The 47,752-nt window shown below is 71.8% G+C and carries 46 protein-coding genes and 1 pseudogene; 26 read left to right on the top strand and 21 right to left on the bottom strand.

All coding sequences use genetic code 11. From position 1 onward, the window contains the following. A pseudogene (locus GRC12_RS08950) lies at window positions 1–815 on the bottom strand (GAF domain-containing protein); the annotation flags it as partial. 222 nt (window positions 816–1,037) lie between these two features. Here GRC12_RS08950 and GRC12_RS08945 point away from each other — a divergent pair. After that, window positions 1,038–1,670, top strand: a complete 633-nt coding sequence (locus tag GRC12_RS08945) for a GNAT family N-acetyltransferase (RefSeq protein ID WP_208778645.1) — start codon at window positions 1,038–1,040, stop codon at window positions 1,668–1,670. A 9-nt stretch (window positions 1,671–1,679) separates the two neighbouring features. On the opposite strand, the gene GRC12_RS08940 is transcribed toward GRC12_RS08945, so the two are convergent. Continuing rightward, window positions 1,680–3,449: a dolichyl-phosphate-mannose--protein mannosyltransferase gene (locus GRC12_RS08940; protein ID WP_208778644.1), complete on the bottom strand. Its 1,770-nt coding sequence runs from the start codon at window positions 3,447–3,449 to the stop codon at window positions 1,680–1,682. A 50-nt stretch (window positions 3,450–3,499) separates the two neighbouring features. On the opposite strand from GRC12_RS08940, the gene GRC12_RS08935 reads away from it, so the two are divergent. Further along, window positions 3,500–4,300 (top strand): maleylpyruvate isomerase family mycothiol-dependent enzyme, encoded by an 801-nt coding sequence (locus GRC12_RS08935; RefSeq protein WP_208778643.1) that lies wholly within the window; start codon window positions 3,500–3,502, stop codon window positions 4,298–4,300. Between the two features lie 273 nt (window positions 4,301–4,573). Here GRC12_RS08935 and GRC12_RS08930 read toward each other — a convergent pair whose 3' ends face one another. Both GRC12_RS08930 and GRC12_RS08925 read right to left on the bottom strand, forming a co-directional pair. Beyond that, on the bottom strand, window positions 4,574–5,656 hold the full coding sequence (locus GRC12_RS08930) for a carbohydrate kinase family protein (protein ID WP_244372420.1): 1,083 nt from the start codon (window positions 5,654–5,656) through the stop codon (window positions 4,574–4,576). After that, on the bottom strand, window positions 5,649–6,704 hold the full coding sequence (locus tag GRC12_RS08925; protein ID WP_208778642.1) for a LacI family DNA-binding transcriptional regulator: 1,056 nt from the start codon (window positions 6,702–6,704) through the stop codon (window positions 5,649–5,651). Before GRC12_RS08925 ends, GRC12_RS08930 begins: the two co-directional genes overlap by 8 nt. Window positions 6,705–6,853: 149 nt before the next feature. On the opposite strand from GRC12_RS08925, the gene GRC12_RS08920 reads away from it, so the two are divergent. The 11 genes from GRC12_RS08920 (at window position 6,854) to GRC12_RS08870 (ending at window position 18,873) form a co-directional block, all read left to right on the top strand. Further along, window positions 6,854–7,981, top strand: coding sequence for a substrate-binding domain-containing protein (locus tag GRC12_RS08920; protein WP_208778641.1), 1,128 nt, complete (start codon window positions 6,854–6,856; stop codon window positions 7,979–7,981). 113 nt (window positions 7,982–8,094) lie between these two features. Beyond that, the gene (locus tag GRC12_RS08915; RefSeq protein WP_133043777.1) at window positions 8,095–9,129 is read left to right on the top strand and encodes an ABC transporter permease; all 1,035 of its coding nucleotides are present in this window, start codon (window positions 8,095–8,097) and stop codon (window positions 9,127–9,129) included. Beyond that, window positions 9,126–9,908, top strand: coding sequence for an ATP-binding cassette domain-containing protein (locus tag GRC12_RS08910; RefSeq protein ID WP_208778640.1), 783 nt, complete (start codon window positions 9,126–9,128; stop codon window positions 9,906–9,908). The genes GRC12_RS08915 and GRC12_RS08910 overlap by 4 nt, the downstream gene beginning before the upstream one ends. Window positions 9,909–9,987: 79 nt before the next feature. Beyond that, window positions 9,988–10,281: a putative quinol monooxygenase gene (locus GRC12_RS08905; protein WP_208778639.1), complete on the top strand. Its 294-nt coding sequence runs from the start codon at window positions 9,988–9,990 to the stop codon at window positions 10,279–10,281. A gap of 176 nt (window positions 10,282–10,457) precedes the next feature. Then, entirely contained in the window at window positions 10,458–10,754 is a 297-nt protein-coding gene (locus tag GRC12_RS08900) for a hypothetical protein (protein WP_208778638.1), read from the top strand. Between the two features lie 206 nt (window positions 10,755–10,960). Beyond that, complete coding sequence (locus GRC12_RS08895; protein ID WP_208778637.1) at window positions 10,961–13,132, top strand: DUF1996 domain-containing protein; 2,172 nt, start codon at window positions 10,961–10,963, stop codon at window positions 13,130–13,132. A 97-nt stretch (window positions 13,133–13,229) separates the two neighbouring features. Beyond that, window positions 13,230–13,682, top strand: a complete 453-nt coding sequence (locus GRC12_RS08890; protein ID WP_208778636.1) for a flavodoxin family protein — start codon at window positions 13,230–13,232, stop codon at window positions 13,680–13,682. 271 nt (window positions 13,683–13,953) lie between these two features. Then, on the top strand, window positions 13,954–15,138 hold the full coding sequence (locus GRC12_RS08885; RefSeq protein ID WP_208778635.1) for a serine hydrolase domain-containing protein: 1,185 nt from the start codon (window positions 13,954–13,956) through the stop codon (window positions 15,136–15,138). Between the two features lie 83 nt (window positions 15,139–15,221). Further along, window positions 15,222–16,862, top strand: a complete 1,641-nt coding sequence (gene pgm, locus GRC12_RS08880) for a phosphoglucomutase (alpha-D-glucose-1,6-bisphosphate-dependent) (RefSeq protein WP_208778634.1) — start codon at window positions 15,222–15,224, stop codon at window positions 16,860–16,862. A gap of 127 nt (window positions 16,863–16,989) precedes the next feature. Then, window positions 16,990–17,820 carry a PP2C family protein-serine/threonine phosphatase gene (locus GRC12_RS08875; protein ID WP_208778633.1) on the top strand — a complete coding sequence of 277 codons (831 nt, stop codon included), beginning with the start codon at window positions 16,990–16,992 and terminating at the stop codon, window positions 17,818–17,820. 39 nt (window positions 17,821–17,859) lie between these two features. After that, window positions 17,860–18,873, top strand: a complete 1,014-nt coding sequence (locus GRC12_RS08870) for an MASE1 domain-containing protein (RefSeq protein ID WP_208778632.1) — start codon at window positions 17,860–17,862, stop codon at window positions 18,871–18,873. Here the strand turns inward: GRC12_RS08870 and GRC12_RS08865 are convergent. From GRC12_RS08865 to GRC12_RS08855, 3 genes are all read right to left on the bottom strand, one after another. Next, window positions 18,855–19,319, bottom strand: a complete 465-nt coding sequence (locus tag GRC12_RS08865; RefSeq protein WP_208778631.1) for a hypothetical protein — start codon at window positions 19,317–19,319, stop codon at window positions 18,855–18,857. The genes GRC12_RS08870 and GRC12_RS08865 overlap by 19 nt on opposite strands. Before the next feature lie 38 nt (window positions 19,320–19,357). After that, window positions 19,358–19,777 (bottom strand): ArsR/SmtB family transcription factor, encoded by a 420-nt coding sequence (locus GRC12_RS08860; protein WP_208778630.1) that lies wholly within the window; start codon window positions 19,775–19,777, stop codon window positions 19,358–19,360. Window positions 19,778–19,973: 196 nt separating this feature from the next. Then, window positions 19,974–20,348 (bottom strand): hypothetical protein, encoded by a 375-nt coding sequence (locus GRC12_RS08855; RefSeq protein ID WP_133043789.1) that lies wholly within the window; start codon window positions 20,346–20,348, stop codon window positions 19,974–19,976. A 287-nt stretch (window positions 20,349–20,635) separates the two neighbouring features. Between GRC12_RS08855 and GRC12_RS08850 the strand changes: the two genes are divergently transcribed. Together GRC12_RS08850 and GRC12_RS08845 are read left to right on the top strand one after the other, a co-directional pair. Then, window positions 20,636–21,049 carry an SRPBCC family protein gene (locus GRC12_RS08850; RefSeq protein ID WP_208778629.1) on the top strand — a complete coding sequence of 138 codons (414 nt, stop codon included), beginning with the start codon at window positions 20,636–20,638 and terminating at the stop codon, window positions 21,047–21,049. Window positions 21,050–21,092: 43 nt separating this feature from the next. After that, the gene (locus tag GRC12_RS08845) at window positions 21,093–21,359 is read left to right on the top strand and encodes a hypothetical protein (protein WP_208778628.1); all 267 of its coding nucleotides are present in this window, start codon (window positions 21,093–21,095) and stop codon (window positions 21,357–21,359) included. Window positions 21,360–21,365: 6 nt separating this feature from the next. Here the strand turns inward: GRC12_RS08845 and GRC12_RS08840 are convergent, their stop codons facing one another. The 5 genes from GRC12_RS08840 to GRC12_RS08820 form a co-directional block, all read right to left on the bottom strand. Beyond that, a complete protein-coding gene (locus GRC12_RS08840) occupies window positions 21,366–22,832 on the bottom strand; it encodes an HAD-IA family hydrolase (protein WP_208778627.1) in 1,467 nt (488 codons plus the stop codon). Between the two features lie 83 nt (window positions 22,833–22,915). Beyond that, on the bottom strand, window positions 22,916–23,992 hold the full coding sequence (locus GRC12_RS08835; protein ID WP_208778626.1) for an ABC transporter ATP-binding protein: 1,077 nt from the start codon (window positions 23,990–23,992) through the stop codon (window positions 22,916–22,918). 3 nt (window positions 23,993–23,995) lie between these two features. Beyond that, window positions 23,996–24,814 carry an ABC transporter permease gene (locus GRC12_RS08830; protein WP_208778625.1) on the bottom strand — a complete coding sequence of 273 codons (819 nt, stop codon included), beginning with the start codon at window positions 24,812–24,814 and terminating at the stop codon, window positions 23,996–23,998. Beyond that, window positions 24,799–25,701, bottom strand: a complete 903-nt coding sequence (locus tag GRC12_RS08825) for an ABC transporter permease (RefSeq protein ID WP_208778624.1) — start codon at window positions 25,699–25,701, stop codon at window positions 24,799–24,801. The genes GRC12_RS08830 and GRC12_RS08825 overlap by 16 nt, the downstream gene beginning before the upstream one ends. Further along, the gene (locus GRC12_RS08820) at window positions 25,698–26,849 is read right to left on the bottom strand and encodes an ABC transporter substrate-binding protein (protein ID WP_308286506.1); all 1,152 of its coding nucleotides are present in this window, start codon (window positions 26,847–26,849) and stop codon (window positions 25,698–25,700) included. Before GRC12_RS08820 ends, GRC12_RS08825 begins: the two co-directional genes overlap by 4 nt. A gap of 212 nt (window positions 26,850–27,061) precedes the next feature. Here GRC12_RS08820 and GRC12_RS08815 point away from each other — a divergent pair, with 212 nt between their 5' ends. Beyond that, complete coding sequence (locus GRC12_RS08815) at window positions 27,062–27,802, top strand: GntR family transcriptional regulator (RefSeq protein ID WP_208778623.1); 741 nt, start codon at window positions 27,062–27,064, stop codon at window positions 27,800–27,802. A gap of 21 nt (window positions 27,803–27,823) precedes the next feature. Here GRC12_RS08815 and GRC12_RS08810 read toward each other — a convergent pair whose 3' ends face one another. Continuing rightward, the gene (locus tag GRC12_RS08810; RefSeq protein ID WP_208778622.1) at window positions 27,824–29,596 is read right to left on the bottom strand and encodes an MOSC and FAD-binding oxidoreductase domain-containing protein; all 1,773 of its coding nucleotides are present in this window, start codon (window positions 29,594–29,596) and stop codon (window positions 27,824–27,826) included. An 85-nt stretch (window positions 29,597–29,681) separates the two neighbouring features. On the opposite strand from GRC12_RS08810, the gene GRC12_RS08805 reads away from it, so the two are divergent. After that, entirely contained in the window at window positions 29,682–30,200 is a 519-nt protein-coding gene (locus GRC12_RS08805) for an adenylate kinase (protein ID WP_208778621.1), read from the top strand. Window positions 30,201–30,204: 4 nt separating this feature from the next. On the opposite strand, the gene GRC12_RS08800 is transcribed toward GRC12_RS08805, so the two are convergent. After that, window positions 30,205–30,882, bottom strand: a complete 678-nt coding sequence (locus GRC12_RS08800; RefSeq protein WP_244372416.1) for an FAD binding domain-containing protein — start codon at window positions 30,880–30,882, stop codon at window positions 30,205–30,207. Between the two features lie 201 nt (window positions 30,883–31,083). Between GRC12_RS08800 and GRC12_RS08795 the strand changes: the two genes are divergently transcribed. Then, complete coding sequence (locus tag GRC12_RS08795; protein ID WP_308286504.1) at window positions 31,084–31,764, top strand: alpha/beta fold hydrolase; 681 nt, start codon at window positions 31,084–31,086, stop codon at window positions 31,762–31,764. 39 nt (window positions 31,765–31,803) lie between these two features. On the opposite strand, the gene GRC12_RS08790 is transcribed toward GRC12_RS08795, so the two are convergent. The 4 genes from GRC12_RS08790 to GRC12_RS08775 all read right to left on the bottom strand — a co-directional run bounded on the left by GRC12_RS08790 (window position 31,804) and on the right by GRC12_RS08775 (window position 36,164). Beyond that, complete coding sequence (locus GRC12_RS08790; protein ID WP_208778619.1) at window positions 31,804–33,129, bottom strand: alpha/beta fold hydrolase; 1,326 nt, start codon at window positions 33,127–33,129, stop codon at window positions 31,804–31,806. A 211-nt stretch (window positions 33,130–33,340) separates the two neighbouring features. Beyond that, the gene (locus GRC12_RS08785) at window positions 33,341–33,892 is read right to left on the bottom strand and encodes a hypothetical protein (RefSeq protein WP_244372413.1); all 552 of its coding nucleotides are present in this window, start codon (window positions 33,890–33,892) and stop codon (window positions 33,341–33,343) included. Between the two features lie 230 nt (window positions 33,893–34,122). Continuing rightward, the gene (locus GRC12_RS08780) at window positions 34,123–35,733 is read right to left on the bottom strand and encodes a sodium/solute symporter (RefSeq protein ID WP_208778617.1); all 1,611 of its coding nucleotides are present in this window, start codon (window positions 35,731–35,733) and stop codon (window positions 34,123–34,125) included. Then, complete coding sequence (locus GRC12_RS08775; protein WP_208778616.1) at window positions 35,730–36,164, bottom strand: DUF485 domain-containing protein; 435 nt, start codon at window positions 36,162–36,164, stop codon at window positions 35,730–35,732. The genes GRC12_RS08780 and GRC12_RS08775 overlap by 4 nt, the downstream gene beginning before the upstream one ends. A gap of 409 nt (window positions 36,165–36,573) precedes the next feature. On the opposite strand from GRC12_RS08775, the gene GRC12_RS08770 reads away from it, so the two are divergent. The 3 genes from GRC12_RS08770 (at window position 36,574) to GRC12_RS08760 (ending at window position 38,662) form a co-directional block, all read left to right on the top strand. After that, window positions 36,574–37,491, top strand: coding sequence for an SGNH/GDSL hydrolase family protein (locus GRC12_RS08770; RefSeq protein ID WP_208778615.1), 918 nt, complete (start codon window positions 36,574–36,576; stop codon window positions 37,489–37,491). Window positions 37,492–37,581: 90 nt separating this feature from the next. Further along, a complete protein-coding gene (locus tag GRC12_RS08765) occupies window positions 37,582–37,752 on the top strand; it encodes a hypothetical protein (RefSeq protein ID WP_208778614.1) in 171 nt (56 codons plus the stop codon). Between the two features lie 61 nt (window positions 37,753–37,813). Next, window positions 37,814–38,662: a lysozyme gene (locus GRC12_RS08760; RefSeq protein WP_208778613.1), complete on the top strand. Its 849-nt coding sequence runs from the start codon at window positions 37,814–37,816 to the stop codon at window positions 38,660–38,662. Window positions 38,663–38,666: 4 nt separating this feature from the next. Here GRC12_RS08760 and GRC12_RS08755 read toward each other — a convergent pair whose 3' ends face one another. Then, window positions 38,667–40,412, bottom strand: a complete 1,746-nt coding sequence (locus tag GRC12_RS08755; RefSeq protein WP_208778612.1) for an MFS transporter — start codon at window positions 40,410–40,412, stop codon at window positions 38,667–38,669. Beyond that, window positions 40,409–40,876 carry a MarR family winged helix-turn-helix transcriptional regulator gene (locus tag GRC12_RS08750; protein ID WP_208778611.1) on the bottom strand — a complete coding sequence of 156 codons (468 nt, stop codon included), beginning with the start codon at window positions 40,874–40,876 and terminating at the stop codon, window positions 40,409–40,411. Before GRC12_RS08750 ends, GRC12_RS08755 begins: the two co-directional genes overlap by 4 nt. A 52-nt stretch (window positions 40,877–40,928) precedes the next feature. On the opposite strand from GRC12_RS08750, the gene GRC12_RS08745 reads away from it, so the two are divergent. Together GRC12_RS08745 and GRC12_RS08740 are read left to right on the top strand one after the other, a co-directional pair. Continuing rightward, the gene (locus GRC12_RS08745; RefSeq protein ID WP_208778610.1) at window positions 40,929–41,849 is read left to right on the top strand and encodes a PfkB family carbohydrate kinase; all 921 of its coding nucleotides are present in this window, start codon (window positions 40,929–40,931) and stop codon (window positions 41,847–41,849) included. Window positions 41,850–41,903: 54 nt separating this feature from the next. Then, entirely contained in the window at window positions 41,904–42,332 is a 429-nt protein-coding gene (locus GRC12_RS08740; RefSeq protein WP_244372410.1) for a hypothetical protein, read from the top strand. Window positions 42,333–42,405: 73 nt separating this feature from the next. Here GRC12_RS08740 and GRC12_RS08735 read toward each other — a convergent pair whose 3' ends face one another. Beyond that, on the bottom strand, window positions 42,406–43,608 hold the full coding sequence (locus GRC12_RS08735; protein WP_208778608.1) for a carbohydrate-binding protein: 1,203 nt from the start codon (window positions 43,606–43,608) through the stop codon (window positions 42,406–42,408). A gap of 394 nt (window positions 43,609–44,002) precedes the next feature. On the opposite strand from GRC12_RS08735, the gene GRC12_RS08730 reads away from it, so the two are divergent. The 3 genes from GRC12_RS08730 to GRC12_RS08720 all read left to right on the top strand — a co-directional run. Beyond that, on the top strand, window positions 44,003–44,737 hold the full coding sequence (locus GRC12_RS08730; protein WP_244372407.1) for a DUF4097 family beta strand repeat-containing protein: 735 nt from the start codon (window positions 44,003–44,005) through the stop codon (window positions 44,735–44,737). Window positions 44,738–44,834: 97 nt separating this feature from the next. Continuing rightward, on the top strand, window positions 44,835–46,310 hold the full coding sequence (locus tag GRC12_RS08725; RefSeq protein ID WP_208778606.1) for an MFS transporter: 1,476 nt from the start codon (window positions 44,835–44,837) through the stop codon (window positions 46,308–46,310). A 163-nt stretch (window positions 46,311–46,473) separates the two neighbouring features. After that, window positions 46,474–47,752, top strand: a 1,279-nt coding sequence (locus tag GRC12_RS08720) for an APC family permease (protein ID WP_208778605.1), incomplete at its 3' end; no start/stop codon positions are given.

Genomic DNA, 47,752 nt, shown 5'->3' with positions numbered 1-47,752 from the left:
GCGTAGGGGCTCCACAGCTCCACCAGCCGGGGCGCGCCGTCCTCGGCCGCCACGTACAGGGGCAGGGCCGGAGGTCTGCCCGTGGCCGTCTCCCGCAGGGCGGCCAGCAGCCGCTGCGGATCGGACGGTGCCACGGCCCGGGCCAGCGTCTCGACACAGGCGGCGAACTCCTCCGCCGGCGCGCCCAGCATCGCGGGCAGACGTTCGTCGGCGGTCACGATGTCCGTCACCGGGTCCCAGGCGAAGCCCCCGGTCCGCCCCGCCGACGGACGCGCCCCCGGCGGCCGTACGCACACCGGTTCGCCGTCCCACGCCACCGGCGTGATCGCGCCACCGTCCTCGAGCCGCAGCAGGGCCGCGCCCAGTTCCTCCGCCAGGCGCACCATGCGGTCACGGTGGTGCTGCAGCTCGGCGGCGTCGGCGGAGGAGGGACGCAGCACGGTCAGCACCCCGAACGTGGTGGACCCGGCCACCACCGGCACGTACAGCGAGCCGAACTGGAACGGCAGCCCGGCCGCGAACTGCGGGTAGCGGCGCATCGTCTCGGTGGCGTTCGGCAGGACGACCTGGACACCGAGCCGGTAGGCGTCGGCCACCGGGAACGGCCGGTCCACGTGCATCCGCCACCAGGGCCTGAACAGCGGGCCGGGGAGTCCGGCGAGCGCGGCGAGCCGCAGCAGTCCGGGCGTGCCGGACCGCAGATAGACCCCTCCCGCATAGCCTCCCGCTGCCCCGATCGCCTCCGTCGAGGTGTCCAGCAGCAGCGCGGCCAGCTGTCCGGGCGTGTGCCGTGCGTCCTCCGCGCTCCCAGTCATCGGCCCTACCTCGTCCGTGCCCGCTCAGCGGGGTGACACAGCAAGAATGCGCCACAAGGGGCCCGTGGCGCACCTGCGCGGACGAGACCATCCCGAACAATGCCTGTTCCGCATGTGGGGGATGTGCGGGCGCGCCAAGGCATGGAAATGATCATGGCCGAAGTGTGCGCCTTGGGAGCCAAGGACTTGTGGGAGCGCTCCCAAGAGGGTCAGGATGCTGTGGTGACCGAGTCCGCCTTCGTACGTCCCTACCGCCCCGAGGACCGCGAGGCCCTCGACGACATCTGCGTCCGCACCGCACACAACGGCGGGGACAGCCGGCCCGTGTACGCCGATCCCACGATCTTCCCGGTCACCTTCGCCGCTCCCTACGTCCACCTGGAGCCGGAGCTGGCCTTCGTCCTCGACGACGGCCGGGGGCAGGCCGTCGGCTACGTCCTGGGCACCGCCGACACCCCGCGCTTCGTACGGCGGTTCCGCGCCTCATGGCTGCCCCTGGTCGCCGACCGCTACCCCGAGCCCGCAGGTCCGGCGACCACCCCGGACGCGACCATGATCGCGCTGCTGCACGATCCCGAGCGCATGCTCGTCCCCGAAGTCGCCGCCTACCCCGCCCATCTGCACATCGATCTGCTCCCCGACCGGCAGGGACAGGGCCACGGCCGCTCCCTGATGCGCACCTTCCTGCGGGCGTTGCACGAGCGCGGCACGAAGGCCGTGCACCTCTGCATGGTCACCGCCAACACCGGGGCCAGGGCCTTCTACGACCGCCTCGGCTTCCACGAGATCGACGTGCCCGACCCGGGACCGGTCACCTATCTCGGGCGGTCGACGCGCGACTGGGCCGACGCGTGACGGCCGGCCTCAGATCCAGGTGTCGAGCCACATCCGGGACTGCCAGCCGCTGTAGGGGATCGTCAGACCGGTGTAGAGCGGGAAGAAGTAGATGAAGTTCCAGACGATCAGCAGCACCAGCGCCCCGGCGCCCACCGCCCCCGCGACCCTGCGCCTCTCCGGCGCCGACCGCGGCCCGAGCAGGGCGCCGATGAGCATGGCCACGGCCAGACAGAGGTACGGCACGAACGCGACGGCGTAGAAGGAGAAGGCCGTACGGTCCTGGTAGTGGAACCACGGCAGATAGCCGGCTCCCACCGCGCACAGCACCGCGCCCGCCCGCCAGTCCCGGCGCATGGCCCACCGGAACAGCAGATAGACGAGCGCCGCGCACGCCGTCCACCACAGCAGCGGTGTGCCCAGGGCGAGGATCTCCTGGGAGCAGCCGGCGGTGGCACGGCAGCCCTCCTGCCCGAACTTCGGCGACTCGTACCAGAAGGCCACGGGCCGTCCCATGACCAGCCAACTCCAAGGGTTGGACTGGTACTTGTGCGGGGTGTGCAGGCCGACGTTGAACTGGTAGACGAGGTACTCGTAGTGCCACAGGCTGCGCAGCGGCGCCGGGATCCACGCCCAGGTGCCACCGCGGCCGTCCGCCCAGTGCCGGCCGTAGCCCTCGTCGGACAGGAACCATCCGGTCCAGGTGAGCAGATACGTCACCAGGGCGACCGGCACGAGGGAGAGCACGGACCAGCCCAGGTCCCTGCGGAGCACCGCGCGGTACGGGCGGTGCGCCCCGGCCACGCGGCGGGAGCCGACGTCCCACAGGACGGTCAGGGCCGTGAAGAAGACCAGGAAGTACAGGCCGTTCCACTTGGCGGCGGCCGCCAGTCCCAGGAAGACGCCCGCCGCCAGGCGCCAGGGACGCGGGCCGGTGCGCGTGCGGGAACCGGCGTCGTGGTCGGGGCGCGCGAAGCCGTCCGCGTCGAGGGGCAGGGCGGCCGCGAGGCGGGCCCGTGTCCGGTCCCGGTCGACGAGGAGACAGCCGAACGCCGCCAGGGCGAAGAACATGACGACCAGGTCCAGCAGCGCGGTACGGCTCATCACCAGGTGCAGGCCGTCCACGGCCAGCAGGGCCCCGGCCAGACAGCCCAGCGCCGTCGAGCGGAACAGCCTGCGGCCTATCCGGCACAGCATGAGCACCGAGACCGTACCGAGCAGCGCCGTCATGAACCGCCAACCGAACGGATCGAGACCGAACAGCCCCTCACCGACGGAGATCACCCACTTGCCCATCGGCGGATGCGCGACGAAGCTGCCGGGATCGGAGAGGGGGATGACCTGCGGATGGGCGAGGATCTCCGGATCGGCGATCTTGCGGTCGGGCCAGGTGCCCTCGTAGCCGAGCTTCAGCATCGACCAGGCGTCCTTGGCGTAGTACGTCTCGTCGAAGATCACCGCGCGGGGCTGCCCCAGTCGCCAGAACCGCAGGACACCGGCGAACACGGCGACCAGCAGGGGACCGGCCCACCCCGTCGACCGGGCGAGGCGGGAGGAGAGATCGGGTCCGATGCCGACGAACCGCCAGACGTGGACGCCCGGTTGGGGAAAGGGCGGAACCAGGCGCTCGCGAGGACCGGTCCGAGGACCTCCCCGGTACCCGAACCGGCGCAGGCGTTGCGACCAGGCGGTGGCCTCGGCGCTCCGGCCGGCGTCGTCGTCGGTGGCGGTCCGTGTGGGGGTGTCACTCGTCACCGGCTCATCGTAGGGAACGCCCGTGCGGGTCGCTCCATGACTCATGGCGGTCGCGGACCGCGGCGACCAAGGGCGGTGGCGGGAGCGGCTGGTGCATGATTGATCGTGTGACCTCGCCGACCTTCGAACGCTGCTGTCACGAGATCGTCCGCCAGACGGACCTGCTCAGAGCCCAGGTCGCCGGGGCGGACTCCACCACCCCGGTGCCCACCTGCCCCGGCTGGGACCTGGCCCGGCTGCTGCGGCACGTGGGCGGGGACCACCGGTGGGCGGAGGAGGTCGTACGGACCCGGGCGGTCGCGCCCGTGCCGGACGACCCGGTCAACGACCCGGCCGTGTATGCCCACTTGGACGACGACGCGCTGGGGGCGTGGCTCGGCGAGGGCGCCAGGGCACTCGCCGCGACGCTTCTTGGCGCCGGGCCCGACGCCGCCGTATGGACCCCGAGCGACGAGGAGTTGATCGAGCAGTCGGCGATGTTCTGGGCGCGGAGGATGACGTACGAGACGGCCGTCCACCGTGCGGACGCGGCGCTGGCGACCGGCGCCGAGTTCACCCTCGACGAGGATCTCGCGGTCGGCGCGGTGCTCGAGTGGCTGGAGTTCGCGACGGTTCCCGAGGCGTACGAGGAGCGGCCGGACGCGCCGGGGCTGCTCGGGCCCGATCGTGCGCTGCGGTTCGAAGCGCCCGGCGTCGGGGAGTGGTTCGTCGATCTGCGCGGCGACCGCCCTGTCTGGCGCGCCGGCAGCGGAGCGGCCTCCGCGTCGGCCCGCGGTCCGGTGACGGAGCTGCTGCTGTTCCTGTACCGCCGCCCCGCGCCCGCCGTCCGGACCCACGGCGACCTGGCGCTGCTCGACCTCTGGCGGACGCGCACGGGCTTCTGGCTGGAGGTGTGAGGAGCCGTCTCCCTGCGCCGAGCCGCCCAACGGCGGCGGGCGCCCCGCTCCCCGTCGAGGCGGTCGAAGAGGAGGGGGCGCGGTTGCCCGGCCGATGGCGGCGTGGCCCTGGGCGATCACGGAGACACCGGGCTCGAGGAGCTCGGCCAGCGGAAGGGCGTCGAAGCCGATCAGTGCGACGCGGCGCCGCGGACGGAGTTCCTGGACGGTCGGGGAGCGCCGACGGTCAGGAGGGCCCGCCACAGGAGCCGGCCCCTGGGCGGGGTGCCTGTGTCAGGTACGGGTCGGCTGGGGTGCCTGCACCGTTTCCGGTGTCCGGTCCCGGTCGACCGTGTGGGGGGTGTTGTGGGTGCGGACGAAGTCTCCGGGGGTGAGCGGCGCGTCGGCGGGTCGGTCGGGGCGCGGCAGCGCGGTGGGCGGGTCGGCGCCCATGCGTTCGCAGGTCAGGGCGGAGACGAGGACCGCGTCGTCCACGGCGGCGGCCAGGGAGGCGGCCGTGGCGGCGGCGAGGCTGTGCGGGGTGTGCAGCCCGCGGCGGAGCAGGGCGCCGAGGAGGCCCGAGGTGAAGGCGTCGCCCGCTCCGACGGTGTCCACCACGGCGGCCTTCCGGCCGGCGCGGCTGAAGCTTCCCGGGCCGGCGTGGAAGGCGTGGGCGCCGTCGGGGCCGTCGGTGATCACGACAAGGAGCGCGCCCAGGTCCAGCCAGCGGGCGGCGATCCGCTCGGTCGGCGCGTCCGGGTAGAGCCATTCCACGTCCTCGCGGCTGGCCTTGACGATGTGGGCCACACCGACGCTGCGCTCGACGGCGCGCCGGCCGCGTTCCGGGTCACCCAGCAGGGCCGGGCGGATGTTGGGGTCGTAGCTGATCAGCGTCCTGCCGTCGGCCCGCAGCCGCTCGGCGGCGGCGTGGATGTGCTCGCCGCCCGGTGGTGTCCAGGACGCGATGGAGCCGAAGTGCAGCAGGCCGGTGCCCGCGGGCACCCGGGCGGTCTCCGCCTCGGTCCACTGCCAGTCCGCCGTGCCGTCCAGATAGAAGTCGTAACTGGCCCGTCCCTGCGGATCCATGGAGACGACGGCCAGCGTGGTCGGTTCGGCGGCGTACGGGGAGGAGGCCAGGTCGATGCCCTCGGCCACGGCGTGGGCGCGCAGCATCCGGCCGAAGGCGTTGTCGGCCAGCCGCGCCATGAGGGCGGTGCGGTGACCGAGACGGGCGAGACCGACGGCCACGTTGAACGGACTGCCGCCGGGGTGGGCGCGGTAGTCACCGGGCGCCTCCAGCTGGACCATGTCGACGAGGGCCTCGCCGATCACGGTCACGGCCGGCCCCTGGCCCGCGGTGTGCGTCGCCTCAGTCATGATGTCCTCCGGCCCGGATCTCGCCGGAGCCCCGCTCGATCAGCCGGGTCGGCACGGTGATGGTGGTGGCGGCCGACTCGTCGCCGTCCAGCCTGCGGAAGAGCATCTCGGCGGCCGTCTTGCCCACTTGCTCGATGTTCTGTGCGATGACGGAGATCCCCGGGCTGAGGATGTCGGCCAGGGGGAAGTCGTCGAAGCCCACATGGGCGACCGAGTGCTGCCGGCCGAGGGCGCGCAGCGCGCGAACGGCCCCGATGGTGACCAGGTTCTGACTGGTGAACAGCGCCGTGGGCGGGTCCGGCAGCGCAAGGACGTGCCTGGTCGCGTCGATGGCGGCCTCCTCGCTGGCCCCGGTGTGGTGCACGAGTTCGTCGTCGTATGCGATGTGCGCGACTTCCAGGGCGTGCCGGTAGCCGTCGAAACGCTGGGCGGCGGTGGAGATGGTCGCCCGGTCGCCGAGGTAGGCGATGCGGCGGTGGCCGGCCTTGAGCAGGTGGTCGACGGCCGTGATGGCGCCCTGCCGGTTGTCGGAGACGACGGCGTCCGCGTCGAGCAGGCTGGGCTCGCGGTCGACGAAGACCATGCAGGTGCCCGAGCGCTGTTCGCTGATCAGGTAGCTGTGGTCGCGGCCGGCCGGCACGATCACCAGCCCGTCGACCCGGCGGTCGATCAGGGCTTGGGCCAACTCGCGTTCCCTGGCCGGGTCCTCGTCCAGGCTGCCGACCAGCACCAGACTTCCGCGCTCGCGGGCCACGTTCTCCACGGTGCGGGTCAGGGCCGCCGAGAAGGGGTTGGCCGCGTCCTCGACGAGCATCCCGATCGTGGCGGTACGGCCGTCCCCCCGGCGCAGGCTGCTGGCGGTGAGGTTGGGCCGGTAGCCCAGTTTGTCGGCGGCCTCGCGGACTCGGGCGACGATCGCCGGATCGACGGTGGGGACGCCGTTGAACACGCGCGAGACCGTCTTGATGGCCACGCCGGCCAACGCGGCCACCTCACGCATGGTGGGGCGGCTGCGAGGGGTCCGGGGCGGCGCCTCACCCTGAGTCATCGTTGTCTCCAACCAATTCCGCGTTACCTACTCGTTGCCCACGCATGTCTATCAGCGTCTTGACGGGCTCGTCCATACAGGCCCAGTATCTCGCCCAGTCAACGTTGTCTCAGCGTCGACCACGGGACGGCTCCGAAAGGGATCAAGCCATGAACTTCTCCACCAGCCAGGCATCGAGCCTTCGCAGTCGGCGCATCCGGGCGGCAGCCGTCGGCATCACCGTGTGCCTCGGCGTCACCCTCACCGCCTGCGGTTCCTCGGACTCGAGCAGCTCCGCGTCCGGTTCGGGCGGCGGCGGCAAGGTGGGCGTCTCGCTGATCCTCAAGACGCTCACCAACCCCTACTTCGTGAGCATGGAGAAGGACGCCAAGACCCAGGCCGCCAAGGACAACGTGAGCCTCACCGTGGCGGCCGGCACCACCGACGGCGACACCCAGACGCAGATCACGGCCATCGACAACGCCATCTCACGCGGCGACAAGGGCATCCTGATCACCACCAACGGCGACGCGGTGAACGCCGCGCTGGGGCGGGCCAAGCAGGCCGGCCTGTTCGTGATCGCCCTGGACACCGCGCCCAACCCGGCCGACGTCGCCGACATCACCTACGCCACTGACAACGAGCAGGCCGGCAAGCTCGACGGCCAGTACGCGGCGGCGGCCCTGAACGGCAAGCCCGCGGTCATCGCCATGCTCGACTTGTTCAACAACCAGGTCGTCTCCGTCGACATCGACCGGGACCACGGCTTCCTGGAGGGCATGGGCATCGACCCGGGCAGCAAGACGGAGAACGGCAAGGAGGCCAAGTCCGGCAAGTACACCGGCGGCAAGGGCGGCACGTACAAGATCGCCTGCCACCAGCCCACCCAGGGAGCCATCGACGGCGGACGCACCGCGATGGAGAACTGTCTGTCGTCCAACCCGGACATCAACGTCGTCTACGCGATCAACGAGCCCGCCGGCGAGGGCGCCTACAACGCCCTGAAGGCGGCCGGCAAGGAGAAGAACGTCGCGATCTACGCGATCGACGGCAGCTGCTCCGGCCTGAAGAACGTCACCAGCGGCACGTTCGCGGCAGACGCCGTGCAGTACCCCGGCAAGATGGCCGCTCTCGGCGTCAGCTCCATCGCCAAGCTGGCCCGCGGCGGCAGCAAGCCCAGCGTGACCAACGGAAAGTCCTTCTACGACACCGGCACCGCGCTGGTCGCGGCCAAGGCCCTCGGCGGTCTGACCGTCCAGTCCCCGTCGCAGGCCGCGTCCGCCTGCTGGGGCAGCTGATCCCCTCCGAGCCGGTGCGCCGCCGGCTCCCGACCCCCGGCGGCGCACCCGCACGTCACGGGCCCCGGCGCCCGAATGAAGGCCCGCACGAGGACAATCCGGAAGGACCCCCTGTGACCACCCACGTGGACAGTCAAGCCACACCGGCACCGGCGGAGGAGTTCCTCAACCGGCCCGCCACCCCGGCCCAGCGCATCCACTCCGTGCTGCACCGCCAGCCGGCCCTCAGCCCGGCGATCGTCCTGGTACTCGCCGCGATCGTGTTCTCCCTGGTCAACGACCGCTTCTACGCCCTGCAGAACCTGTCGCTGGTAGCCCAGCAGGTCGCTGTCATCGGCTCGCTCGCCGTCGGCCAGACCGTCATCATCCTCACCGCCGGCATCGACCTGTCCATCGGCGCGGTCATGGTGCTCGCCTCGCTGCTGATGTCGAAGCTCGTCGCCGACAACCACTGGCCGGGTGTGACGGCCCTGCTCGCCGGGGCGGTCGTCGCCATCGCCGCCCAGGCCGTCAACGGACTGCTCGTCACCAAGATCAAGCTGCCACCGTTCATCGTCACCCTCGGCACGCTGAGCGTCTTCACGGCGATCACGCTCATCTACGCCAAGGGGCAGACCGTCTCCCTGCAGCCGGGGAACATCCTGATGTGGAGCGGCGAGACGATCTCCATCGGCCAGCTGAACCTGACCTACGGCGTCCTGCTCATGATCGCCCTGTACGTGGTGATCGGCTATGCCTTGCGCTACACCGCCTGGGGCCGGCACCTGTACGCCGTGGGAGACGACATCGAGGCCGCCCGACTGGCGGGCATCTCCGTCAACCGGGTCCTGCTGAGCGCCTACGTGGTCGGCGGCTTCGCCATCGCCGTCGGTGCCTGGATCCTCGTCGGCCGGGTCGGCGGCGGCGACCCCAACAGCGGCCTCAACGCCAATCTGCAGTCCATCACCGCCGTCGTCATCGGCGGAACCAGCCTCTTCGGCGGACGCGGCGTGGTGGTCGGCTCACTGATCGGCGCGCTCATCGTCCAGGTCTTCGTCAACGGCCTCGCACTGGCCGGCATCGACCCCAACTACCAAGTGCTCGCGGTCGGCATCCTGGTGATCGCGGCCGTCTCCGTCGACCAGTGGATCCGGAGCGTGAAGTCGTGACAACCCCCACCGCCCCCGTCCTCGAGGCCAAGGGCCTGGTCAAGGTCTTCGGCAGGGTCGTCGGTCTCAACGACGTCGACCTCACCCTCTACCCCGGCGAGGTCCTCGCCGTCATCGGCGACAACGGCGCCGGCAAGTCCACCCTGATCAAATGCCTGTCCGGAGCCCTTGTTCCCGACCAGGGGAGCATCCTCGTCGACGGCAAGGAGGTCGTCTTCAAGCGGCCTCAGGACGCCCGCGACGCCGGCATCGAGACCGTCTACCAGACCCTCGCCGTCGCCCCGGCACTGGACATCGCCAGCAACCTGTTCCTCGCCCGCGAGATCCGCCGCAAGGGCGTGCTCGGCTCGGTGTTCCGCATGCTCGACACCGGCGAGATGAAGAAGCAGGCGTCCGAGCACATCAAACGACTCGGTATCAGCACCCTGCAGAACATCAACCAGGCGGTGGAGACCCTCTCCGGAGGCCAGCGCCAGTCGGTGGCCGTCGCCCGCGCGGGCGCCTTCGGCGGCCGGGTCGTCATCCTCGACGAACCCACCGCCGCCCTCGGCGTCCGGGAGACCGGCCAGGTCCTCAAGCTCGTCCGCGACCTGCGCGACCAGGGCCTCGGCGTCATCCTCATCAGCCACAACATGCCGAACGTCTTCGACGTCGCCGACCGTATCCACATCCAGCGTCTCGGCGGCTGCGCCGGCGTCATCACCCCGCAGTCCCACTCCATGGAGGACGCGGTCGCCATCATGACCGGGGCCAAGAAGCTCGTCCCTGAAGCCGGTTGACAGCTTCGGCCGGATGTCCGCCCCGTACCTGACGCGGCGTCGGACAGCCGCACCGCACACCACGCAAGGACACGCCATCGTGAAAAAGACCCTGTTCGCCGAGTTCACCGCCCGCGAGGGGGCTGAGGACAAGGTCGCCGGCCTGCTGCGGGACTACACCCGGAAGGTGCGCGAGGAGGACGGCAACCTCGCCTTCGAGGCCTACACCAAGGCATCCGACCCGCGCGCCTTCTGGATCTTCGAGGTGTACCGGGACGAGGACGCCTTCCAGGCACACCTCAAGGCTCCCTACGGCGCCTCGTTCAACACCGCCCTTGCCCCGCTGATCGAGGAGGACGCGTCAGTACTGACCTTCCTCGACCCCCTCGGCTGACCCCCACCGGATCCGGGAGCTGAGGCGCCGCTGTCGGCGGCGACGACCTTGCGGGGCGCACCGACTCACGGTCGCGCCCCGCCGCGTGTCCGGCCGGGGTGCTCGCCGGCTCCACGTCCGTGAACGCCGAGCCCGGGGGATCAACGCCGCTCTCGCCGTCGCAGCCGAGCACAAGGGTGCCGTGCGCGGTCGCGTTTGACGGCAGCGACGGCCAACTCGACCACTGGACCTGGATCTTCGACGTCGGCACCGGTGTCACCGCCAGGTCCTCACCCCCGCGCGTCGACGCCCATCCGCTGACGACCGGCCGCTGGGCGCACGTGGGCGTCAGCTACGGCGGGGGCACGGCCGTGCTCTGCGTCGACGCGGCGGAGGCCGGACGCAACTCCCGGGTCACCGTCGGCCGCGGTGCTTCGGCAATCACAGCCGGGCCGTCCACGTGGGCAGATCCCGGTACGCCGACCCGTGTCTGAAGGCCTCCGTCGACGACTTCCGCGTGTACGGCAGGCTTCTGACGGCCGACGAGGTCACGGCGCCGGAACGGCCCTGAGCAAGAGGGGCGTGAGATCTCCACTGAGAATCTTCTATGAATTCGAGGGGCGATTGAACGGACGGGCCCCCCGGTCCGTATGGGGCGAGGGATTTCCATGCCCGACCGCCATGACGTAGGAGAACTCTCGTGGGACGCAGCACTCGCAGACGCCCGACAGGCCCACGCCGCGCCACCTTCGCGGCCTTCGCGCTGATCCTGGGCGGCGGCGGGCTCGTCGCGGCCAACGTCTACGCCTCCGCCACCGAGGGCGGTTCGGACGGGGCACAGAACACCACCCGCAGCGCCATGTCCGGCACGATCTACTGTCCGGACGTCGGCAGCAAGCTGACGCAGGTCCCCGACCAGGCACGGCCGGACGTCGACCAGCAACTCGCCCAGCTGGACCAGCAGATCGCGGAGGCCTACCAGCGGCTGCAGGCGGCGACCCCCGAACAGCGGCAGGACAGCGGGTTCACCGACGGCACCGTGATGAACCCGCTGAAGGAGAAGCGGACCGAGACCATCGGGCGGATCACCGACGCCATCGACAACGCCGGTGACCGCCCCTCGGGTCTCGACGACCTCGCCGGCTGCTCCCTGCGCACCTGGAACCAGCAGAACGGCGGGCAGGACGCGAGCAGCAGCCCGCAGAACGGCCAGAACCAGGGACAGGACCAGGGTCAAGGGCAGGGCCAGGGCAACCAGCAGTCGGGTAACGGAGGTCAGGCCGGCAACGGGCCGGTCGCCGCTGACTACCAGGACATCAACACCGTCCAGCCCAACGCCCCGGCGCCGGATCTGAACTCCTTCGTCTCCAAGGGCACCTTCACCACGAGCTGCGGCGTCAATGCCAATGGGCTGCGCAACTCGGACAACGTGATCGTCGCCCCGGGTGTCACCAACGGCGCCCACCACTTCCACGACTACATCGGCAACCAGTCCAACAACGCCTTCGCCAGTGACGACGACCTCGCGAAGGCCGACACCAGCTGCGAGAACCAGGGCGACAAGTCCACGTACTACTGGCCGGTGCTGCGTCTGCAGAACGGCACGCAGGAGAAGGACGCGGGCTCGCCCGGTGGCGGCATCGAGGGCAACGCCGGCCAGATCGTCACGCCCAAGCAGGTCACGATGACGTTCATCGGCAGCCCGCGCAGTCAGGTGACGGAAATGCCCCGGCTGCTGCGCATCATCACCGGTGACGCGAAGGCCTTCGTCAACGGTCCGGCCAACGCCAACGCCTCCTGGAGCTGCACCGGGTTCGAGGACCGGCAGCTCAAGGACAAGTACCCGCTGTGCCCGCAGGGCAGCGACGTGGTGCGCACCTTCCGCTTCCAGAGCTGCTGGGACGGCCGCAACATCGACAGCGCCAACCACCGCACCCACGTGGCCTTCGCCGACGCCTCCGGCAACTGCGCGAACGGGTTCAAGGCGATACCCCAGCTGGTGCAGCGGATCGTGTACGACGTCAAGGCGCCGAGCCTCCAGGACGGCGGCCGTACGACACCGCTGTTCGCGGTGGACTCCTTCCCGGAGCAGCTGCACAAGCCGGTCACGGACCACGGCGACTTCATCAACGTCTTCGACGAGAACCTGATGAAGGAGATGGTGTCCTGCATCAACGGCGGCCGCCAGTGCGGCACCGGCACCGGTGAGGACCCGGGCGGCGACGGGGGAGCGACCCAGCAGCCGAGCGAGCAGCCGACGGACCAGCCCGGCGGGCAGCAGAGCCAGGACCCGACAGCCGAGCCGACGCAGACCGTCACCACCCCGCCCGCCGGGGGCGACCAGGGCAACGGCGGCGACAAGGGCGACCAGGGCGGCTCCGGCGGCAAGGGCGACCAGGGCGGCGGTTCCGGTTCCGGGAACAACGGCGACCAGGGCTCCGGCTCTGGTAACAACGGCAACCAGGGTTCGGGCTCCGGCGACAACGGCAACTCCGGCGCCGGATCGGGTGAGCAGCAGACGCAGCCCGCGACCACAGCACCGCAGACCCAGCCGGCCAGCGACGATCAGCCGACCATCTCCAGCACGTCGGAGCCCAAGGTCTACGCGAAGCCCTCGCCCTCCCGCAGCGCGGCGGCCGCCCCGGCCGACAGCGGTGGCAACGGCGGCGGCAGCGCCGGTGACGGCTCCGCCCAGTCCCAGGCCAACGGCGGCAACGCCCCGATCGCCGCGAACCAGACCGAGCCCCAGGCCGTCCAGGGTGGCAACCTCGCCGCGACCGGCACATCGCTGTGGCCCGCCGCGGCCGGCACCGTGCTGCTGATCGGCGGCCTGATCCTGCTGGCCCGCTCCAAGCGCAGCTTCCTGCGCTGACCTCGCGGGGCGCACGGACCGGCCATCGGCTCCGTGCGTCCCGCCCCGGCGCGGCGTCGCCTTGCGCGAGGCGGGCGGGCGACGGCAGGGTGCGGGTGTGCCCACCTTGCTGATCGTGCATCACACGCCGTCGCCCAACTGCCAGACGCTGCTGGAAGCCGTCGTCTCCGGTGCCACCGCGCCGGAGATCGAGGGTGTCGAGGTGGTCCGCCGCCCGGCACTGTCGGCCTCGGCGTCCGACGTGCTCGCGGCCGACGCGTATCTGCTGGGCACCCCGGCCAACATCGGGTACATGTCGGGGGCCCTCAAGCACTTCTTCGACCAGATCTACTACCCGTGTCTGGACGCCACCCAGGGCCGCCCCTTCAGCTACTACGTGCACGGCGGCAGCGACGTCACCGGCGCGGTGCGCGGTATCGACGCCATCACCACCGGACTCGGCTGGCGCCGTACCGCGCGGCCCGTCACGGTCACCGGCGAGCCCCGCACGGCGGACGTCGAGGCGTGCTGGGAACTGGGCGCGGCGCTCGCCGCCGGACTACTGGGCTGATCACCTCCTTCTCGTTTCCTGTGCGCCGCGTTCGAGACGGCCTGCCCGGGGACGCTCGCTCCTGGGCGGACGCCAGGAGACCGAGTTGTACGGCGAGTTGGCGGTGCGCACCCTCGTTGGCGCCGACGCGTCCTGACGGCCACGGCGGCCCGGCGGAGGGACCTCGCCCGGCCGCCGCGTTGCGCCGTATGCAGCAGCCCGGCGCGCTCGAGTCGCCGTCGGGAGAAAAGGGGGCAAAGGTGGGCCTGTCGACCGAACTCCGGAGCCCCCCATGCCTTCATCCCAGCCCCGCACCCGCCGACTCCGACTGCGTGCGGCCTGTGTCGCCGCGCTCTGCCTGGCCGCACTGACCCCGGCCACCGCGAGCACCGCCGCCACCCCCGGCCCACGCGACACCGACCTGCGCCGGCAGCTGGAGGCCCTGGTGCACACCCCGGGCGGCCCGCCCGGTGCCATCGCGGTCCTGCAGCAGGACGGTCACCGGCGTGTCGTCACGGCCGGCGTCGCCGACCTCGCCACCGGCCGCAAGCCGCAGATCAACGACCACATGCGCATCGCCAGCGTGGCGAAGGCGTTCAGCGGCGCGGTCGCCCTCAGCCTCGTCGACCGTCACGCGCTCCGCCTGGACGACACCATCGGCCGCAGACTGCCCCGGCTTCCCAGAGCCTGGTACCAGGTGACCCTGCGTCAACTCCTGAACCACACCAGTGGGTTGCCCGACTACTCCGACGACCCGGAGTTCCGGCAGATCATCACGGCCGACCCGCACCACATCTTCGATCCCCACCACCTGCTCGACTTCGTGGCCGACGAGCCCCTCCTGTTCCGCCCGGGCAGCCGGTACCACTACTCCAACTCCGACAACATCGCCGTCGCCCTGATGGCGGAGGCGGTCACCGGGACGCCGTACGAGCAACTGCTGCGCGAGCTGGTCTACCGGCCGCTGCACCTGCGCGACACCAGCCTGCCCCAGGGCTACCGCATGCCCCGGCCCTATCTGCACGGCTACGCCTTCGCCCCGCCCGCGCCCCCGGAGGACGTCAGCGAACTCTTCAGCGCCTCCGCCTCATGGGCCTCGGGAGGCATCGTCTCCACGCCCGCCGACCTGACCCGCTTCATCCGCGGCTACGTGGGCGGCGCCCTCTTCGGCCCGGACGTCGTACGCCAGCAACGTCGCTGGATCCCCGGGGCGGCGTCCGAGCCCGCGGGTCCCGGCCGCAACTCCGCCGGGCTGGCGCTGTTCCGCTACGAGACCCGGTGCGGTGTCGTGCTGGGGCACACCGGCAACACCGCCGGCTACACCCAGCTGGCCGCCGCCACCCCCGACGGCCGCCGGTCGCTGACCTTCTCCGTCACCTCCCAGATCACCGACTCCACCAACCCGCAGCTGCTGCAACGCCTGCGCGCCGTCCAGGAGGACTTCGTGTGCGCGCTGCTGGGCCGGCCCGGACACTGACCCGCTCTCGCTTGCCGCCCCCTTGACGAGGGAAGATGGGGGGCGGCAGGCGTTTTGGTCAACCGATGTGGAGGAGCGGGCACATGCAGCACGAGCGAGCGGGTCAGCAGGCGGGCCCCGAGGACCTCGTCGACGTCGCCCGGCTGGTCACCGCGTACTACGCGCTGCACCCGGACCCCGCGGACCCCGGGCAGCGGGTGGCGTTCGGTACCTCGGGGCACCGCGGGTCGTCCCTGGCGACCGCGTTCAACGACGACCACATCGCCGCCACCAGCCAGGCGATCTGCGAGTACCGGGCCCGGCAGGGCACCGACGGACCCCTCTTCCTCGGGGCGGACAGCCATGCCCTGTCCGAGCCGGCGCAGGTCACCGCGCTCGAGGTGTTCGCGGCCAACGGCGTGACGGTGCTCATCGACAGCGCCGACGGCTACACGCCCACCCCGGCGGTCTCGCACGCCATCCTCACCCACAACCGCGGCCGCGCCTCCGGCCTCGCCGACGGCGTCGTGGTCACCCCCTCCCACAACCCGCCCGCCGACGGAGGCTTCAAGTACAACCCGCCGAGCGGAGGGCCGGCCGGCTCCGAGGCCACGTCCTGGATCCAGGACCGGGCCAACGAGATCATCGCCGGAGGTCTGAAGGACGTACAGCGCGTCACCTACGCGCGGGCGCTCGCCGCCGAGACCACCCGCCGCCACGACTACCTCGGCGCGTACGTCGCCGACCTGCCCCATGTGCTGGACCTCGACGCCATCCGCTCGGCCGGCGTCCGTATCGGCGCCGACCCGCTGGGCGGGGCCTCGGTGGCCTACTGGGGCCGGATCGCCGAGCAGCACCGGCTCGACCTGACCGTGGTCAACCCGCTCACCGATCCCACCTGGCGGTTCATGACGCTGGACTGGGACGGCAAGATCCGGATGGACTGCTCCTCGCCGTACGCGATGGCCTCGCTGATCGAACAGCGGGACCGGTTCACCATCGCCACGGGCAATGACGCCGACTCCGACCGGCACGGCATCGTCACCCCGGACGCCGGATTGATGAACCCCAACCACTACCTGGCCGCGGCCATCGCCTACCTCTACGGCCACCGCGACCAGTGGCCCGCCGACACCGGTATCGGCAAGACCCTGGTGTCGTCGACCATGATCGACCGAGTTGCCGCGGACCTCGGGCGCCGGCTGGTCGAGGTGCCGGTCGGGTTCAAGTGGTTCGTGGACGGGCTCGTCGACGGCTCGATCGGCTTCGGCGGAGAAGAGTCGGCGGGCGCCTCCTTCCTGCGCCGGGACGGCTCGGTGTGGACCACCGACAAGGACGGCATCATCCTGGCGCTGCTCGCCTCGGAGATCACCGCCGTCACCGGCAGGACGCCCTCCGAGCACTACGCGGCCCTGACCGAGCGCTTCGGCGCCCCCGCCTACGCCCGCATCGACGCCCCCGCGACCCGCGAGGAGAAGGCGCTGCTGGCCAAGCTCTCACCGGCCCAGGTCACCGCCGACACCCTGGCCGGCGAGCCGGTCACCGGGGTGCTCACCGAGGCACCGGGCAACGGCGCCGCGATCGGCGGTATCAAGGTCAGCACCGAGAACGCCTGGTTCGCGGCCCGCCCCTCGGGCACCGAGGACGTGTACAAGATCTACGCCGAGTCCTTCCACGGTCCCGACCACCTGCGCCAGGTGCAGGAGGAGGCGAAGGACGTCGTCATGACCGCCCTGGGCGGCTGATCACCGTGGTGGTGGAGGCAGGGCGGAATTCCGCTTCGCCCTGCCTCTGTCGTTATCATCCACTTAAACCCGAATCGGGGGTTTTGCCCTGATGGGGCCACGGCCCACGGCCCCGCCGGAGTGATCAATGTCCCTCATGCGCCCTACGGAGGACGGCGACGAACTGCTCGCCCGCCTCGGGTCGCTGACCGCCCGGGCGCGCGAGCTGGCCGAGCTGCAGCGCTCCCGGGTCGAGCTGGCCGTCGCCCTGCAGCGCGGCATGCTGCCCAGGGACCTGCCCTCCGCGCACCACCTCCGCCTCGCCGTCCGCTACGCCCCCGCCTACCACGGCCTCAACGTCGGCGGCGACTGGTACGACGCCTTCACCATGCCCGACGGCCGCATCGGACTGTCCATCGGCGACGTCCAGGGCCACAACATCGAGGCGGCCGCGTTCATGGGCCAGGTCCGGGTCACCCTGCGGGCCCTCGCCTCCGTGCCGAGCGAGCCCGGGGAACTGCTGGCCCGCACCAACGACCTGCTCCTGTCCCTGGGCACCGACCTCTTCGCCACCTGCAGCTTCATACGGCTCGACCCGGCCACCGGCGTCCTGGAGAGCGCCCGCGCCGGACACGTCCCGCACATCTGGGCCACCGCCGACGGAAGGTCCGGCGTCGCCGAGGACGAGGGCGGCCCGCCGCTCGGCATCCTGGACGGCGTCCGCTATCCCGTCACCCGGCACCGGATCACCCCCGGCGGAGTGCTCGTCCTGGTCACCGACGGCGTCGTGGAGGGCCCCTCGCTGAGCGTCGACGAGGGACTCGACCAGGTCGCCCGGCTCGCCGGCATCGCCGCCGTGGCGGGCATGGCGGCCGACTCGCTGGCCGCCGCCGTGATGAAGGTGGCCGAACGGGTCGGGCACGAGGACGACGCCGCCGTCCTGGTCGTCACCCACGACGGCCCGGCCGCTGCGAGGTAGGACCGGCTCGCCTCGCCGAGCCGGCGGTGACGGTGTCTGATGGCATCTGTGGTGGGTAACCAGGGCCTGCGCCGCCCTCTCGACCTCGCCTTCCTGACGGCGGGGGTCGCCGCCGCCTACGTCGGAGCGGGGCGGCTGGGCCTGCTGCGCCAGCTCGTCGTCGAGAGCGCCGTGGTCACCCCCATCTGGCCGCCCACCGGAGTGGCGCTGGCCTGTCTGCTGCTGTTCGGCCTGCGCGCCTGGCCCGGCATCGTCCTGGGTGCCCTCCTCGTCGTCATGTCCATCACCTCCGTCCAGCCCGCCGTGATCGGCACCCTGGTGGGCAACACCGCCGCCCCCGTCTGCGCCTACTACCTGCTGTGCAGGGTGGGTTTCCGCACCGACCTCGCCCGGCTCCGGGACGGCGTGGCGCTGGTGTTCCTGGGCGCGCTGGCGTCCATGCTGATCAGCGCCACCGCGGGCGCCGGCTGCCTCGTGTTCACCGGCAAGCTCGCCGCGCACAGTTTCTGGCTCGTGTGGTCGGCGTGGTGGGTCGGTGACGCGATGGGGGTGCTGATCGTGACCCCGGTCCTGCTTCTGCTGCCCCGCGCGCACTGGCCGCCGCACCGGCCCCGCTGGAAGGAGGCCGTCGGCCTGACCCTGGTCGCCTGCGCCCTCCTGCCGTTCGCCACCCGCAGCTCCGACAGCCTGCTCTTCCTGGTCTATCCGCTGCTGATCTGGGCGGCCCTGCGCTTCCAGCTCGCCGGCAGCATGCTGTGCGCGCTGGCCGCCTCCGTCCTGGCCACGGTCTCGGCGACCGAGGAGGCCGGCCCGTTCGCGCGGCTGTCCCGCATCGAGATCATGATCAAGCTCCAGGCCTTCAACGGGGCGATGGCACTGACGGCGCTGCTGCTGTCAGCGGTGATCACGGAGCAGCTCAACACCAGACGCTCGGTGCAACACGCCTGTCAGGAGCTGGTCGAGGTGCTCGAACACCTGGCCGCGGGGGAATCACCCCAGCTGCGGGCCGCGCGGGACGCTCGGGACCGGCGGGATCAGTCCCACAGCGGGTAGGTCACCGTCCGTGAGAACCCCTCCGGGCGGCCGTTGGTGTACTGCAGGGTCATCCGGCCGTAGTGCGACAGCTGCGGCCGCTTCTTCCAGGGCCGCGGATGATCCAGCCGTACGACCACGGGGTAGGCGTGGAAGCGGCCCGCCGCACAGTACGGCTTGCAGTCGTTGACCCAGTTCACGCCCACGGCCCGCGCCGACCAGGTCCCCCAGTGGAACCAACGCAGTGACGTCAGACGGCTGTTGCCGTCGCCGCAGGCGAGCACGAAGTCGGCCGGCCGGACCTTGGGATGGAAGAGACAGTCCACGAGCACCGGCGCCCTGACGTGCCGGGTGGCCTGGACGGCCGGCACGGACGTCGTCCGGGCGGCCGAGGGCGTCCCGGCCGCGGCGGCCAGGGACGCGACGGCACACAGGGTGACCGCGATGGTGGTTGCGTGTCGGCGCATGTCGGCTCCCGGCGCCAGCAGTAGTACTGCATCCGACGCTACGACCGGCCGCCGGGTTCCACCACTCCGGCGGAGTAACGAGCCAGTTGCCCGCCGATGTGCGCCGCCGGAGGCGGCGGCGGGGGAGCGGAGTCGGCCTGGCGCAGCTCCGCGAGGAGTTCGTTCTGCCCGGCCAGCAGTTCGGTGAGGATGCGGCGGGCGGCGCGCAGCAGGTCGGCGACGTCACCGCCGGCCAGCGCGTAGCGGACGGTGGAGCCCTCCCGGATGGACACCACGATGCCGGAACGACGCAGCACGGCCAGTTGCTGGGAGAGGCTGGACGGCTCGATCTCGATGTCGGCGAGCAGGTCCCGCACCGGCACGGGCCCGTGCTGGAGCAGTTCCAGGACCCGGATCCGCACGGGGTGCCCGAGCATGCGGAAGAAGTCCGCCTTGGCCTGGTAGAGGGGGACCTGCATGAGTGCTCGCTCCCTGCCGGGTCGGGTGGGGGTGCCGGGGTGCGGCGGCACCCCGGGGCGCCGCCGCACACTCTCTGTCGTGCCGATCCTCGTCCCCCCGGGCAGCGTGCAGACACGAATTGGGACCATGCTGATGTGGTGACTTGAAGAAGTCTTCACATCATGGGCGCACGACGGCCCGGGACGTCGGCGCGGTCTAGATCTCCAGCTGTTCCTCGACCCGCTTGAGCTGGTGCCGGGCCATCGCCAGGTTGGAACGCTCCTTGTCGAGCACGAGGTACAGGAACAGCCCGTTCCCCGTGCGCCCGGTGATCAGCCGGATCAGGTGGTACTGCTTCTCCAGCGTGATCAGGATGTCCTCGATCCGGCTCTTGAGGCCCAGCTGCTCCATCGTGCGCACCTTGGCCCGGATCACGTCCGTGTTGCCGGCCGCGGCGATGGTCAGGTCCAGGTCCTTGCCCCCGCCCAGGGTGCCCAGGGCCATGCCGCTGGTGTAGTCGACGACCGCGGCTCCCACCGACCCCTCGACCGCGGTCATCATCTCCTTCAGCGAAACTTCCACACTCGCCATAGCGCCTCCCCTTGTCTGTCGGCTGTGGCGGACCGGCGTTCGCCGTCCCGTCCGATGCACGGACCGTAGGCGCGGCGCGCTGCCCGCGGGCCGGTGTCTCCGGGACTGACGGATGATGGCCGAACAGGTGCGCCCACGGTCCGTTTCGGCGGCGGTAACTGCCCCGACGGGCCGAGAAGTTGGCGCTCCGCCCCACGGCCCGGGCGGTCACCCCCCTGGTCGTCGGTTCAACCACCGCAAAAAGGGCACGCGTCGCCTGTGCGCCACCCAACCGGAGGTGATGACCGATGACCGAGTACGAGCGTTCCCGCGCCATGCCGGCCCTGCCCGAGCACGTCTTCGACCAGGCGGCCAATGTCGGCCAGCTGGAGGGCTGGCTGCCGAACACGCTCCATGTGCGGCCCGAGCGACCGCCGGCCGTCACCGTCCACGAGGAACACGCCGACCAGGACACCCCCGCCGTCCTCCAGCCGCACCCCGACGACATGCGGCTCGAATGGGGCACGAGCGACGACAGCGGCTACGCCGGCTGGCTGAAGGTGGACGGCACCGACGGCGGGACGAGCCGGGTGACCGTGCACCTGTCCTTCGCCGACGACACCCACGACCCCGGCGAGGCGGCGGTCCGGCAAGCCCTCGACACCAGCCTCGAGCGCCTCGAGGAACAGGTGCGGATGCGCGTCGACAACGGCGCCGGCTGACGCCCGGCCCCCCGTTGTCAGTGCCGGATGCGACGCTGAGGCCATGGACGAGACAGAGTTCATGCGGGGCCGGGTCTACGGCGCCGACCACGAGGACGCCGCACCCCGCCCCGGCCGCACCTACGCCGAGCTCATCGGCGGCCCGCTGGACGGCCTGCTGCTGGACATCACCGGCCGCAGCGAGCGCGATCTGCGCGAGGGGATACCCCTGCGCACGGAGATAGGCCGGTACGGCACCGGCGGCCGGGCCCTGTACGTACCGCGCCCCGAGGACGCCCGCCGCTTCGACTGGCACGGCGACAGCCCGTGACCCGCCTCACTCCACCCGGTGCACCGTGAACGTCGTCAGTACCGCCGCGTGGTCCGACGGCCAGTCGTTGCCGGCGACGTCGGGCCAGGCGCGCGGCACGCCCGTGACGACCGTGCGGGAGTCGGTGACCGTGAGGCCGCGCCCGTTGTGCAGGACGTAGTCGATCCGGTCCTGCGGCTCCTCGCGCGCGGGATCGTTCTCGTGCCGGGGGTGGATCGGTGACCAGGTGTGTCCGGGGGCGCGCACCGGGTCGGGGTGCGCCTCGCGGTAGGAGTCGCGCAGTCCCGCATCCTCGGCGGCCCGGGTGACCGGCCAGGCGACCCGCGGCCAGTCCACGTGGGAGGGGCAGTTGAAGTCGCCGGTCAGGACGACGGGCGTGGTCGGCCCGGCGGCCTCTGCGATCAGCCGCAGCGCATCCCTCATCTGGGCGAGCCGTACGTCCTCGTGGGCGATCAGCTCGGCCGCCGGGAGCCCGTCGAAGGCCGCTTCGTAGGGGCCGTACGGCGTGTAGTGGAGGTGGGCCGTCCACACGTCGACCTCGTGCGTGCCGTCGACACGGATACGGGCGCCGGTGGCCCCGTAGAAGCCGACCTCGGGATCGCCGAGACCTGCCGTGATCGGGTGGCGGCTGATGATGCCGAGGTTCTCGCCCGCCTGATGGTGGTGCCAGCCCAGCGCCTCGGCGAGTTCCCGGGCCGCCGTACCGGCCGTCTCCTGCAGGCCCACGACATCGGCCTCGGTGTCCAGGACGACCTTGAGCTGCTTGGCCCGGTGGTCGTCGACCTTCGCACCGCCGTGCCAGAGGTTCCAGCTCATCACCCGCAGCCGCGTTCCCAGCAGACCGCGCAACCGGCGCACGCTCGTCTCCTCCAGACTGGCCACGACCGTCCGCCCCGGCACGGTCTCGATGGGCGCGAGCGAGGGTACCGCCAGCACGGCGCATCCGGCGGCCTCGGCGGAGCGGACACCGGTCGGCGTGTCCTCGACCGCCACACAACCGGCCGGGTCGACGCCGAGGGCGCGGCAGGCGGCCAGGTACGGCTCCGGGTCGGGCTTGGTGCGCTCGGTGTCGTCGGCGGTGACGGACACCCGGAAGCGGTCGGCGCCGAGCACCGCCAGCACACTGTCGGTGACCGCGCGCGGCGAGGCGGTGACCAGCGCGGTCGGTACGCCCTCGCGGGCGAGGGCGTCGAGGAGGTCCAGCGCGCCCGGGCGGGGCACGATGCCGGTGCGCACCCGCTCGGTGAACTCGCGGTGCAGCCGGTCGGCGAGCCCCGGCGCGCCGGTGAGCGCGGCCAGCCAGGCGGCGGTGTGCTCGACCGGTCTGCCCAGCACCTCCGGCTGATCGGCCTCGGTCAGCGGGCGGCCGAGGCCCGTGGCGACGTCCTGCACCGCCTCCCACCACAGCCGCTCGGTGTCGACGAGCGTGCCGTCCATGTCGAACAGGACGGCCTGGAGCGGGGGTTGGGTCACGGTCTCATCTTTCGGTGGGGGGACGGGTACCGGCGTCCGAAGTCCTGGGACGCCGGGACGCCGGGATCGATGGCGGGTCGGGCTCAGGCCGCTCGTTCGGCGACCAGCACCGGGCGTTGCGGCAGCGAGACCCGTACGGCGGCTCCCGCGCCGAGGGCGGTCGCCTCGTGCGTGGGCAGGTCGGCCTTCACCTCGGTGCCGTCGGCCAGGCGCACGGTGAGCCGGGTGGTCGCGCCGAGGAACGCGGTGGCGATCACCCGGGCGTCGCCGCCCTCGCCGGCCGTCACGTGCACGGCCTCGGGCCGTACCAGGACGTCGACCTCCGCCGTGGCGGGCAGTGTTCCCTCCGCTGGCAGCCGCAGTCCGAGCACCTCCACGTTCTCCCCGGACAGCCGCCCGGGGATCCGGCTCATCGTGCCGACGAACTCGGCGACGAACGCGGTGGCCGGCCGCCCGTACAACTCGCCCGGCTCGGCGCACTGTTCGAGCCGCCCGGACCGCATCACGGCGACCCGGTCGGCGATCGACAGCGCCTCCTCCTGGTCGTGGGTGACGAACAGGGTGGTGATGCCGAGTTCCTGCTGCAGCCGGCGGATCTCCTCGCGCAGCGTGAGCCGCACCTTGGCGTCCAGCGCCGACAGCGGCTCGTCGAGCAGCAGGACACGCGGACGCAGGGCGAGGGCCCGGGCGAGTGCGATGCGCTGCTGCTGGCCGCCGGAGAGCTGGTGCGGGAACCGGTCGCCCTTGTCGGCGAGGCCCACCAGCTCCAGCAACTCGGCGGCCCTGGAGCGCCGTTCGGCCGTGCGCACCTTGCGCATCCGCAGGCCGAAGGCGACGTTGTCGAGCGCGTTCAGGTGCGGGAAGAGGCTGTAGGACTGGAAGACCATCCCGGCGTCCCGGCGGTGGGCCGGGACCCGGGTGACGTCCTCGCCGTCGACCAGCACCGCGCCGGAGTCGGGGTGTTCGAACCCGGCGAGCATGCGCAGCGCGGTCGTCTTGCCGCAGCCGGAGGGGCCGAGCAGCGCCAGGAACTCCCCGGGCCGCACGGTCAGATCGAGCCCGTCCAGGGCGACGGTCGCCCCGAACTCCCGGCGCAGCCCCTGGAATTCGACGGTGGCGGCCTTGCCGACCGTGGTCTGCTCAAGCGTGGTGGCGGTCATGGTTCACCCTCGGGACGAAGCGGTACGGGTGCGCCCGCCGACACCGGCGAGCGCGAGGAGCAGGGCCCAGGTCACCAGGAGACTGAGCACGGACACGGCGACGGACAGCTGGGCCTGCGATCCGCCGACGCTGTAGATCCACACGGCGAACGGCTGGAACCCCAGCAGCTGGGCGACCGTGAACTCGCCCAGCACCAGGGCGAGCGTGAGGAAGGCCGCGTTCAGCAGCGCCCCGCGCAGATTGGGCAGCACCGCCCGCACCAGCGCCTGCGGCCAGCCCGCCCCGCAGCTGCGGGCGGCCTCGACCAGCGTGCGCACGTCGACGGCCCGCAGCCCGGAATCCAGCGCCCGGTACACGAACGGCAGCGCCATCACCACGTACGCCAGGACCAGCACGAACGGGAAGGTCGGGTTCTGGATGGCCACGAACGTCTCGAACAGCGGAGTACGGGACAGGTGGTCGGGGCCCCATTTGAGCACCGTGGCGATCCCGGCGACGAACGCGATCGGCGGCACGACCAACGGCAGCGAGCACACCACCTCCACCACCGGCCGCAGCCGGGGCGCGCCCAGGCGCAGCGCGACCATCGCGGGCACCATCAGCAGCAGCACGATCGCGATGGTGGCCAGCGCGAGTTCCAGCGACAGCAGCAGGCTGGAGCCGAAGCCGGCGGTGGAGACGATCTGCGAGTAGGCGTCGAAGGTGACGCCCTGCCCCGGCACGTCGACCGTGAAGACCACGGACGCGGCGAGCGGGACCAGGAAGTACAGCGCGGCAAGGCCGAGGACGACCCACCGCCACACGTTCAGGCGTCGAGCCATCGCGCACTCCGTCGTTGCAGGGGCAGATAGACGGCCATGACCAGACCGGCGACCAGGACCATGTCGAGGCTGAGGGCGAGCGCCACGTTCTCCTGGCCGACCAGCACGTTGCCGGAGATGGCGTCGGCGATCTGCAGCGTCACCAACGGCACCGAACTGCCCACCATGGCCGCGGCGGTGGCGTACGCGGCGAAGGCGCTGCCGAACAGAAGCACCAGCCCGCCCAGCAGCGACGGCAGCAGCACCGGGAGGGCGACGTGGCGCCAGTACTGCACGGCCGTGGCGCCGTTGTTCTGCGCCGCCTCCCGCCACTGCGAGCGCAGGCCCTCCAGCGCGGGCGTGATGGTCAGCACCATCAGCGGGATCAGGAAGTACAGGTAGACGATGACCAGGCCCCAGAAGCTGTACAGGTCCCAGCCCTTCTGGGTCAGCCCCAGGTGCCGGGTCAGCACACCGGCGTTGCCCAGGGTCGCCACGAAGGCGAACGCCAGCGGGACACCGCCGAAGTTCGCCAGCACCCCGGACGCGGTCAGCACCGCCTCGCGCAGCGCGCGGAAGCGGGAGGTGACCACCACCTGCGCGAGCGGCAGCCCGAGCAGGGTGCCGAGGCCGGCCGAGACGGCGGACAGCTTGACGCTGCCGAGCAGCGCGGTCAGGTAGGCGCCGCGCAGCGAGGTCGTCAGGTTCCCGGTGCCATAGGAAGTGGCGCCCGTGGCCTGGTCCTTGATGCTGAAGGCGCCGTTCAGCATGGCCACCGCCGGCAGCCCGAAGGCGATCGCGGTGAACACGAGGAGCGGGACGACGGCCAGCCAGCCGGGGACCCGGCGCCGCCGCTTCACCGAGGTGACCGGCGGCGCCACGTCCACGCCCGTGAGGGTGGCCGTCATCCGGAGACGGCCTTCGCCCAGCCCTGCGCGATGACCGTCTTGGCCTTGCTCTGCTGGGCCTCGGACGGGAAGGACGGCGTACCGGTGACCTTCGGCAGCTTGGCGGCGGCCTCCTTGTCGAGGGTGCCGGCCTTCTCCAACGCCGCCATCAGGGCGGGCCGGGCGTAGCCCTTGAGCCACAGGTTCTGGCCCTCGGCGCTGTAGAGGTACTCCTGCCACAGCCGGGCGGCCGCCGGGTGCGGGGCGTCCTTGTTGATGGCCTGGGAGTAGTACTGCGCGTACTGGCCGTCGGAGGGGATGGCCACCTTCCAGTCGACGCCATTGGACTTGAACTCGTCGGCGTAACCGGCGTTGAGGTAGTCCCAGTCGATGCTGATCGGCGTCTCGCCCTTCTCGACGGTCGCCGGAGTGGACTCCACGGGGGTGTAGTTGCCGTTCTTCTTCAGCTTGGCGAAGAAGTCCAGGCCGGGCTGGATGTCGTCGAAGGAGCCGCCGCTCGCGAGCGCGGCCGCGTACACACCGCCGAAGGCCGACCCCGACTTGGTGGGGTTGCCGTTGAGGGCGACCTGGCCCTTGTACTGGGGCTTGAGCAGGTCCGCGAACGTGGTGGGGCAGACCTTGACGCGCCCCGCGTCGCAGCCGATGGAGATGTAGCCGCCGTAGTCGTTGTACCAGCGGGCCTGCGGGTCCTTCTGCCCGGCCGGGATGTCGGCGTACGAGGTCACCTTGTAGGGCGCGAGCAGGCCCTGCTGGGCGGCGCTCAGGGCGAAGGAGGAGCCCAGGTCGAGGACGTCGGGCGCCCGGTTCTGGCCCTTGCGGGAGGTGACGGCGTTGATCTCGTCCTGGCTGGAGCCGTCGGGGTTCTCGACCTGGATCTTGATGCCGTACTTCTTGGTGAAGCCGTCGATCAGGGCGCCGTAGTTGGCCCAGTCGCGGGGCAGCGCGATGGCGTGCAGCGTGCCCTCCTTCTTGGCCGCCTTGACCAGGGCGTCCATGCCGCCGAAGTCGGCCGCGGAGGTGGCGGTGGCGGCGTTCTTGCCGTCGGCGGTCGTCGACGCGTTGTCGGGAGCGGCGCCGCAGGCACTCAGGGCGAGCGCGGCTACGACGGCGAGGGAGCCGGCCAGGGCGGCTGTTCTCGGCTGGGACACGGTGACTCCAGAAAGGGGGTGCAGGGGACGCACAAGACTCGAAACTTGTCTGAACAAGTTGGCCTCAGTAAGGCGTCCGATGGTGTCGTGTCCGTAAACAATGGCGAAACCCTGGACCCTGATTTCCTGCACAGTTCTGGGTGGGCGCGATCAGCGTCTCGACTCGATTACGCTGATCACGCTGTGCACAACGGCCGAATCGGAGGGAAGCGATGCCGGCGCGACACGAGGAGATCGCCGACGAACTGCGGAGGGCGATCGACCGCGAGGAGTACACGGTCGGCAGCAGGCTGCCCGCCGAGACGGAACTCGCCGCGCACTACGGCGTCTCGCGCGGCACCGTGCGCCAGGCCGTCGCCGCGCTGACCGCGGAGGGTCTGATCGGCTCCCGCCAGGGCGCCCGCCGGGTCGTGCTGGCCAGCCGCCGCAGCCAGAGCTTCGCCGAACTGCGCAGCTTCGCCCAGTGGGCCCACGCCATGGGCCGCGAGGCCACCGGCCACGTCGTCGCCCAGGAGTACCTCCCCGCCACCGCGCAGGACTCCGCCCGCCTCCAACTGCGCGAGGGCACACCGGTGTTGCACGTCCTGCGGGTGCGCGGTCTGGACGGCGAGCCGGTGCTGCTGGAGCGCACGGTGTACGCCGACTGGATAGCGCCCGCCGTCGAGACCATCGATCCCGACGCCCCCTCGGTCACCCAACGCCTGTACGAGAGCACCGGTCTGGTCTTCGCCTACGGCGAGCACGTCATCGACGCGGTCGCGGCCGGTGCCCAGGACGCCGAACTGCTCGGCATCCGCCGTACCAGCCCCCTCCTGCGCGTACGTCGGGTGACCACCACCCGCGAGGGGCGCCCGGTGGAGTGGTCGGACGACCGCTACCGCTCGGACGCCGTGAGCTTCAGCGTGCACAACTCGATCGACAACAACGCGCTGGCCCGCAAGACCGCGGACTGAGCCGGCGTCCACGCCGGGACGTCACAGGTCCAGGACCAGATCCCCCGACGGCCGCGAGCAGCAGATGAGGGCGTTTCCCTCGGCGGGTTCGTCGAGGGGGTCCGGCATGTACGCGACCCGGCCCTGGAGAAGGACGGTCTCGCAGGTGTGGCAGACGCCGGTGCGGCAGGACCAGCGGGTGGGGACGTCACAGGCCTCGGCCAGGTCCAGCAGCGTGCCGTAGCCGGAGTCCCAGGGCACGGTGATGCCGCTGCGGGCGAAGGAGACCGTCGGCCCGGTTCCGTCGCCCGGCGGACGGGCCGGGACGTGCGGGGTCCGGGCGGAGGTGGGAAGGAGACCCGGCCGGATGGCGGCCAGGGCTCCGAAGGGCTCGGTGTGGACGCGGGCCGGGGCGATGCCCGCCTCGGTCAGGGCGTCCGAGACGTCCCGCATGAATCCGGCCGGTCCGCAGACGTACGCGTCGGCGTCCGCGGGCAGGTCGAGGCCGCGGATCAGGGCGGCGGAGAGACGGCCCGCCACCGTGTAGTCCACGCCGAGCCGGTCGCCCTCGCCCGGTCGGCTGTAGGCGATGCAGGCGCGCGCGGACGGCAGGCGGTCGAGCAGGTCGCGCACCTCGCGGGCGAAGGCGTGGTCGTGTCCGTTCCGGGCTCCGTGCAGCCACCACACCGGGCGGGACGGACCGGCCTCGGCCAGTGCGTGCAGCATGGACAGCACCGGCGTGGCTCCCACGCCGGCGGACGCCAGGACGACGGGGGTCGGGCCGTCGGCGAGGACGAAGGTGCCGCGCGGCGCCGCGACATCGAGTACGTCTCCCACCCGCGCGTGGCCGTGCAGATGTGTGCTGGCGAGCCCGTGCAGCTCCTGCTTCACGCTGATCCGGTACGTGGGCGCACCGGGACGCCCGGACAGGGAGTAGCTGCGGATCACCGGCGGCCCTCCAGGATCCGGCCGCAGGCGCACGGTGAGGAACTGTCCCGGTCGCGCCGGCGGAAGGGGGTGGCCGTCGTCCGAGGCGAGGGTGAGGGAGAAGACGCTGCGGCTCTCGCTGTCGATCCGGGTGATCTGCAGGGGCCGGAATCCCGGCCAGGCCGGTGGCGGGCTCGTCGCGGCCGCCGTCAGCCCCCGGTTGCCTCCGGCGGCGCCCTCGCCGTCGGCGTCGTCGAGCAGAGCCCGCAGGGAACCCTGCCAGCCCGGACTCAGCGCGGGGATGCGCAGCCCGCGCAGCAGTTGCTCTCGGGGATGACCGGGGAGGTAGAGCAGGGCGTCCATCTCCGCGACCGTCATGGCTTCGGGGCCGGTGGAGATCTTGACGATGTCGTCGCCGGCCTGCACCTCGCCCTCGGTGATCACCCGCAGGTAGAAGCCGGGACGGCCGTGGGCGACCAGCAGTGCCGCCATCCGCGGTTCGTCCATCCGCAGCCCCACCCGGTAGCAGGTCACCCGGGGCTGGGTGACCTCGAGGACCGCGCCGCCGATCCGGTAGCGGTCGCCGATGCACACCTCACGGTCGGAGAGGCCCTCGACGGTGAAGTTCTCCCCGAACTGCCCATGGACGAAGTCGTCCCGGCCCAGATGTTCCTGCCAGTACCGGTAGGACTCCAACTGGTAGACCAGCACGGCCCGTTGCTCACCGCCGTGGCCGCCGAGATCGCCCTGTCCGTCGCCGTCCACGTTGAGCCGGCGCACCATCCGGGGGCCGGTGACGGCCTGCTTCCACACCCCGGTCCGGACGGTCGTCCCGTGCCAGGGGACGTCCCGGGGCATGCCGACGTTCACGGCGACCAGAGTGGCCAAGGGTCCGCTCCCTCCTGCCCGCGCAGTGCCCCCATCGTTCCACCGCACGCCGGTGTCCGCAGGACATGTCCCGTACGGTGTGCCGGTGGAACGGATCCTGGTGGTGGGTGTCACGGGCGCGGGCAAGTCCACGCTGGCTCATTCCCTGAGCCGGCGTCTGGATCTGCCGTACCACGAAATGGACGCGTTGTACTTCACCGGCCCCGGGTGGGCCGTCAACGGCGAGCTGGTGGAGACGGTGTCCCGGATGGCGGCGGAACCCCGGTGGATCGTGGACTCGCTGGGATATCCCGAGGTCCGCGACCTGCTGTGGGACCGGGCGGACACGGTGGTGTGGCTGGACTATCCGCGCCGGGTCGTCATGCCGCGCGTCCTGCGCCGCTCGCTGCGGCGTTCCCTCACCCGCGAGGTCCTCTTCGGCGGCAACCGGGAGACCTGGTCGGGCTGGCTGAGCAGGGAGCACCCGGCCTGGTGGGCGTGGACGCAGCACACCTCACGCCATCAGGAGATCGCGCGCCGCTCCGCGGACGGGCGCTTCGCGCCCCTCGACACGGTGAGACTGCGCCACCCCCGCGACACGGCCGCCTGGCTGGCGGCCCTGTAGGCGGTCAGCGCACGGCAGGACGCGCGAGCAGATCCGTGGCGTGCCGTCGTACGACCTCCCAGCGGTCGTCGTTGAGCGTGCCGACGGCCGTCTCACGCAGCGTGGTGAGGGCCTGCTCGGGCCCGGCGTCGCAGACGGCCGCACCGGCGAGGACCTCGTAGCCGTCGCGGGCGGCGAGACGCAGGAGGAGGCGGCCGTCCGGGCCGCGGTGCACCGCGCCGGCCACCACGAACGGCGGCGGGCCGCCCGCCTCGCCGGCCAGTTTGCGGTAGGCGCTGGTGACGGGGTCGGACCAGTGCAGGCTCAGCAACAGGTGCTGCTTGGCGAGGACTTCGGCGAGGTCCGTCTCCCGTGCCCCCTCCGGCTCCAGGACCGTCGCCCGGGCGTCGAGCACCAGGGCGGCGGGCAGCAGACAGCGCAGGGTGCTGCCGACGAGGTTGCCGCCGACGGTCGCGGTGCGGCGTACCGCGCCGGTGCCGACGGAGGCCGCCGCCTCGCGGAGGACCTCGGGAACACGCTCGTCGATCCGGTTGAGCACGACGGCGCCGCCCAGGGTGCCGGGCGCGATCACGGTGGCCTCCGGGACGTTGCGCAGGGACATCGCCTGCTCGGGGAACCCGTCCCGTTGCCAGCTGGCCCACACCAGCGTGGCCCCGCCGACGGGCACCGCTCCCTGAGCCATGCACTCCTGCGCTTCGGACACGGACTTCGGGAAGACGCAACAGCACGGGAGCCGACCTGCTTTCACGACGGGTTGAGCACCGACACAGCGCATCGTCCCCGTCCCGGTGGAGGCGCGTACAGGGCTCACTGGTTCATCGCGTGCGCCCCCCGTGGCGGTGGGCGAAACGGGGGTGTCATCGGCATGAGGCAGGATGGGCGCGTGGAGCGCAACACGTCCGCACTGATCGTGCGCCATGCCCCGCTGCGGAGCGCGACCGCGGCGGTCCTCACCCTGCACGGCGGCCAGGAGGAGAGCCGTCGTACGGCGCGCCCCTGGCAGGTCGCCGCGCTCCGCATGCACCCGGTGCTGCGGGCCGCCGCGGCGACGGCGGCGCAGGACGTCCTGCTGGGGCAGGTCCGCTACCGCTACCGGGGCTGGAACGACGGCGACCCCGCCGAGGACGCCCTGCGCGCCCTCGACGACCTCCAGGAGCTGACGGCCGGTGCGCCCGTCGTCCTCGTGGGCCACTCGATGGGCGCCCGGGCCGCCCTGCGCGCCGCGGCCCACCCGACGGTGCGGGGCGTGGTGGCGCTCGCCCCGTGGTGTCCGCCCGAGGACCCCGTCGACCAGCTCGACCACGTCCGCACCGTGCTCCTGCACGGCGACCGCGACCGGGTGACGGCCTACGCCGACTCGGTCGACTACGTCCACCGGGCCCGCGCCGCCGGAATGGCGGCGGGCCTGGTGGCGGTACGGGGCGGGGACCACGGGATGATCCGGCGCAGCGGCGACTGGCACCGGGCCACCGCCGAGGTGGTGACCCAGATGCTGCGGCCGGATCCGGTGGCCGGCGGGCTGGCCGCCGAGGCCTGCGCGGCGGAGGGCGCCGTACAGCTCTAGCGGTGTCAGCGCTGGAGCGGTGTCAGCGCTGTTGCGCTGTCAGGAAAGGCCGGACAGAACACCGCAGTTGGAGGTGGCGGCCTTGCCGTCGAGCCGGTCGGTCAGCCACGCGATCGCGTCGCCCTGGTCGGTCAGCAGCGGCGTGAAGTGGTTGATCAGCGCGCTGCCCAGGTTCGGCAGCGCGATGGGCTTGTACGTCACGTCGGCGCCCTTGGCGCACCAGTCCACGGCGAGTTGCCGGGCCTGCGCGTGCGGTACCAGGTTGTCGCTGGTGCCGGTGGACACGCGGACCGGCGAGGACGGTTCGATCCTGCCGATGCGCTGCTGGTCGAGGAAGGCCGTGAGCGCCGGCTCCGACTGGATGATGTCGCTGATGGAGCGGCCGTCGGTGGTCCAACCGGTGCTGTGCTTGCCGTTGTAGGCGAACAGGGCGTCGCCCACGCACATGGTGGAGAGGTCCGCGAGGGCCGCCTTGCCCTTCGTGTTGAGGTGGGCCTCGGCGATCGGCTTGAGGGCGGGGTCGGACTGCAGGAAGCCGTTGACGGACCAGCCCAGCGCGCCGGCGAGTTCACTGCCGTCGATGGCCTTGGTGACCTCCACCAGGTCGGCGGGCGGGGCGCCCGCGGAGGTTCCGGCGAGGGTGACGTCCGGGGCGTAGGCCGGCTGGAGTTCGGCGGCGGCCGCGGTCGCCCCGCCGCCCTGGCTGTAGCCGAAGAGGGCCACCTTCGAGGTGCGGGTGAGGGACGTTCCGGGCAGTGAGCGTGCGGCGCGGACGGCGTCGAGGACGGCGTGGGCCTCGTCGACGCGGTTGACGTAGGTGTGCAGCCGGTCCGTGGTGCCGAGGCCGGCGTAGTCGGTGACGACGACGGCGACGCCCTCGGCGAGCAGGCGGTAGATCGCCAGGTCCTCGTAACCGATGGACACCGTCTGTCCGTTGGCCGTGAGCGGGTGCTCCAGGCCGAGGGAGGCGGCGCACTGGTCGCCCTGTCCCATGGTGCCGGGTGCGACGGCGACCAGCGGCCGGTCGCCGGTGCCCTTCCAGGCGGCGGACGGCTCGATGTAGGCGCCGGTGACGGCCATCGCCTCGCCGCGCGAGTCGGTCGACTTGTACATCAGGCGGGTGGCGGTGCCGGGCAGGGGGCCGTTGACGCCGGGCAGGCTCAGCGCGAGGGGCAGCGGTTCGCTGCGCACCAGGGCGCCGTCGGCCGAGGGGAGGGTGGCGGGCGGGTTGTAGAACTCCGGGATGGTGACACCGCGGGAGACCACGGCCTCGGTGGGCGACGCGGCGGCTGCGGGTACGACGGTGGCGCCGAGACATGTGGCGGTCGTGACGGCCACGGCGAGCAGACGTGCGGAAACGGGCATGACGGACCTCCGAAGTGGGGGGAGGCCGAGCCTCGATCTGCGGCTCGGGCGTCCTGCGGCCCGGTGGGGCAGGGGCCGACGGCACGAGGCGCGGTCGTCCCACCGCAGCTCGCGCACTCTTAGACGAAGTGTCAGGACCGTACCCGCGGGGGTGTTACCGGCGGTACCCCCGAGTAGGTTACGTTTCAGTAATATAGGCGTCCACGGGATGTCACAAGCCTGTGGGCAGCAATTCGTTCAGCCGCGTGCCCTGGCCCCAACGCCTGAGGAGGGAGCCGTCCAGCAGACAGGTCCTGCCTTGCCGCCGCGCCCACCGGACGTCGCGCGCGCCGAACGAGCCGCGGTGCACGACCAGGTGGAGCGGCGACTGGCCGTTCTCCCGGTGGGTGTGCGGATGGGGCAGGTCCTCGTCGGGCAGGGGCTCGGCGACCGGCCGGAAGGCGACGTCCAGCCGGCGTCCGCTGCTGTCCAGGGCGCACAGCCGCGGCCGGTCGGCGGCCGGCAGCAGCCGTACCCGCCACCCGTCCCGGCGCAGCATCCGCGCCACCGCCAACGCGAGTCCCTGGGTGTCGAGTTCGAGGAGTTCCTCGGGCGTGTAGTACCCGAGGCGCCGACGCATGACCGGGCCCTGGCGCCGCACGACGACCGTTACCGCGATGGCCAGGACGACCACACCGGCCAGCGGAACCCCGATCCCCGCGGCCCGGTATCCCAGGGCCAGCACGGCGACCACCGCGCACACCACCACGACCAGTCCCGCCAACGCCGGCAGGACGTCACGAAAGCGCGGGCCGTCGGGTGCCTCGGCCAGCGGGGCGCGTACAGGCTGACGTCTCTGTGGGTGACGCGATGAGAAGGGCCCGGAAGTCCACCCTCGGCCTGCCACAGTGTCAGCCCCCCAACGCCGCCTGCCTCGACCTCCGCAGGAATACCCAGCGCGCGGTGGCTCGCCGGGCCGGGGGAGGGAATCCGGCCACGTGCCATGCCCTGCCGTCATCCGCTCTTGGGGCGTGCGGGACCGGCGAGCAGCAGGTGCTCCACGGCCTCGTACCGCTCCCGCTCCCGCCTGGTCGCCCTTCTGCCGGACAGCAGGGTGCCGAACAGGCCGCACAGGAAGCCCGCGGGTACGGAGACCAGGGCCGTCGTGGTGAAGGGGAACCAGTTGAAGTCGACGTCGGGAAAGGCTGATTGAGGTGTACCGGAGACCAGGTTGGTGCCGGTGATCAGGACGAGCACGCTCATGCTGCCGCCGATCAGGGTGCACAGCAGTCCGGCGCGGGTGTAGCGCCGCCAGAAGAGGCTGTAGACGAGTGCGGGCGCGATGGCCGAGGCACCCAGACAGAACGAGAGGGTGGCCAGCGGCTGGAGGCTGCGGTGCTGGGCGAGCACGGCCAGCGCGATCACCGGCAGGCCCACGGCCAGGGCGGCCAGCCGGGCCAGGGCCGTCTCGCGCTGCGGTGGGGTGGGCCGGCGCGTGGCGACGACGTCGTGGGCCAGGGAGTTGGCGCAGGCCAGGGTCATGCTGGCCACGGACGCCAGCAGCGTCAGGAAGATCGCCGTGGTGACCGCGGTGAACAACAGGCTCTCCGCGTGCGAAAGGCGCATGCCGAACGCGGCCCGCGCGCCCAGCAGATAGGCGGTGTTGCCGCGCGGATCGGCGGCGGCGACGCCCGTGCTCCCGATGAGGGCCGTGGCACCGACGGCCACGACGGTGATGACGGCGATGAACAGGGTGACCGTCGACACCGCCCAGGACATCGCGCGCCGCACCTGCCGCGCGCTGCCGGCGGTGTACATGCGCATGGTGACATGCGGCAGACAGGCTCCGCCCAGCACGATGGCGCACTGGGTGCTGACCATGTCCAGGCCGCGGTGCGGCCCGCTCGCGAACTGCAGGCCGTAGCGCAGGTAGCCGTCACCCGCCCCGCTGCGGTGTGCCGCCGCCTGGAACAGGGTGCGCGGACTCCAGCCGAAGGTGTGCAGCACGAGCGCGGCGACGACCAGCCCTGACCCGAGCAGCACCACCGTCTTGAGGATCTGGATCAGCGCGGTGCCCCGCATCCCGCCGATCGCCGCGTAGGTGATCATCAGCGCTCCGGCCCCGACGACGCAGCCGGTGCGCATCGCGCTGTCGTGGAAGCCGAGGATGAACGCCAGCAGCTGTCCCACGCCCGCCAGTTGGACGACCATCATCGGCACGAGCGCGGCCAGCGTCACCGCGCACGCCGTGATGCGCACCGCGCGCCCGGGCAGGCGCCGGCCCAGCGCGTCGCCCATGGTGAACCGGCCCGTGTGATGCAGGGGTTCGGCCAGCAGGACCATCAGGAGCAACAGCGACAGCAGGGTGCTCAGGGCCAGGACGACCCCGTCGTAGCCGCACAGCGCGATGACCCCGCCGATGGTGAGCACGGTCGCGGCGGAGATGTAGTCGCCGGCGATGGCCAGGCCGTTGCGCAGCGGCGACAGGGAGCGGTAGCCGGTGTAGAACTCGTCGAGGTCGTCGCGGTCGGGGCCGGTGAGCACGCACAGCAGCAGCGTGAGGGTGACGACCGTGGAGAACGCCACCAGCGACCAGGACTGCGCGGTGCCGTCGAAGTCGGTCACGGCCGCGGCTCCCCGTCGACGGTGCCGTGGGCGTGCCGGCGCACCTGCCGGGCCAGTGGGTCGACGTACCGGCGTGCGGTGAACTCGTATACGAGCACCGCCAGCCAGGTGACCGGGAGTTGGACCAGGGCGAGCAGCAGTCCGGTGGGCAGGCCGCCGGGCGCGGGGCGGGTCATGACGGACGGGCGGGCGACGGTCAGGGTGAGGAAGGCGGCGAAGTAGCCGAGGGCGGCGAACGTGGCCACGCGGCGCAGTCGGCGCGCCGCCCGGCGCAGCAGCCGCAGGTCCCGGTGCGGGCCGGTCCACGAGCGGGTGGGCACCGGCAGCCGCCGGACCTCGCGCGGAGCGGGGGAGTGGGCGGCGGGGGAGACGAAGGCGTGCCGGCCGGGCCGGTGTTGCGCCGGGTATAACTCGGAGCTGTCGGAGGACATCCCAAGATCTCCTGGTGGGTCAGGGCCCAAGAGGTGCGGACCGCGGGGACGTGGGGGAGCGGTTCGGGATACCGCACGCTATGCGGGCGGCGGACCGCGCGCAGCGACTTCCGCCGAACTCCCTGGTGAGGGCCCGTCCGGCCGCTGACCTCGGATGTTGCGTCTGTGACAGGTGTGGCGGGTGCCCATCGGAGTGCTCGGCCGGACGAGGGCGCGTCGAACTGGTTTGCGTGACGGGCGAGCGGCCGGCGACAGGGCGGACTCGCCCGTTCCGCACCGCAAACACCTGAATTCGTCGCTGTACGCCCCTGGCCGACAGGCTCTACTCACCGGTATACAAGCCCAGTTGAACGTGCGACGACCGTGCGCGGCCGCGTTCCGCCCTGACGGCTCGGACCAGGAGGTCTCCATGAAGCGTGACACGCAGCCGGCCGTATCACCGTCAAGACGCCGACGGGCCACGGCAGTTGCGGCCGCCGTCGGCAGCTGCGCCCTCGTCCTGGCCGCCGGGACCCCGGCCACCGCGCACGGCTCTCCCGGCGGACACAAGAAGACGGAGTACGTGGCGCTCGGCGACTCCTACACCTCGGGTCCCGTGATCCCCACCCAGGTCGACGCCAACTGCGCCCGCTCCGACCACAACTACCCCTCGCTGGTCGCCGCCGAGCGACAGGGCACGGTCCTCGACGACGTCAGCTGTGCCGGCGCGACGACCGAGGAGATGTGGAAGCCGCAGGGCACCAACGGCCCCCAACTCGACGCGGTGGAGCGCGGAACCGACCTGGTGACCGTCCAGATCGGCGGCAACGACATCGGCTTCGGCTCCATCATCGCCACCTGTGCCCAGCTCTCCGCCCAGGACCTCGCGGGCAACCCCTGCCAGCGCCACTACACCGCCTCCGGCGTCGACCAACTCGCCCTCGCGGTGCTGCAGACCGCGCCGAAGGTCGCCCGGGTGCTCAGGGCCGTGCACGACAGGGCGCCGCACGCGCGTGTCGTGGTCGTCGGCTACCCCGACCTGCTGCCCGACGACGGCAGCGGCTGCTACCCCACGGTGCCCTTCGCCGCCAAGGACTTCCCCTATCTGCGTGACACCGAGAAGCGGCTCAACCTGATGCTCCGTCTCACGGCATTCTTCAACCACGCGGAGTACGTCGACACCTACGCGCCCACCCGGGGCCACGACATGTGCAAGGCGCCCGCCGACCGCTGGATCGAGCCCCTGCGGCCGGCCTCCCCGGCCGCTCCCGCCCATCCCAACGCCAAGGGCGAGGCGGCGATGGCGGGAGCGGTGCTCGAACGGCTGGACCGGGGCCACGGCCGCTGAAGCAGCGGGCCGTCGGCGTGAGCCGGTGAGTCGGGGGCATTCGGACCCCACACGGTACGAGACCCCCGACCCACCGACTGGACGGACATCATGCTGGCGATCCTCTCCGCGGTCCTGTTCTTCATCGCGTTCCTCATCAACGCGGCCGACATCTCCACCAACGACACCTTCACCTCGACCAACGTCATGCTGCTCGGGCTGACGGCGCTGGCCCTGCACGTGGCGGGCATCGGCAGCGGGTGGAACTGGCGCAGACGCTGACGGCGGGTCGTTGCTTCGTTGGGCGCAGCATGACGTGCGAGCGGGCGCGACTGCGGGTCAGATGGCTGATGTGCAACCAAACACCCGCAGGCGCGCCCGCTCGCGCATACGCCCGACCGCCGTCACGGCCGGTCTCCTCCTGGCCCTGTCCACCCTGCCGATCGCGTCCGCGTCGGCCGAGTCCATACCCATACCCGTGCGCGGCAGCGCCTACATGGGCATGGGCGTCCTCGCCCACGACGGCGCCGACACCCGGGCGGACGCCGCCCCGCTGACCCGCTCCGCCCAGACCGAGGGCGTCGACGTCTCCAGCTACCAGGGCAACGCCTCCTGGTCCACCCTGTGGAGCAGCGGCGTCGGCTGGGCCTACGTCAAGGCCACCGAGGGCACCTCCTACCGCAACCCGTACTTCGCCCAGCAGTACGGCGGCTCCTACGACACCGGGATGGTGCGCGGCGCCTACCACTTCGCCACCCCCGACACCAGCAGCGGCACCGCCCAGGCCGACTACTTCGTCGACCACGGCGGCGGCTGGTCCGGCGACGGAAAGACGCTTCCCGGCGCCCTCGACATCGAGTGGAACCCCTACGGCGACTCCTGCTACGGCAAGTCCAAGAGCGGCATGGTGTCCTGGATCCGGGACTTCGTGAACCGCTACAAGGCCCGCACCGGGCGCGCCGCCGTCATCTACACGGCCACCAGCTGGTGGAGCACCTGCACGGGCGACTCGGCCGCCTTCGGATCCACCAACCCCCTGTGGGTGGCCCGCTACGCCTCCTCGGTGGGCGCGCTCCCGGCCGGCTGGTCCTCGTACACGATGTGGCAGTACACCTCCTCCGGCCCCACGGTCGGCGACCACGACAGGTTCAACGGTCCCAAGGACGAGCTGCGCGACTTCGCGGCCGACTGACCGTTCACGACGGCGTGTTGTGGCGGGGCCGTGCCGCCTCCTGGCCGTCGGCGGACGCGGTGGGACGCTCGTACTCCGCGTGATGGGCCCCGCGCAGCGCGGAGGCCAGCGCCGAGATCAGGGCCATGCCCGCCGCGACGCCGAACACGATGGTCAAACCGTGGTGGAACGGCCCCGATACAAGGCGCGGGAAGAACGTGTGGCCCGTCAGGGCGGCACGTTGGCTCATGGTGACCTGGTCGAGGACGCCGCCCGATCCGAGCAGATGCTCGATGGGGTTGTTGCCGAGGAACGTCGCGAACAGCGTGCTCACCGGCGGCAGCGAGGCGGCGTGCTCGGCCGCGCCGGCCGGCACGCCGTGCGCTTGAAGACCGCTGGTGAGCGTGGCGGGCAGCGAGGAGGCGAGCCCCGACACCATCAGGGAGAAGAACACCCCGATGGACAGGGCGGTCCCGGAGTTCTGGAACGTGGACCGCATGCCCGAGGCCACCCCGCGGTGCTCGGGCGGCACACTGCCCATGATCGAGGACGTGTTGGGCGAGGAGAACATGCCCTGGCCCAGCCCGTTGAGCAGCAACAGCGCCGCGAACGGGCCGTATGCGAAGTCGACGGGCAGCGCGAGCAGGCCGAGGAACGAGCAGGCGACCAGACACAGACCGGCGGTGGAGAACAGCCGCGCGCCGAACCGGTCGGACAGATAGCCGGACACGGGTCCCGCGAGCAGGAAACCCACGGTGAGCGGGAGCATGAAGATGCCCGCCCACAGCGGGGTGTCCTCGAAGTCGTAGCCGTGCAGCGGCAGCCAGATGCCCTGCAGCCAGATGATCAGCATGAACTGCAGCCCGCCGCGCGCGATCGCCGTCAGCAGCGCGGCCAGATTGCCCGCCGTGAAGGCGCGCACCGTGAACAGGGCCAGGTGGAACATCGGTTCGGCGACCCGCGTCTCGATGAGGCAGAACGCCAGCAGCAGGGTCACGCCGCCGATCAGGCCGGCGAGGACCCAGGGATTCGCCCAGCCCGTGGCGCTGTCGCCGTAGGGCTGGATGCCGTAGGTGATGCCGGCCAGCAGGATCCCGGCGCCGGCCGCGAAGGTGAGATTGCCCAGCCAGTCGATGCGGCCGCGCCGGCCCGACGCGGTCTCACGCAGGCTCAGATACGACCAGATGGTCCCGGTGACGCTGACCGGGACGCTCACCCAGAACACCGCCCGCCAGTCGACGGCGGCGAGCAGACCGCCCGCGAGCAGGCCGAGGAACTGGCCGGCGAGCGCGGTGATCTGGTTGATGCCCAGCGCCATGCCGCGCTGCCGGGCCGGGAAGGCGTCGGTGAGGATGGCGGCCGAGTTGGCGGTCAGCATGGAGCCGCCGAAGGCCTGCACGATCCGCCACAGGATCAGCCACAGCGCCCCCGCCCCGGCCCGGAACGGGTCCAGTGACAGCGCCACGGAGGCGCACGCGAAGATGAGGAAGCCGAGGTTGTAGATCCGGACCCGGCCGAACATGTCACCCAGCCGGCCGAGCACGACGACCAGCACGGCCGAGACCAGCAGATAGCCCAGGATCATCCACAGCAGATAGCCGATGTTGCCCGGCGCCAGCGGGTCGAGGCCGATCCCGCGGAAGATCGCGGGCAGCGAGATGATCACGATGGAGGCGTCCATCGTGGCGATCAGCACGCCGAGCGTGGTGTTCGACAGCGCGACCCATTTGTAGCCGGGCCCGGCCGGGGCGTCCTTGCGCCGCGCGATCACAGCCGCTCCGCCAGTCGGTCGAGAAGGGGCAGGGCCGCGGCGAGAGTGGCGCGCTCCTCGGCGCTGAAGCCCTCCAGGACGGCGCCCAGCCGGTCCACCGACTCCGACCGCCGCTCGGCCAGCATGGCCCGCCCCTCCTCGGTGACGGCCACGATGCTGCGCCTGCCGTCCGTGGCGTCGGGGGTACGGCGGACCAGGCCGCGTCGTTCCAGCAGCGCGAGCGTGCCGGCCATCGCCTGCGGCCGGACGCGCTCCATCTCGGCGAGCGAGGTCGGCGAGTCGGGGCCGTCGGCGGCGAGCCGGGCCAGGACCGACACGCCGGACAGCGACACATCACCCACGGCGTGGGCCTGCCGCAGCCGCCGGGTCACGCGTCCCACCGCGAGCCGCAGGTCGGAGGCGAGCCGGACGCTGTCCCGCGCCTCGCGCCCACCCTCTGGGGATGCCTCTGTCCACGTCTTCATAAGTAGTAAGGCTAGGTTTATCAGCCTGGACTGCTCAATCAATTGTTAGTAAATGCCCACGGGGCATGCTGGACGCGTGGAAGCGACGACACGCACACACCCCGCCGGGCTCTTCGTCGGCCTGTGCACCCTCGACGTCATCCAGTTGGTGGATCACGTCCCGGGCTCGGACGAGAAGCTCAGCTCGCGCGAGCAGACCATCGCCGCGGGCGGCCCGGCGGCGAACGCGGCCGTGGCCTTCACCCACCTGGGCGGCAGGGCGCGTCTGCTCACGGCGATCGGCTCCCACCCCCTGGGCCGTGCCGTCACGGCGGATCTGCGACAGCTGGGCGTGACGGTGACCGACCTGGCGGCGGAGTCGACCGAACCGCCCGCCGTCTCCTCCGTCCTGGTCACCGCCTCCACCGGTGAGCGGGCGGTCGCCTCGACCAACGCCACCCGCCACCGCCTGACCCCGCCCGCCGACCTCGACGCCCTGGTGGCGGCCTGCGACATCGTCGAACTCGACGGACACCACGGGAAACTCGCCCTGGCCGCCGCACGCGCGGCCCGCTCCGCCGGCCGTACGACCCTTCTCGACGGGGGCAGCTGGAAGGACGGGACACAGGATCTGCTGCCGTTGATCGACGTCGCCGTCTGCTCGGCCGACTTCCACCCGCCCGGCACCCGCACGCCCGCCGACACGCTGCGGTACCTGCGGGAACACGGCGTCACCTGGTCGGCCGTCAGCGCGGGAGCGGGGCCCGTCGAGTGGGCGGGACCCGACGGCTCCGGAACGGTGGAGGTGCCCGCGGTGCCGGTCGCGGACACACTGGGCGCGGGTGACATCCTGCACGGTGCCCTCGCCCATCACCTGGCCGGACCGGGCGACCTGACGTCACGGACCTTCGCCGACGCCCTGCGTCAGGCGGCCGCAGTGGCCTCCAGGGCGTGCGCCTCCTTCGGCACCCGCGCCTGGATGCGCGGAGCGTGACACTGTGTCGGCCGGAACGTGTTTGCCGTCGCATCGAGCGGCAACGCGGATTCCATGAGCCCATCGAACAACGACACGAGTCGAGATTCCGGATCCGCGCGCAGCACGGCCGCCAAGGCCCGCCGGACCACCGCGAAGGCGACCGCTCCGGCCTCCAAGGCCGCGGACAAGGCCGCCGAGAAGACCGCTGACGTGGCGTCGACCGCCGCGGACACGACCGAGCGTGCGGCGGGGACGACCGCCGCGGTCGCCCAGTCCGCGACCGAGCGTGTCGAAGCCGGCCGCCAGGCCGTCATCGCCGCCTCCGGTCAGGCCGCCGCCGTCGCCAAGACGGCGTGGGTGGCGATCGCCCACCGCAAGGCCCTCGCGGCGGGCGTGGGAGCGGGCCTGACGGCGCTCGGCGCCACGACGTACGCGGCGGGCCGCCGCGCCGGCCGTCGCTCCCTCGGCCCGATCACTCGTCTGACCGGCGGCCGTATCTGACGCGCGACGAGCGACCGGGCACGGAGCGGTCGGTCGACGACCTGATCCGTGCCCGGCTCTTTCCGGCGGTCCGTCAGCAGGGCCCCTCGTCCTGCCAGACTCCCCAGTCGGAGGCGGTGGGCACCTCGTTCTGCGTCCACCACTTGGCCTTCCAGTTGTGCCGGTTGTACGACACCTCGTCCCCGGCGGTGTACACCGCGCTCGAACTCCAGGCGGTCTTGCACCCGGTGGGCGGCGGAGGGGGCGTGGGCGTCGTGGACGGCGGTGTGGCACCCGCGAACTTCACCGAGTACTTCGCGAAGTCCCAGGAGTTCTGCGCCACGCTGGAGCAGGTGCCGGACGTACGGCCGCCGTTGTCGACCGGGCTGCACTGGCGGTCCCGGTTGAGGGACCAGAAGGTGAAGCGGTCCATGTTGTGGGCCGTGGCGTAGTCCAGCACGGTCTGGAAGTCGGCCTGGGTGAAGATCTCCCCGGAGTCGCTGCGCCCGTTCATGCCGGAGAAGCCCTCATGGGCGTACGCCGTCGCCTGGTCCCAGCCGAAGGTGGACTGCAGGATCGCGTTGAAGTCGGTGAGCGCGCTCGTCTGCGAGGCCGCTCCGTTGAAGCCGCCGTCGAAGGGCATGATGGAGAAGTTGTTCGGGGTGAACCCCTGCGACTTCGCCTCCAGCAGCATCTGCTTGCCGAACCAGCCGGTGCCGTCGGCGGTGCCGGCGGTGGTCACGGAGACGTACAGGCCCGGGTTGTTCTGCTGGAGTATCTTCGCCGCCCCGATCTCGTTCCTGATGGCCGCGGTGTTCTCGTACTCCGGCTCCTCCAGGTCGAAGTCGATCGCGTGCAGCCCGTACTTGGTGATGACCTGCTGGTAGGCGGCTGCCGTCGCGGCGGCGTCCGAGCAGGTCTGCCCGAGCTTCGTGCCGCCGTAGCCGCCGACGGAGATCGAGACGTCGCCGCCCTTGGCGCGGATGGTGTCGATGACGGACTGCACGGCGGTGTCCGAGGAGACTGGTGCCGTACCGCCCCAAGTGGGGGAGCAGCCGCCGCCGTTGGGGGCGAGGACGAAGGCGAGCTGGAAGGCCTTGAGGCCGGTGGCGTCCATGATGGCGGCGGGGTCGGGCGGGTCGTTGTCGAGCGGCATGAGGTACGGAGCCGCCGCGTACCAGCGGTTGTCGAGCGCGGTGGTCGCGCCCGAGGCGTGGCCCGCGACCAGGGCCGTGGTTCCGGCGGCGGTCAGCATGACGCCGGTGGCCGCGCCGAGACATGCGCGAAGGCGTTTCACGGTGTGCCTCCTGTGAAGTGGGGGTGCCCCAGCTTCGGGTCGTCCCGCCGGCCGCGTCCATACCTCGGTCTAGACCAAAGCGCCTTTTGGTCTAGACCATACCTTGGCTTTACCGTCGGGAGTGCGGTGCGGGCGTCAACGGGTGTGGTGAGCGGGGCGGTTGAGGTGCGATAGGATGAACGCAGAGCGAGCGGCCGGGGAACTCCCGCCACTTGGTCGTGCGTTGGTGGTCCAAGGAAAGACGCCCCGCTTCCTGCGGGGAAATGCAGGTGCAAGGCCTGCCCGGCGCTCTTGTGGGCCCCGCTCCGGTAATTCCGGTGCGGGGCCCTTTCGTTGCTTCCGACACCCCGTCATGCGGACACCGGCACGGGGCACTCGTACGCCCATGAAGGCGATGCCCTCAACACCCGCGCTGCTGCTCGCGGCGGTCCTGCCCCTCCTCGCGGTGACCACGGCGTGCGGCGACGACGCACACGAGGCGTCCCGGACCTCGGCCGCCGCGACCTCCGCGCGCCCGGCATCCGGCGACCACCTCGTCATCACCACCGACAACGGCCTGCGCCTGCGTCCGGCCGACGGACACCGTGTCACCGTCGACGACCACGTCCACACCGCCTGGTCCCACCACGACCACATCTGGACCCTCGACCTGTCGTGCTCGGGCCCGTGCCCCCGCATGCCCTACGTCAAGGTCCCCGACGGCATGAGCGTCACGGTCGGCGCCCGCAACGCCGGCATCGACGCGGCCGGGATCGCGGCCGCGCTGGACCTGACCACCGTCAACGGCGACGTGACCGTCACCCGCGCCGGAGACGACACCGCCACGCTGCGCCTGACCACCCGCAACGGCTCGGTGCGCGCCGACGGACTCGCCGCGGACCGGCTGCGCGCGAGCACCGTCAACGGAGACGTGACGCTCGCCTGCACCACCGCCCCCTCGGGTGTCTCCGCGACGACCACCAACGGCTCCGTCGACGTCACCGTCCCGCACGACCCTCCCGCCTACGCCGTGACGGCCGGGACACAGAACGGCCGCACCTCGGTCGACGTGCCCACGCACAACGCCCGCACCGGCCCTACCATGACGCTGACCACGGTCAACGGCGACATCGACGCCCACCAGGAGTGAACCCGCGCCCGCCCCCACTCCCCGCACCACGTCACGGGACACTCCCGCCTCTCCGGGTACCCGCCGCACCGGTAACCCGGTCCGCGAAGGAGGAGCAGTGCCGACCCAGGCGAACGACACACCCGACCCACGACGCTGGAAAGCGCTGTGGGTCACTCTGGTCGCCGGGTTCATGAGCCTGCTCGACGTCACGATCGTCGCCGTGGCGCTCCCCTCCATGCAACGCGACCTGCACGCCTCCGCCCCCGCCATCCAGTGGGTGGTCTCCGGCTACGCCCTCGCCTTCGCCCTGGTCCTGGTCACCGCGGGCCGCGTCGGCGACGCGATCGGCAGACGCCGCATCTACCTCCTGGCGCTGACCGCGTTCGTCGTGTGCAGCGCCGCCGCCGGCGCCGCCCCCTCGATCGCCCTGCTCGTCGCCGCCCGCCTCGCCCAGGGCGTCGCCGCGGGCTGCCTCGCCCCCCAGAACTCCGCGTTCATCCAGCAGATGTTCCGCGGAGCCGAACGCGGCCGCGCCTTCGGCCTGTTCGGGGCCACCGTCGGCATCTCCAGCGCCATCGGCCCCGTCGTCGGCGGCCTCATCCTCACCCTGGCCGACGGTCCCCAGGGCTGGCGCTGGATCTTCTACGTCAACGTGCCCATCGGCATGGCCGCCCTGCTGCTGGGCATGCGCCTGCTGCCCAGCACGGCCCCGGGCCACCGGGAACGCCTCGACCTGGGCGGCGTCGCCCTCCTCGGCTCCGGCGTCCTCGCCCTGATGCTCCCCCTCGTCCTGGCCGAGTCCGGCGGCGTACGACGGCTGTGGTGGCTCTTCCCGCTGGGCCTCGCCCTGCTCGCCGTCTTCGCGCGCTGGGAGCGGCGCGTCCTGGCCCACGAGGGCCAGCCGCTGCTGGACCCCCGCCTCGTCACCACCGTCCGCGGATACGCCATCGGCGCGGGCATCGCCACCCTGTACTTCATCGGCTTCAGCGGCGTATGGCTGGTGTTCGCCCTCTTCTTCCAGAACGGCCTGGACTACTCGCCGCTGCGCTCGGGACTCGCGGTGACCCCCTTCGCCCTCGGCTCCGCCCTCGCCGCCGCGATCGCGGGGCGCCTGGTCGACCGGCTGGGCAGGCTGCTCACCGTCTGCGGCCTCATCGGCGTCACCCTCGGCCTCGGCGGCACCGCCCTGGTCCTGCGCCTCGCTCCGGCCGACGTCGCGACCTGGCTCACCATCCCCGTCCTCTTCGTCGGCGGCGTGGGCAGCGGCTGCGTGATCTCTCCCAACGTGACCATGACCCTGCGGGACGTACCCGTCCGCATGGCCGGGGCCGCCGGCGGCGCCCTGCAGACCGGTCAGCGCCTGGGCGGCGCCATCGGTACGGCGGCCCTGCCCGGCGTCTTCTACCTGGTCCTGGGCGCGGCGCAGCACGACTACCGGACCGCCGTCGCCACCGCCGTGGGCCTCGGCGTCCTGCCCGTCCTCGCCGGTCTGACCCTCGCCGTCCACGACTGGCGCCGCCACCGCCGCCCGAAGCGGGAGCCCTGTCCCCCCGAGGTCTCCCACAGCCACCTGCACGCCGGCCACGGCTGAATCAGCGGCGCGTGTGCAACGCTCCCCTGTTTCGTCGCGGTTACCGGTGCGTCCGCCCGGAGAATCGATGGTCAAGAGTTGTCCATGACCGCTTGTGGGCCGTCCGATACCGCCAGATCATTGGCCAAATCTCGCCTGTCGGTACGAGCACACAGGAGCCCTGGTGACTGCTGGCCCCACCACCTTCGAGCCGGCCCCGCCGCCGGCGGCCCAGACCGAACGGCAGAAGCTGCGCAAGCACTTCGGCCGTTTCGACATCCTCTTCTTCCTGTTGTGCACCATCGTCGGCGTCGACACCATCGGCAGCGTCGCCTCCAACGGCGCCGAGGCGTTCACCTGGCTCCTCGTGCTGGCCGCCGTCTTCTTCGTCCCCTCCGCGCTGCTCACCGCCGAACTCGGTGCCGCCTTTCCCGACGAGGGCGGCCCCTACATATGGACCAGCCGCGCCTTCGGACGCCTCGCCGGAGCGGTCAACAACTTCCTGTACTGGATCACCAACCCGGTGTGGCTCGGCGGCACCCTGTCCGTCTCCGCCGTCACGGCCTACACCACCTTCTTCAACGACGGAAAGGACCTGAGCACCCCGGCCTTCTACGTCTTCACCCTCCTGTTCGTCTGGGTGGGCGTGCTCGCCGCGATCCTCTCCTTCGACATCGGCAAGTGGATCCCCACCCTCGGCGCCTGGAGCCGCTTCGTGCTGCTCGGCCTGTTCACCCTCACCGTCGTGATCTACGGCATCAAGCACGGCCTGCACGGCTTCGGGGGCGGCGACTTCTCCCCGACGTACGCCGGATTCGTCGCCCTGGTGCCCGTCCTGATGTTCAACTACGTCGGCTTCGAACTGCCCAACACCGCCGGCGAGGAGATGACCGACGCCCAGAAGGACGTCCCCTTCGCCATCTTCCGCAGCGCCGTCCTGTCCGTCCTGCTCTACGCCCTGCCGATCCTCGGCATCCTGCTCGTCCTGCCGGTCAAGGCCATCACGGGCCTCGGCGGCTTCCTCGACGCGATGCGGCAGGTCTTCACCGTCTACGGCGGCCACGTCTCCGCCGACGGCGGCGTCACGCTCAGCGGCGCCGGCACCGTGCTCGGCGACCTGTCCGCGATCATGTTCATCCTCACGGTGCTCTCCTCCGGCGTCACCTGGGTCATGGGCTCCGACCGCGCCCTGGCCGTCTCCGGCTACGACGGCGCGGCCCCGCGCTTCCTCGGCGTGATCTCCAGCCGCTTCGGCACCCCGGTACGCGTCAACATCCTCAGCGGGCTGGTCTCCACCCTCGTCCTGGTCCTGGCCCACGAGCTCACCCACGGAAGCGCCGCGAAGCTCTTCGGCGCCGTCCTCGGCCTCGCCGTCTCCACCACGCTCGTCAGCTACCTGGGCATCTTCCCGGCCCTGCCGGTCCTGCGCCGCAAGGCCCCCGACGTCCCCCGCCCCTACAAGG

Source organism: Streptomyces griseorubiginosus, assembly GCF_017614965.1.
Lineage (GTDB): Bacteria > Actinomycetota > Actinomycetes > Streptomycetales > Streptomycetaceae > Streptomyces > Streptomyces griseorubiginosus_B.
This window is presented reverse-complemented; position numbering and strand designations above follow the sequence as displayed.

Coding starts and splice junctions, on each gene's coding strand:
- GRC12_RS08835 (WP_208778626.1), bottom strand. CDS start 23,992: ATGACCGCCACCACGCTTGAGCAGACCACGGTCGGCAAGGCCGCCACC.
- GRC12_RS08870 (WP_208778632.1), top strand. CDS start 17,860: ATGGCATCTGTGGTGGGTAACCAGGGCCTGCGCCGCCCTCTCGACCTC.
- GRC12_RS08775 (WP_208778616.1), bottom strand. CDS start 36,164: ATGTCCTCCGACAGCTCCGAGTTATACCCGGCGCAACACCGGCCCGGC.
- GRC12_RS08765 (WP_208778614.1), top strand. CDS start 37,582: ATGCTGGCGATCCTCTCCGCGGTCCTGTTCTTCATCGCGTTCCTCATC.
- GRC12_RS08730 (WP_244372407.1), top strand. CDS start 44,003: ATGCCCTCAACACCCGCGCTGCTGCTCGCGGCGGTCCTGCCCCTCCTC.
- GRC12_RS08830 (WP_208778625.1), bottom strand. CDS start 24,814: ATGGCTCGACGCCTGAACGTGTGGCGGTGGGTCGTCCTCGGCCTTGCC.
- GRC12_RS08935 (WP_208778643.1), top strand. CDS start 3,500: ATGATTGATCGTGTGACCTCGCCGACCTTCGAACGCTGCTGTCACGAG.
- GRC12_RS08770 (WP_208778615.1), top strand. CDS start 36,574: ATGAAGCGTGACACGCAGCCGGCCGTATCACCGTCAAGACGCCGACGG.
- pgm (WP_208778634.1), top strand. CDS start 15,222: ATGCAGCACGAGCGAGCGGGTCAGCAGGCGGGCCCCGAGGACCTCGTC.
- GRC12_RS08850 (WP_208778629.1), top strand. CDS start 20,636: ATGACCGAGTACGAGCGTTCCCGCGCCATGCCGGCCCTGCCCGAGCAC.
- GRC12_RS08855 (WP_133043789.1), bottom strand. CDS start 20,348: ATGGCGAGTGTGGAAGTTTCGCTGAAGGAGATGATGACCGCGGTCGAG.
- GRC12_RS08930 (WP_244372420.1), bottom strand. CDS start 5,656: ATGACTGAGGCGACGCACACCGCGGGCCAGGGGCCGGCCGTGACCGTG.
- GRC12_RS08745 (WP_208778610.1), top strand. CDS start 40,929: ATGCCCACGGGGCATGCTGGACGCGTGGAAGCGACGACACGCACACAC.
- GRC12_RS08760 (WP_208778613.1), top strand. CDS start 37,814: ATGGCTGATGTGCAACCAAACACCCGCAGGCGCGCCCGCTCGCGCATA.
- GRC12_RS08800 (WP_244372416.1), bottom strand. CDS start 30,882: ATGGCTCAGGGAGCGGTGCCCGTCGGCGGGGCCACGCTGGTGTGGGCC.
- GRC12_RS08815 (WP_208778623.1), top strand. CDS start 27,062: ATGCCGGCGCGACACGAGGAGATCGCCGACGAACTGCGGAGGGCGATC.
- GRC12_RS08940 (WP_208778644.1), bottom strand. CDS start 3,449: ATGAGTCATGGAGCGACCCGCACGGGCGTTCCCTACGATGAGCCGGTG.
- GRC12_RS08875 (WP_208778633.1), top strand. CDS start 16,990: ATGTCCCTCATGCGCCCTACGGAGGACGGCGACGAACTGCTCGCCCGC.
- GRC12_RS08750 (WP_208778611.1), bottom strand. CDS start 40,876: ATGAAGACGTGGACAGAGGCATCCCCAGAGGGTGGGCGCGAGGCGCGG.
- GRC12_RS08845 (WP_208778628.1), top strand. CDS start 21,093: ATGGACGAGACAGAGTTCATGCGGGGCCGGGTCTACGGCGCCGACCAC.
- GRC12_RS08790 (WP_208778619.1), bottom strand. CDS start 33,129: ATGCCCGTTTCCGCACGTCTGCTCGCCGTGGCCGTCACGACCGCCACA.
- GRC12_RS08925 (WP_208778642.1), bottom strand. CDS start 6,704: ATGACTCAGGGTGAGGCGCCGCCCCGGACCCCTCGCAGCCGCCCCACC.
- GRC12_RS08740 (WP_244372410.1), top strand. CDS start 41,904: ATGAGCCCATCGAACAACGACACGAGTCGAGATTCCGGATCCGCGCGC.
- GRC12_RS08865 (WP_208778631.1), bottom strand. CDS start 19,319: ATGCGCCGACACGCAACCACCATCGCGGTCACCCTGTGTGCCGTCGCG.
- GRC12_RS08920 (WP_208778641.1), top strand. CDS start 6,854: ATGAACTTCTCCACCAGCCAGGCATCGAGCCTTCGCAGTCGGCGCATC.
- GRC12_RS08885 (WP_208778635.1), top strand. CDS start 13,954: ATGCCTTCATCCCAGCCCCGCACCCGCCGACTCCGACTGCGTGCGGCC.
- GRC12_RS08860 (WP_208778630.1), bottom strand. CDS start 19,777: ATGCAGGTCCCCCTCTACCAGGCCAAGGCGGACTTCTTCCGCATGCTC.
- GRC12_RS08825 (WP_208778624.1), bottom strand. CDS start 25,701: ATGACGGCCACCCTCACGGGCGTGGACGTGGCGCCGCCGGTCACCTCG.